The sequence below is a fragment of the Pseudomonas sp. MF06569 genome (genome assembly GCF_059862735.1).
The window spans coordinates 1-57671 of record NZ_JCBCUZ010000030.1; the positions used below are offsets into that span (position 1 = coordinate 1).

Here is a 57671-nt window from a genome sequence, read left to right on the forward strand (position 1 = left end):
AGGGTGAAGCCTTGAGCTTGACTGAGCTGAATGATCGCGCGCTCTTCAACGCTGAGTTCGGAATAGGACATAGGGGCAGCACCGTACCGGAAAGGTCAGGTGTTGCACTCAGTTTTCGCGGCCGCCGAGGTTAACCGCTACAACGGTCTTGCCTACGCCCCCCTTGCCGCTTGTAACGGCGATAACTTGTACAAAATGTCCGCCCTCCATTCTCTTCATTCCTTCCTTGTGTGAAGCATGAACACTCTGTAAAGCGAGGGATAACCAATAAGCTTAACCGATACCCCTGATTAACTTAGTTCGACTTTAGTCACTGAGACGTGAAGTTGGATTTACTGTATGCCACGGTAAACCAGCGCTTCACCCACCTGCCCCAAGTAGTCTGACGAAAAATAATGATCGCCGTCAGCATCGAGCAACCTGCCCTGCAGGATGGCCTGACATTTAGCCACAAAAGCGGCTGCCCACTGTGCTTTTATTGTTAACAAGGGGCCCAACACCCCGCAAAAGCTGTTCAATTAGTCCTTAATCGGTCAGGAGTCCACACAAAACATGGTGCCATAACGGCTAATCTATAAAAAAATAAAACAAAAGAAAAGCCATATAAAACAAAATCCAGCCACGGGACAGCAATAAGGCATTTGAATGGCGCCAATAACTCGTCAAACAGTAATCAACACATGAACAACCACTCAGCCCATATAAAGCAGGATCAAAACTTGGTAAACCAACCAGCCATCCAAATGGCGCCAACAACCCGTCAATTCAAACACATATAACAATAGATAACAGTAAAGCCGGTTACAAATCAGCAAGTTTAGTACTATTATCAATCCGGCTTCTTGTCCGGCACTGCACACCTGCCTACCTGAAAACCGTTAACTCGAAGAGCACGCCACGCCTTTATGGCGCCGAACAAAACAAGACATTAATTAACATCCTTATTAGTAGACCACCCACGTAATGAACACTGTTTTACCCGCCTAAAAAACAACGCCAATGCAACGACAACCATGGACGGGCTTATGGACTCTGCAAACACCCCTCATTCCTGCCACCTGACGCATTATGCATCAGGCGAATCCCATCCCATTGAGGCAGTTCTATGACCCACGTACCCGGACATGGCTGGATGTGGGCATATCGCAAGATGCGCAGCCTGTTGTGCCCGCCGCTGTCCTCTGCCTACAGAGCAACGCTGTATGCGCTTCGAGGCGACACAGGCACTTTTTATAACAACCGCACTTATCAAAAAATCCGTATCCGCCGGTAACTGCCCGGTGTTACTTCGTGGCCTGCCCCGCGATAGCCACACGGCTGGTGCTCTTGACCTCGCGCAATGCCAGGCTTGACTGAATTGACGCAATACCTAGCTGTCGCCTCAATACGCTTTCGACAAAGTCACTGTAACTGTCAAGATCCTGAGCCAGGACTTGTAAAAGGTAGTCGGCATCACCCGTGATCTTGTGGCACGACAGGACCTCGGGAAGTTGCTTGATGACCGCCTCAAAGGCTTCCGGGGTCTGGTCGGTGTGCGTGGCAAAACGGATGTGCACGAATGCCATGATATCCAGCCCCAGCATCCGCCGGTCCAGGTTCGCCTGGTAGCCCTTGATCACGCCCTCTTCTTCCATTCTTTTACGCCGCCTCCAACAGGGCGTAAGGCTCAAGGAAAGCCGTTCGCTCAATTCTGCGTTGGAAATGCTTGCGTCTTCTTGCAGCAAGGCAAGGATGGAAAGATCGGTTTCATCAAGAACGACGCGACTGGTATTTTTTTTCATATTTTTTATTTAATAAGGAAAATATTACTAAACATACTAATCACACAAACAAAAAAAGCAAAGAAATCGCATCCAGACCAGAACAAAATAGATACCTGAATAAAAAAAACGGATGCGAAAAAATGTTCACAGTTTTCAGTGATTCTCATCGACTGCACCACGGCACCGAACTGAAGGACGGCGTGCTCAAGCCTTCTTTCGAACAGCCAAGCCGGGCCGATACCGTACGGGACAGAGTCCGGCATGTCGGGCTCGGCGAGATCATCGCTCCGCGATCATTCGATCGGGCGTGCTACGTCAACGCTCACAGCGAGCGCTATGTTTCGTTTCTGGAAACCGCCTGGTCCGAATGGACGGCAATCGGCCGGACCCATGACGCCCTTCCCTTGGTATGGCCCGTGCGCGACTTGTCGAATGATCACGTCCCCGACTTTATCGATGGCAAGCTCGGCTTCTTTGCCATGGATGCCGGTTCGCCGATCACCAGCACCACCTGGGAAGCAGTTAAAACCAGTGCCGATATTGCACTCACTGGCCTGTCATTGATCAACGAAGGCCAGAACAGCGCCTTTGCCCTGTGTCGTCCGCCCGGACACCATGCTGCACGCGAATACATGGGTGGCTATTGCTACCTGAACAACGCGGCCATTGCCGCTCAGCATGCAGTGACTCAGGGTGCAAAGCGCGTGGCAGTTCTGGATGTCGACTTCCACCATGGCAATGGAACACAGAACATCTTTTATGACCGAAAAGATGTGATGTTTGTCTCCCTGCATGGGGAACCGTCGGTTTCCTATCCTTACTACTCCGGCTTCAGTTCCGAATGCGGCGCAGGTGCCGGCGAGGGGTATAACCTCAACTACCCCTTGCCAAAAAACACGACCTGGCAGAGCTATCAGAATGCTCTGGTTCACGCCTGCAAAAAACTCAAGGAGTTTGCCCCTGAATTGTTGGTTATCTCGTTGGGCGTCGACACGTTCAAGGATGACCCGATCAGCCACTTTCTTCTGGAAAGTCATGACTTCTTTGGCATGGGTGAAATCATTGCCACGGTTGGCGCCCCCACGCTCTTTGTCATGGAAGGCGGTTATATGGTCGATGAAATCGGGATCAATGCGGTCAACGTACTTCACGGGTATGAAAGCAAGTAACACTAATTATCTGTAGCCGATAAAACTTTCACGCCTCGCAACTTCGAGATCCATACCAATGACTTTATTTATAAACGTTGATCACGCCGCTACGCTGTTTGCAAATATTGGCGTCGGCAATGCCATCCAGCAAATGGCTCTTTATATCAAGGCCGATTACTGCCGCTGGGCTGACTTTGATAAATCCCCGCGCACCGCCAATCACTCTGAGTCCGGTGTCATTGAGTTGATGCCGACGGATGATGGCAAGCAGTACTCGTTCAAATACGTCAACGGCCATCCTGCCAATGCCATCCGAAACCTGCCGACCGTCATGGCCTTTGGCGTATTGGCCGATGTCGGGAGCGGATACCCCACTTTCCTCAGCGAACTCACCCTGACCACGGCGGTGCGCACGGCGGCAACGTCGGCTCTGGTGGCACAGTCCCTGGCCCGCAAGAACTCGACCCGCATGGCCATTATCGGAAACGGTGCCCAGAGCGAATTCCAGGCCATTGCCTTTCATGAAATGCTGGGGATCAACGAGGTGCAGATATTTGATATCGATCGTGCTGCTTCGTTGAAGCTCAAGCAGAACCTGGAGGCGTATACCGGCATCACTGTCACCGTGGCCTCTTCGGTGCATGAAGCGGTCAAAGGTGTCGACATCATCACCACCGTGACGGCGGACAAGGCCTACGCGACCATTCTGACCCCCGACATGATCGAGCCGGGCATGCATATCAACGCGGTGGGCGGTGACTGCCCGGGGAAAACCGAACTGCACGCAGATATCCTGCGTAACGCCCGGGTCGTCGTCGAGTTTGAACCCCAGACACGCATCGAAGGTGACATTCAGCAACTGGCCCCTGATTTTCCGGTCATCGAATACTTCCGCATTGTTCGGGACAACGAACCAGGACGCGAAAGCGACACCCAAGTCACGGTGTTCGACTCTGTAGGCTTTGCCCTTGAAGATTTCTCTTCGCTTCGTTATTTGCATGACCAGGCCCGCAAGTATGCCCTCGGTGAAGAAATCCACCTGGTGCCCTCCCCGAAAAACATCAAGAACCTGTATCAGTTGATTGATGAGGCCACTACTGTTTCGGCCACCTTGCCCATTGAGACGCGACACTTTTCAGCCAACTGAAATACTCAGCCGTTTGCTTGTCAGGCAGGTGCCGTGTCTCGATACCTCACTTGGCAGCCACCGCCCTGACCGCCTTATTAACTCGCAAGACATGACCACGCTACTTATAAAAATAAACGCGCACTCTTTTTCTGCCAAAACTCAAAAACATAAAATCAAGAGGTTTTGTGATGAAAACTGACACCCATGATTTAACAGAGCGACCCGCTTTACAGCGCACGCTCAGCAATCGTCACATTCAACTCATGGCCATGGGCGGCGCTATTGGCACCGGCCTGTTCATGGGGTCCGGAAAGATCATCGCCCTGTCCGGAACATCGATCATTCTGATCTACATGATCATCGGACTCTTTGTTTACTTCGTCATGCGCGCCATGGGAGAACTGCTGTTATCCAACCTCAACTTCAAGAGCTTTGCTGATTTCGCCGGTGCCTATCTTGGCCCTCGGGCAGCCTTCTTTCTGGGGTGGTCATACTGGTTGAGCTGGAGTGTTGCCGTTGTTGGGGATGCCGTGGTGGTCGGGGGGTTCTTTCAGTACTGGTTCCCCGATGTTCCGGCCTGGATACCCGCCATTGGCATGATGTTCACCCTGTTTGCACTGAATGTGCTCACCGTCAGGCTGTTTGGTGAAGTCGAGTTCTGGTTCGCGATCATCAAGATCATTGCGGTCGTTACGCTTATCGGCGTGAGTGTCGTGCTCATCGCCAGCTCCTTCGTCTCTCCCACGGGAGTAACGGCTTCACTGTCACACCTGCTGGACAAGCAGGCTGCATTTCCCAACGGGCTATTCGGCTTTTTTGCCGGCTTTCAGATGGCGATCTTTTCATTCGCGGGCACCGAGCTGATCGGTACGGCGGCCGCTGAAACCAAGTCGCCTGAAAAGACATTGCCCAAAGCCATCAACTCCATCCCCCTCAGAATCATCCTGTTTTATGTTCTGGCACTGGCCTGCATCATCGCTGTGACTTCATGGCAGCAGGTTTCCCCCAACAAAAGCCCTTTTGTTGAACTGTTCCTGATCGCCGGGTTTCCGGCGGCTGCGGGCATCGTGAACTTTGTCGTTCTGACCTCTGCAGCATCGTCCGCCAACAGTGGGGTTTTCTCGTCCAGCCGGATGCTGTTCGGCCTGGCCGACCTGGGTAATGCGCCCCGCATCTTCAAGCGGCTCTCGAAAAACAGTGTTCCTCTCACCAGCCTGGCCTTCACAACATTCCTGATGCTGGTGGGCGTACTGCTGCTGTTTATCATCCCTGAAGTCATGACCGCCTTTACAATCGTGTCGACGGTGTCGGCCATCCTGGTGATCTTTACCTGGTCGACCATCCTGGCGTCCTATATTGCTTATCGCAAAACACGGCCCGACCTGCATGCGCAATCCCGCTACAAGATGCCAGGAGGCCTGCCCGTGGCATGGTTGTCCCTGGCATTCCTGGCATTTGTGCTGTGCCTGCTTGCCCTGCGACCTGACACCCGCCTCGCCCTGTGCGTGATGCCTGCATGGTTCATCTGGCTGGCGATCGCCTATCAACTGACGCAGTTCAGGAACAAGCCGTTGACCCGCCAAACCGCCAGACAACCCGGTTAAAGCTACTGATGATTTATGGCCATGGATTGGCCATAAATCGAGCATCGAAGAGGATCAGGCCTTATAGCGCAATGCTTCCACCAGTAAGGCAAACGCAGGTGAAGCCTGGCGTCGACTCGGGTAGTAGAGATGAAACCCGGCAAATCGTGGCGACCAGTCTTCCAGCACATGGATCAGGCGCCCTGCGTTGAGGTGGGGCACGACCAGATCGTGGGGAATGTAACTCAGCCCAAAACCATCCAGCGCCGCTTGCAGCAGTTGATAAACACCGTTGTAGGTCACTTGGCCCGTCACCCGCACATTGAGGCTTTCACCCTCCTTGGCAAACTCCCAGGCATACAGTCCACCATTGGTGGGCAACCGCAGGTTGTTGCACACGTGATCTGTCAGCGCCCTAGGGGTATTGGGTAATGTTCGATGGGCAAAATAGTCAGGTGAACCCACGACCGACATGCGCATGTCCGGCCCGATACGCGTGGCAATCATGCCCTGTGCCACATCCTCGCCCAACCTGACACCGGCATCAAAGCCTTGGGCGGCAATGTCGACAAAGCTGTAATCGCAGCAGACTTCCACCGAGATGTCCGGATATCTGGGGAGAAAGTCCTTGAGTACCGGCCGAATGATCTGATCCAGCACATGGTCCATGGCATTGATCCGGATTGTGCCCGCAGGGGTGTCGCGCAAATCACTCAGGCCGGCCAGTTCGATTTCGATTTCCTCGAAATGAGGCCCTACCCGCCTCATCAACCGCTCGCCCGCCTCGGTGGGCGAAACGCTGCGCGTGGTACGGGTCAACAGGCGCAGCCCCAGCCGAGCTTCCAAGCCACGAATTGTGTGACTGAGCGCAGATTGCGAGACCCCGAGTCTGGCAGCTGCCTTGGTAAAACTTCGCTCCCTCGCGACAGCGAGGAAGGCAAGCAGATCGCTGGCGTTTTCCCTGAGCATTAATGAGGCACTCACATAAGTATTTTCGAATTCTAGCGACTAATCATAATAATTCGCAGCTGATAGATTGAACATCTTGCTCCAGATCAGCAGCGCTCACGCCTGCCAAGGCACATAGCGCATTGGGGCTTTCAATTTTTCAGGCTGCTGGCCATCAGCCTTTACCGGCGGCCATTTCCCTGAGCGAATCGTCATGAAAAACCTCGCAGCCACAGCCTTATCGCTGTCATTGCTCGCCCTTGATGTACCCGCAGAGGAGAAGTCAATGTTCATCATCCATCCCAACGGCTCTCAGCCATCGGCCAAGGGGCCAGGTGATTACTTCACCGGTACCGTTCGCGTCGATGCGCCTTTCAAGGGAACCCAGGACGCCCGTGTCAGCGGTGCTACGGTGACCTTCGAGCCCGGAGCCCGCACTGCCTGGCACACCCACCCGCTGGGCCAGACCTTGATCGTGACCGCCGGATCCGGCCTGGTACAGGAACTGGGGCAGCCCGCCCGTTCAATCAAACCGGGAGACACCGTGTGGATCCCACCTAATGTCAAACACTGGCATGGAGCGACCGCCACCACGGCGATGACTCATATCGCCATTGCCGAAGTGCAGGACGAAAAGGTGGTGGACTGGATGGAGCAGGTCAGCGACCAACAGTACGCCCAAGGCCTTTAATTCCCGTACGTTCTAACGCTCTCGCCAGTTGCGGCTACGATAACTTCGGCAAGAAACACTCAGTCGCTGCCATCAACATTCACTCGAGGTATTCATGAAGAACACCCGTAGCGTCACCGTCGTCATAGGCGCAGGCTCCATTGGCCAAGCTATTGCCCGCCGTGTCAGCGCAGGCAAACACGTGCTGCTGGCCGACCTGCGGCTGGAGAACGCCGAGGCGGCGGCCACGGTGTTGCTCGACGCAGGCTTCGAGGTCACCACGGCTGTCGTCGATGTGTCCTCACGTGAGTCGGTCCAGGCCCTGGTTAAATTGGCAACCACCATTGGCGAGGTCTGCGCAGTGATCCACGCTGCCGGTGTTTCTCCGTCCCAGGCGCCGGTATCGACCATCCTGCGTGTCGATCTGTATGGCACGGCGCTGGTGCTGGAAGTGTTCGGCAACGTGATCGCCGCAGGTGGATCAGCAGTGGTCATCGCCTCGCAATCAGGCCATCGCCTGCCCGCCCTCACGCCAGAGCAAAACAAGGCACTGGCCACCACCCCTGTCGAAGAGTTACTGGCACTGCCGATGCTTCAGGCAGACCAGGTGAGCGATCCATTGCACGCTTATCAGATTTCCAAACGCGGTAATTCGTTGCGCGTCATGGCCGAGGCGGTGCGTTGGGGCAAGCGCGGGGCACGGGTCAATACCATCAGCCCGGGCATCATCTTTACCCCATTGGCCAGAGATGAACTCAGCGGTCCACGCGGCGAAGGCTACCAGCGCATGATCAACCTCTGCGCCGCCGGCCGTGGCGGCACACCCGATGAAGTTGGTTCGGTCGCAGCACTGTTGATGGGGCCTGAAGGGACATTCATCACCGGCAGTGACTTCCTGATGGATGGCGGTGTCACCGCAGCCTACTGGTACGGCGACCTGGCGCCTCAGGAGTAGATGCCCCGGATACAGGGCAGAACGAAGGCCCACGTTCACCGCTGGTCATAAAAGACGAACCCGGCCTGACCGTGAAGGTCAGACACGTTATGGCAAGCAGCGCGCCAAGCGCTGCCAAGAGTCAGCCATCCACAGTGGAGGTGTTGTCATGAGTGCCCTGACGATTGAAGGCTGGTGCAAAAACAGTCCCGGCGAAAGTCCCATCCCGGTCGGCGAGATCCATTTCTACGTCGACGGTCCCCTCCATCGACGCATGGAACAGGCAGAGGAACGCCTGCAGAAATCCCAGGAGCCTGAAGTCATGGTCGACGTCGACATGAGCACACTGGATCTGACCCTGCCCCAAGGCTATGGCCCGTTGTCGGACTGCCAGATGCGCGTCTATTTGCACCTCGACCGTGGTCAGTTCCATTTGGTCGGGCATCAATCGAGCGACGGTAGCCTGATCTACACCAATGCGGTCCTGATTGACCAACTGCTCTAGGCGTCACTGCCTGCTCCAGAGATGCTCCGGCCCACTTGCCGCCAACAGGCGGTCAGGTGGCCAGATCACCTCGCCTTTCTCAGCCCTTCACACCACCCGACGGCCCCTCCTGACCTACTGCCATAAATGAGCTGGGGAACTACTGGGCCAGAGCCGGTCCAAACAGGCTCAAGTCATTGATTATGCAGATCTCAGGGGTCAGGTGATGAACAAGCAGGATGAAGGATGAGCACCAGGACAACCCACGGCTGGATGTGGGCATACAGCAAGATTCGCGGTCTGCAATGTTCCCGATTGTCATCGGCCTACAGGGCCTCCCTCTACGTGATGCGCGGTGATACGGGAACGTTTCACAGCGATCTGAGCTGGCAAAAAAATCGCATCCGGCGCTGACCGGACAGCCACTACCCTCACCCCGTAGACCTGCACGTTGCCCTGCGACGGGCTTGCTTGCGCCATCGCAACCTTTACAAAATCGTTTCCACCCGCCAAACAATACATGGACAGGAGCGTGCCCGAGTCCAATGATGGACCGCTGCATCCGGATACAGACCTCTAATAAAAACAATCGAGTGTCGTGAGCCGCCATGAACATCCTTTACGATGAACGCGTCGATGGCATCCTGCCCGACGTCGATTTAGCCCTGCTGCTGCACACCTTGCAGGCACGTTTGCCGGACCTTGAAGTCCTGCATCAGCGTGAAGAACTCAAGCCCTACGAGTGCGACGGACTGTCCGCCTACCGCACCACCCCCCTGCTGGTGGTGCTGCCTCGTCACCTCGACGAGGTGCAGGGCGTGTTGCAGATCTGCCATGAATTACGTGTCCCGGTCGTCGCACGCGGGGCCGGTACCGGTTTGTCCGGGGGCGCACTGCCGCTGGAAAAAGGCGTGCTGCTGGTGATGGCCCGTTTCAACAAGATCCTGCACATCGACGCTGCGGCCCGCACTGCACGGGTGCAGCCGGGTGTACGCAACCTGGCGATTTCCCAGGCCGCAGCACCGTTTGGCCTGTATTACGCCCCCGATCCCTCCTCACAAATCGCCTGTTCAATCGGCGGCAACGTCGCGGAAAACGCCGGTGGCGTGCATTGTCTCAAGTACGGTTTGACCGTACACAACCTGCTCAAGGTCGACATTCTTACCGTAGAAGGTGACCCCCTGACCCTGGGTTCGGACGCGCTCGACTCCCCAGGCTTCGACCTGCTGGCGCTGTTTACCGGCTCCGAAGGCATGCTCGGCGTCATCACCGAGGTCACGGTCAAACTGCTGCCCAAGCCCCAGAGCGCCAAAGTATTGCTGGCAGCATTCGATTCAGTGGAGAAAGCGGGTCGGGCCGTGGGCGACATCATTGGCGCAGGTATCATCCCCGGCGGCCTGGAGATGATGGACAACCTGGCCATCCGCGCCGCCGAAGACTTCATCCAGGCAGGCTATCCCGTCGACGCCGAAGCCATTTTGCTGTGCGAACTCGATGGCGTTGAAGCCGATGTACATGACGACTGCAACCGCGTGCGCCATGTGCTGGAGCAGGCCGGTGCCACCGAAGTGCGCCAGGCAAAAGACGAAGCTGAACGGGTGCGTTTCTGGGCCGGGCGCAAAAACGCCTTCCCGGCCGTGGGTCGCCTCTCACCCGATTACTACTGCATGGACGGCACCATCCCGCGCCGTGAGCTGCCGGGCGTGCTGCAAGCTATCGCCGCGTTGTCGGCCGAGTACGACCTGCGGGTAGCCAACGTGTTTCACGCCGGTGACGGCAATATGCACCCGTTGATTTTGTTCGATGCCAATCAGCCAGGGGAACTCGATCGCGCCGAAGCCCTGGGCGGCAAGATCCTTGAATTGTGCGTGAAGGTCGGCGGCAGCATTACCGGCGAGCACGGTGTGGGTCGCGAAAAAATCAATCAGATGTGCGCGCAGTTCAACAGTGATGAGCTGACCCTGTTCCACGCGGTCAAGGCGGCCTTCGATCCCGGTGGCCTGCTCAACCCCGGAAAAAATATTCCGACCCTGCATCGCTGCGCCGAGTTTGGCGCCATGCATGTTCATATGGGGCAGTTGCCTTTCCCTGAACTGGAGCGTTTCTGATGCGCAGTGAACACGACAGGGATGACAGTCACCGCCTGCTGGAACAGGTCGAGCAGGCTCTCCAATACGCGACCCCGCTTCGTATTCAGGGCTCCAACAGCAAGATGTTCCTGGGTCGCCCGGTAGCGGGTGAAGTGCTCGACACAAGATCCCACCGGGGCATCGTCAGCTATGACCCGACCGAGCTGGTGATCACGGCCCGCTGTGGCACCCCCTTGTCGGAGTTGGCCCACGTTCTGGATCAATCCCGACAAATGCTGCCCTGCGAGCCCCCCGCCTTCGGTGACGCCACGGTAGGCGGCATGATTGCCAGCGGGTTATCGGGCCCCCGCAGGCCCTGGTCGGGTTCGGTCAGGGACTACGTACTCGGTACTCGGGTCATCACCGGGCACGGTAAACACTTGCGCTTTGGTGGCGAAGTGATGAAAAACGTCGCCGGCTACGACCTGTCGCGCTTGATGGCGGGCAGCTACGGCACCCTGGGGGTTGTGACCGAAGTGTCGCTCAAGGTGCTGCCCAAACCGCGACAATGCCTGAGTATCAGCCTGGAACTGGATGCTGCTGGCGCCCTGCTGCGCCTGGCGCAGTGGGGCCAGCAACCGCTGCCGATCAGTGCGGCATGCCATGACGGCCAGCGTCTGCACGTGAGGCTTGAAGGGGGGGAAGGCTCGGTGGCGGCGGCCCATGAACGGCTGGGGGGCGAATGGCTGGACGCTTCGTACTGGACCGATCTCAACGAACACCAGCTGAGTTTCTTCGATGAAACCCAGCCCCTCTGGCGACTGTCCTTGCCCAACAACACCCCGGATCTGGTCCTGCCCGGCAGTCAACTGATCGATTGGGGCGGCGCACAACGCTGGCTCAAGTCCGATGCCGATCCAACGCTCATTCGCCATGCAGTGACAGCAGTCGGCGGGCATGCCACCTGCTACCGGCACGGCCTTGTCGACAGCCCGTTCCAGCCCCTGCCCGATGTACTGATGCGCTACCACCGCACGCTGAAACAACAACTCGATCCACGGGGCATCTTCAACCCCGGTCGCCTGTACGCGGAGTGTTGAGCCATGCAGACCACACTGAGCGAAAAAGCCCGCCAACTGCCCCGTGCCCTGGAGGCCGAAAGCATCCTGCGCAGTTGTGTGCACTGTGGTTTCTGTAACGCCACCTGCCCGACCTACCAGTTGCTCGGCGATGAGCTGGACGGGCCGAGGGGACGTATTTACCTGATCAAGCAAGTGCTCGAAGGCCATCAGGCGACCGAAAAGACCCAGCAGCATCTGGACCGCTGCCTGTCGTGCCGCAATTGTGAAACCACCTGCCCTTCAGGCGTCGATTACCACAACCTGCTGGATATCGGCCGGGCCGTGGTCGACGCTCAAGTGCCACGGCCGCTTGGCCAGCGCTTGTTGCGTGAAGGCCTGCGCAGTGTTGTCCCGAGTACGGGCCTGTTCAGAAAGCTGGTCAGCAGCGGTCAGGTCCTGCGCCCCTGGCTGCCTGCCCCCCTGCAAGCAAAGGTGCCCCGCCATGTGCCCCCAGCAAAACCCCGACCGACCACTCGCCATGCCCGACACGTGCTGATGCTCGAAGGCTGCGTGCAGCCCAGCCTGTCACCCAACACCAACGCCGCTGCCGCCAGGGTTCTGGACAGGCTGGGGATCAGCGTCATGCCCGTCCGGGAGGCCGGTTGCTGCGGAGCCGTGGACTATCATCTGGACGCCCAGTCGGCGGGGCTGAATCGCGCCCGCCGCAACATCGATGCATGGTGGCCCGGCATTGAAGACGGTGCCGAGGCCATAGTGCAAACCGCCAGCGGTTGTGGCGCTTTTATCAAGGACTATGGCCACCTGCTCAGCCGCGATCCGGCTTATGCCCGCAAGGCGGCCAGGGTCAGCGGGCTGGCCAGGGACCTGGTTGAAGTACTGCGCGGCGAGCCGCTGGAACAGCTCGGCATCCACAGCGATCAACGTCTGGCGTTCCACTGCCCTTGCACCTTGCAGCACGCGCAGAAGCTGACCGGCGCGGTTGAAACCCTTCTGACCGGCCTTGGATTCAACCTGACGGCGGTTCCCGACAGCCACCTGTGCTGCGGCTCGGCGGGCACTTATTCGCTGACCCAGCCTGAACTGTCCCGGCAACTGCGCGACAACAAACTCAATGCTCTGGAAAGCGGACACCCCGACATTATTGTGACGGCCAATATCGGTTGTCAGTCCCATCTCGACAGTGCAGGCAGAACCCCGGTCCGTCACTGGATCGAACTGCTCGAAGCCGCACTGCCCCAACCAGGAGAGCCTCCATGCAAACCAAAGCCGTACTGAGCCAAAAAGAAGTCAGCAAAATCCTTGCCGCGGCCCGCAGCGAAGCTCAGAACAACAAATGGGCCGTCACCATCGCCATTGTCGACGACGGCGGTCATCCGCTGGCCCTTGAGCGCCTCGACGGCTGTGCGCCCATAAGCGCCTACATTGCCACCGAAAAAGCCCGAACCTCAGCGCTGGGTCGGCGCGAGTCAAAGGGGTATGAGGAAATGGTCAATGGCGGACGCCACGCCTTCCTGTCTGCACCTCTGCTGACCTCCCTGGAAGGTGGCGTGCCGATCATCGTCGATGGGCACGTGATAGGTGCCGTCGGCGTGTCCGGGGTCAAGGCCGAACATGATGCGCAAGTGGCCAGGGCTGGCGCGCAATGCCTGAAATGACCCGGCCTCGATTCAGCGATCACCTAAACAAACAGCGCCTCAGTGGGAGCGGGCTTGCTCGCGATGGCATCACCGCGATGTAACTGGCAGACCGTGTCGCCCGCATCGCAGGCAAGCCAGCTCCTACAGGTCTTGTGTTGAACACACATGCTGGCGTGTCTGTGGGAGCGGGCTTGCTCGCGATGGCATCACCGCGATGTACCTGGCAGACCGCGCCGTCTGCATCGCAGGCAAGCCAGCTCCCACAGATCTTGTGTTGAACACACATGCTGGTGTGTCTGTGGGAGCGGGCTTGCTCGCGATGGCATCACCGCGATGTGCCTGGCAGACCGCGTCGCCCGCATCGCAGGCAAGTCAGCTGCCACAGATAGTAGTGCCCGGCATTGCACTCACCACTGGCGTTTGTCCGGGCGCTCCAGGCCAAGCTTTTCTATCCGGTAGCGCAACATGTCCCGGCTCAGCCCCAGCAGACGGGCCGACTTGGTGACGTTCCAGTCGGTCTTGTCCAGCATCTTGCGCACCATGTCCCGCTCTACTTCGGGCAGGTTCATCGACTCCATCCCGTTGTACACCGGGCGTGGTTCCTGATGCTGCACCTCCTGTTGCATCGGCGGCTCATCCACCAGGCTCAGGCACACGTTCAGTTGATTCGCAGCAATGGTGTCGCTCTGAGCCAGCAACACCGTTTGCTCAAGCATGTTGCGCAGTTCACGCACATTGCCCGGCCAGCTGTAACTGAGCAGCAGTTCTTCGGCCTGGTGGCTGAAATGCAGCAGCGGCTTGCCATAGCGCTTGCCGTGGCTGGCAAGGAAGTGCCGCGCCAGCAACAGAATGTCCTGACCCCGGCTGTACAGTCGCGGCACCTTGATGGAAATGATGCGCAGCCGAAAGAACAGGTCACGACGGAATTTACCCTGTTGGACCATCTGTTCCAGGTTGCAATTGGTGGCGCTGATCACCCGCAAGTCGACCTTGCGCTCCTTGACCGAGCCCACACGGCGGATGGTCCGGTCTTCCAGCAACTTGAGCAGCTTGGCTTGCAGCAGCAGGTCCATTTCGCCTACTTCGTCGAGAAAAAGCGTACCGCCATCGGCCGCTTCTACCAGCCCCACTCGACGGTCCTTTGCATCGGTAAAGGCACCTTTCTCATGACCAAACAGCTCGGACTCCACCAGGTTGGACGGAATCGATGCACAGTTGAATTCAATGAACGGGCCTTTGCTGCGCGGCCCGTCGAAATGCAGCGCCCGCGCCACCAACTCCTTGCCTGTGCCCGTCTCACCTTCCACCAGTACCGGCGGGAGGTCGGTGTTGGCCATGCGGCGCTCGGCGTCGAGCAACTGGGAGATGGTGCCCTTGAGATACTGCATGGGCGCCGACTCGCCGATCAACGCCTGGACCCCTGATTTTTGCGCCTCACGGTCCTGGTAAAACGACAGGGTGCGTTCCATACGGTCCGTCGCTATGGCCTTGTCCAACAACAGCTTGAGCTCGGCCAGGGCCACCGGCTTGGTGACGTAATGGAAGGCGCCCTCCTTCATCGCGATGACCGCATCCTCGACGTTACCGTAACCGGTCATCATGATCACTTTCACATCCGGCGCGCTGTCGCGCAGCTTCTGGATCAGGTCATGACCACTCATGCCCGGCAGCGAGTTGTCGGTCAACACCACGTCCGGGGTGAAGGCCGTCATTTTTTCCAGCGCCTCTTCAGCCGAATGGCAGATCGTCACCTCGAAGTTTTTACGCTCCAGATAAGTCTGAATATTCTCGGCTAAAAGTTCGTCATCCTCGACCAGCAGAATGCTGTGTTCCATATTCTTCTCCCGTTGCCACTTTAAAGTTGAGTCGCACGCGGGTTCCTTCCTGCTCTCGGCTGGTCAGTTCGACCGAACCTTCGAAGCGCTCCATGATTCTTTTAACCAACGCCAGGCCGACACCCAGGCCGCCTTGCTTGGTGGTAAAAAACGGTTTGAAAACCATCTGTTGCTGCTGCGGGCTCATGCCTTTACCCGTATCGCTCAAGGTCATGCTCAATTGACCCGGCTGCGAGGATTCGATGTCGATCGTCAGCACGCCGCCCTTGGGCATGGCCTCCAGGGCATTGGCAAACAGGCTGTTGAGGATTTGCGTGAGCAGCACTTGTTGACTGACTACCGGCTCGAACGCCGGGGCGTTGAACCGCACTTCGACATTCGAACTGCGGATCAGGGGTTCGAAAGCGCTCAAGGTGTCTTCGAGCGCCAGCACCAGATCCACAGCCTCGGACTCTTCCGTGGCCGGGCGCAAAGACACCAGCAGCTCACGGACCCAGCGCGACATGCGGTCGACCTGATTGATGATATCCCCGATGTTTTTCTGTGCGCTCTGGCTGGCAAGGCCCTGGGACAGTTCGGCGCTTGAGCGGATGTTTGCCAGCGGGTTGCGCAGGCTGTGGGCCACGGCCGAAGACATGGCCCCCAAGGCGACAAACGTTTCGTTGGCGATCAGTTGCTTTTGCTGGCTTTCGAGCAACCGGGCGGCGCGGCGCACAATCCAGAACAGCGCCAGGTAGATCACCAGCCCGCCCAGAATCGTCGCCAGCCAGATGCTTTTGAAACCGCGCTGGATGCGCGCGACCAGATCCGTAGGTTCCTTGTAGATCTCAACCATGGCGATAACGTGACTTTTGTCGGCGTTGAACATCGGGATGTAGTTTTCGACGAACAGGTAATCGGGTTCGTGCAGCAGCCGTTGTTCAGGACGCTCGTCGTCAATCTGGTGATAGCTGGTGGATACCGCTTCCTTCATTTCGAAGGATTGATCCAGCTCATCGTCATTTTCGATACGCACGCCCACCAGTTCAGGGTTGGTCGACCACACCACCGTGCGATCAAGGGCATAAACCGTGGCCAAAAGCAGATCCGGCAGATGCTCCACATGGTCAAGAAACTCGGTGCGCGCAGTGGCCCGCGTCTCGGGCGGAACATCCGGATAGGCGTTGTCCTGACGCGGGTCGAGCATTTCACCCATGGTGCGGCCCGGCGTAATCGAGGCATGGCGGATTTCTGCCGCGCCTATGGCCTGGATAAATTGCGCGGTCAGGATCGAGTCCCGCTCAATACTCTCTTCGACCAAAAAACGCGTGGAGATATGGCCCAGCCCCAGGGCGACGGCGGCAATGATCAGAAAGCTGCCCAGCGAAAACCAGCGCAGCAGGTTGAACCGCCCACGTTTTAGCAGTTGCGCGTTGGGGTCAGCTTCTATCTTTTCGGGTAACGGCATGGGTGTTCCCCGGTTGCTGATCTGAGCCTTTGCATTCGAGTTCAGAGTCAGTGTAGGCGCCCATTTTCAAGACGGGCGATACAATGATGCTATTTTGCCCCTACGGCGCTTGTGCAGACAGAGACTGCTGTCGATCCGTCTCTTCCTGCAGGAAGCCAATAATGGCCTGTGCCGCGTTTTCATCCAGCCGCAGGTTGGGCATCGGGATCTTGCCGTAACGCTCGAACAGTTCCAGCGCCACGGGGTCCTTCTGCGCCAGCATGCGGTCCGGCTCGCGAATCCAGCGACTCAGCCAGGCCGGGTCGCGCTGTCGTGTCACACCGATCAGGTCAGGCCCGATACTGCGCATGCCGATACCTTGCCCGTCCTGCATGCCCAGGCTGTGGCACGAGGCGCAACGTGTACGAAACAGCTCTTCACCGTTGCTTGGGGGACGAATTTCAGGGGCATCGACATAGCTTTCTTCGGAGCTGGGCTGTTTCCAGTTTTGCAGGGTATTGGCCAACTGATCGGCCAGAATCCACGGATTTTCAAAGGGCGAAGCCTTCATCCAGCGACCGGTTTGCTGATTGCCCACGATCAGGCTGAGGTTGTGATCCTTGGTCCGGCCATTGTCCACGCCGTCAATGAACAACCCCAGCTTGTGCCGCAGTTCGGTGACCGCGTCGAACTCGCCGGTAAGAAACTGCCAGCCTGGCCCTACCTTGAAGCGTTGCGCGTATGCCTTGAGCACCTGGGGGGTATCGCTCAAGGGATCGATACTGATGGAGTAGAAGAAAATATCCTGGCCGACCCGATCACCCAGCAATTTTTGCACCTGGCGCAGGCGCGCCGTTTCAAGCGGACAGGAGTCACTGCACGAGGTGAAGATAAAATTGATCACCACCACCTTGCCCTTGATCATGTCATCAAAAAAGCGCACCTGCCGACCGTCCTGGTCGGTCAGCAGGGTGTTGGGGAAGTAGTCTTCGCCCCAGGGCGTTACCTGTTCGCTGAGTGCTGCCGGCTCGGCTTCGTGGCCCACACACACCTGGGTCCCCAGCAGGCAGGTGACCAGCAACACCAGGTGCATGCGCAGTGCGCGACAGAGGGCTGCGTCGGCTCCCCCAAGGTTCATTTGGTCACCTGCACTTGAGGGCCCACGCCATCGCCTTTGCGGAAAGTAGGCAATGCCGCCGAGTTCACATAGCGCACCCCGTCCCAGCTCGGCAACGGCGTTGGCATCAACTGGAATTGCCCCGGTTTCTCGATGTCCCAGCGCAGCAGCATGGAGTTGTCCTCATGCTGGGTGTTGTGGCAATGCTCCATGTAGGTGCCGGCAAATTCGCGGAAGTTGATCGCCATCTCGACGCTGTCCAGGCCGTCCTTTTCCGAGCCGATACGGTACACGTCCTTGCGGGCCCATTTTTCCCATTCAGGTGGCGCCTTGCCGCCCCGGCTGAGAATGATCCCTTCCTCGAAGTGCACATGCACCGGATGGCTCCAGCCCTTGCCGCCAGCCTTGATGTTCCACACCTCAAGCGTGCCGAACCCGGCAGTGCCTGCATCGGTGGGGCCACTGGCCAACTGGGTGGCTGCATTGAGCCGCCGTGGGTCCATGTGGTAGCCGAAGCCGCCATCGGTCTTGACCGTCCAGGGCGCTTCGTCGGTGCCGTCAGAGCGGCCGAAGATGAACGTCCGGTGGCGGGCCTTGGCCAGCAGGGCCTTGTCTGCCGCATTGTCGCGGTGCAGCTTGAGCGGGATCATGACCAGGCCTTCAGCCTTGCCCGGCTTCGCGGGTTCATAGGCGGCGGGGTCCATGGCTAAATCCTGGCCGGTGTAGGCCTTGACGTTGAACTGCAACACCTTGCCCACCGCCGGATCCCCCTTGTCCCACTGCGGACCTTTGCTCGACTGCTTGATCACCGCCAGGTATTTTTCGGAGAGCACATCGCCCAGTGCTACAGGTTCTTTGGGGCCCTTGCCATCGTCATGCACCAGCAGATTGACCAGGAACAGCTTGTCCCCTGGCTTGATACCGTTTTTTGAAAAATTGACGATGATGTCAAAGCGTTCGGCAATGCCCTGGGTCGGCAGGATTGCGTTGTGATTTTGCTTGTCGCCGTCCGCATCCAGGTCCATTGAGCCGTCAAAAGGAACGCTGTGCTCCATGATGTTGCCGTCGTTGGCGATCATGTGAAACGGCACGCGGGCATAAGAGACACCAGAGCCTTTTGGCCCCTGGAACTCGCCGCTGGTGCCTTTGATTTCACGCACCATGGCCAGTTTGAAATAGCGCGACACCGAACCATTGAGGATCCGGAAGCGGTAGCTGCGGGCACGCACGTCGAGCGTCGGCTTCCACTGCCAGTTCACCAGCATCTGGTCGCCGATGAAACCATCGGTGTTGAACGGGTTGAACCACAGCTGACCATTGGCGTCCCAGGCCTTGTCGGCGAGTACCAGGTTGACGTCGTAGTCACGGTTGCCCCACGCCAGCGCGCTGCCACTGGGCAAGCGCAGGTTGACACCGTCGTTCACCGATTCGTTGCCACGGTCCAGGGCGCTGTAGTAGTTCATCATCGCCGCGTTGCCCTTGTAGACATTCTGCGCGGTGAAATCGAGCATGTGGTCGTGGAACCAATGGGTGCTCATGGTCTCGCGCCAGTCGCCACGGATCTTGATCGTGCCATTTTCGCAGGTCTTGCGACTGGGCTTGATATCGTTGGTCCACAGGGTTTCACCGGGCGAACACGGGAACGCAGCCCGAGGATCATGGGCATCGGTGTTGATGCTGTCGTAGCCGGCCAGCTGGATCGGCCAGCGATAGTCGTAATATTGGCCAGGGAAGAAAAACGCGTTGGCATAGCCGTCGCTTTCCGCTGGCGCGTGACCGTTGTGTTCGTGGGTGCTGATGGTGTGCAGGCCAAAGCCCATGTTGGCCGACGGGTCGATCGGCAAGCCGTTGTAGTGCCGCATCAGCACCGGCTGACCGTAGCGCACCATCAACAACTTCGGTGGCAAGGTGCCGTCGAAGGTCCACACCGAGTTGTGGTTCTGCACCGGCATGCTCGGGTGAAAGCGTGCATCAACACCTTTGGCTGTGCCATCGGTGGCCGGTACGCCCGCCACGTTGTGGTACAGGCCGCCGGGGCCGAACTCGCCCAGCGCATAGCCGTGCATCTGCCGACTGTCCCGCAGGCCGCCGTTGACACGCGCCCCGGTCTGCACTGTCTTGTAGGCCAGTTGCGGGTAAAACTCGTTCCAGCGCTGATGGGACCAGCCCTTTCCTGGCGGACGCCCTTCTGCAGACGAACCTATGCGCCGGTTGAGAAAGAACTCGATCTGCGCCTGCCACGGATTGCGATCCACGACATTGGAAAACTGGCTGGGAAACGGGGTCAGCCCCGGTTGGCGCAGGAAGGCGTCGAGGGCCGCACCGGGTGGCGCACTGCGTGCCACGCTGACGGGATCCTGTTGCGGCAGCGGGCCGATCGCTGCGGGCGGAAACCCCAGAGGCGCTGCCGGTGTGGTGGGGTCCAGTTTTTCCGGACCGAACTCTTCGAACAGCACCAACTGCTGGGTAAACGGCTGGGCCCCGAACAACGGGCTGGGTTTGCCGTTGGTGGGGTAATTGAAACTGGTCTGCTGCGCGGGCGGCAAGGCGTTCTCCTGACGCTCGGTTGCGCGGGTGCCTTTGACCCCATTGGGCAGATCGAAGGAGTCCTGGTTGGCTTCCGGCATGGTCAGGATGGCGTTCAACGCTGCCGGTTCATCCGCCGGTTCGTCGTAAAAAGCGGACGGGTCCGAAGGTTCGGGCTGTCGCTCATCATCAATGGGGCTGGCACGCAGAGGCGTGATGCCAAGGATCATTGTCAGCAGAACGCTCAGCGGAGCAAGCACACCGAGCCACTTGGAAGGGAATCGCGCTTTTGTGTCCATCACCAGCCGCCTCGAAGTCATAAAGGGGGTAATGGGGACGGTGCAAGGAGTCGGCCAATTTTAAACAATTACTTACAAATAAAATAAGTACATATAAAACAACAGCTTACATACAGATAATTTAGAGAATCAGGTGAATCCCCCCGGGGGATACACCCGCTAATGGGGAAAGTTCACACCCGCTTACTGGGGGATCAGCTTGAAAGTGAGGTGCACACACGTCCCCTCGCCCTTTGAACTTTGCAGGCTTGCCGAGCCGCCGTAACGCTCCATGGTCCGCTTGACCAGCACCAGCCCCACCCCAAGCCCGCCTTGCTTGGTGGTGAAAAAAGGACGGAACGCCATACTGCGCTGCTCCTCGTTCATGCCTCTGCCGTTGTCACTCAACACCACGCTCACGCTGCAGGCATCGTTTGAAACCAGCAAAACAGTCAAGGTTCCACCCTTGTCCATCGCGTCCAGAGCGTTGGACAACACACTGTTGAGAATCTGGTTCAACTGCAGCTGCTGGCTAAGCACTAGCGGTGTGGAGTGCGGCTCGAATTCAACCCGGATCGAGGCCTTGGCAATCTGCGGTTCAAAAGCCACCAGGCTTTCATACAACGCCGCCACCAGATTCACCGGTTCGGGTTCACCGCTGAGCGGGCGCAGGGACTGCAGCAGTTCGCGAACCCACTTGGACATCCGGTCAACCTGAAGCACGATGTCGTTTATGTTCTTGTGGGCGGCGCCACCGTCGAACTCCAGCGCCAGCTCGGCGCTGGAACGTATGGTCGCCAACGGGTTGCGCAGACTGTGGGCAACCGCCGAGGACATTTCCCCCAGGGCGACAAACGTTTCGTTGGTCACCAGCTGTTTTTGCTGGGCCTCAAGCAGCATGGCGGCCCGGCGTACGATCCAGTACAGGCCCAGGTAAATCAGCCCTCCGCCCACGGCAGTGGCCAGCCAGATCAGCAGCAATCCCCGGACCATGCGGTCGATCAGGTCGCTGGGTTCCTTGTAGATCTCGACCATCGCCGTGACCTTGTCGCCATCGGCATCGAACAACGGAATGTAGTTTTCGATAAAGACGTATTTCGGCGGGACCAAGAACTTCTGTTCCATACGGGCTTCATCGACATTGTGATACCTGGCCGACACGGGCGTCTTGGAGTTGAAGGCCAGGTCCAGGTCTTCGTCGGCATGGATCGTGGTGCCGATCAACTCCGGGTTGGTGGACCAGATGACAGTGCGGTCAGGGGCATAGATGTTGGCAAGGATCACGTCCGGCAAGTGCTCGATATGATCCAGGAACTCACCTCGGGCGCTGGCGCGTGCCTTGGGGTCGACGTCAGGGAAGTCCTTGTCCTGGCGCGGATCGAGCAATTCACCCATGGTCCTGACATTGGGGATGGATACATGGCGAACCTCGGCCGAGGCAATCGCCTGGATAAACTGGGAAGTCAGCAACGCATCGCGGTGGACGCTCTCGGCAATCACGAATTGGGTCGAGACGGCGCCCAGTGCTGCCGCGACTGTGCCGATCACTGCGAGGCTGATCAGTGAGTACCAGCGCAGCATGTTGAACGCGGGCTTGCGTGAATCCCTGCGCTCTTTGGCCTGGACGACCCGAAGTGTTTTAGTCAGCACACTCATAGACGTTGCTTCCAACATTGTCCCCTCTAGGGTTATAGCCCACTTATGGGCGTTTGCCCGACTCTGGGTGTGACTCACCACCATCCCCCGCTGGCCCCCAACTGACCCCAGGTGTGGGGACAAATGCCCGTCCTGAAAACCTGGCTGTTGAGCTGCTCAACGCCGCGAGACGCTTGTAGCCGGGGCTTTCAGGGGCATTGCGGGCTGTTGGTATGGAATTTGCCAAAACCCTCCTAACTGGCCCACCTCCGAGGGGCAGGTTTCCATTAGAGGGAATACACATGCACCCTTTACTGTCCAAAACGGCGGCCGTTCTGGTCGTCAGCGCCCTGGCCCAAAGCATTTCCCAGGCAGCGCTGTTTGCAGTCGACACCGGGCCTTACACACCTGCCAACGGCGGCTTTGCCGCCTGGTACCAGGACAGCCACGGCCGCACCCTCGACTTGTGCCTGTCCAAAGCGGTGAGTTCCCGGGTGCCCGGCACACCGGGTGCACCGACCTACATGTGCAACCTGCTGCCAACCCCCGGCGTGTTCGATGATGCGCAGCCCGTGGTGTTTCCCACCAACTTCCCTGACGAAGCGTTCTGGTTCACCGCTGACGGCACCATCGTCGATGCCGCCAGGGGGATCAACCTGGCCTACGGCTCGGCCATCGAAGCGGCCTTCGCCGCCGATGAGCCGATCGAGGGTGACCAGATCAGTTTTGCCCGCGTGCGGATTCGCGTCGATGTGCCCACTGCCGGTACGTACGTGATCACCCACCCCTACGGTATCGAGGTGTTCACCGTCGACACCCCTGGGCGCCGGGCAATCAATATGACCCGGGACATCGGCATCGGGGCCCCCAAAACCTACGATGGCGCCCTCAAGGGCGATATCGGGCCGTTCCTGCGCAGCGTCAACGGCCCCTACACCGAAACCAACCCGGTGAGCGGTGGCGCCGAACAGTTCATCGGCGACCCGAACCTCACCGAAGCCGTGACCGGCAGTCCGTTCAACACCAACTACATCCGCATCGAAGGCCCCGGCGGGCTGGACTTGCGCAGTACGGTGTTTGCCGTCTCGGGCAAATTGTCCACCGTGGTACGGCCAACACCGTTGATCACCCAACGCAGCACCTACTCACGCAAACAGGGTGCCAGCGCCCCCATCGCCCAGCAGGATGTGTTTGTCCTGGCACCTCCGCCTCCGGCCACTGTTTCCCTTAGCAGCAGCACCCCGGAGCTGAAACTGACCGAGGCCGACACCACCGGGAGCTGGTACGTCCAGAACCCGGTCAATCCGACCTTGCCAACCACCTTGCAAGTCACGGCCGACAACCATCTGGCAATTGCCAGCAGTACGCCGACCACCCTGCCCATGGCACTGACCGACCTGGTGGTGATCCAGCGTGCCGAATACAGCCTGAGTTCCGGGCAACTGACCCTCGTGGCCACGACCAGCGATGAAACCTCGCCGCCGGCCCTTACCGCCACGTCCGGCACCGGTGCTGCCATCGGCGCCTTGAGTGGCAGCGCAGCGGTGAAAACGCTGACCACGGGCATCTCGCCGATCCCGCCAGCCAAAGTCCGCGTGACGTCATCCAATGGCGGCAGCGATATCGAAGAAGTGGTCATTGTGCAATGAACGCTCACATGCCCAGACCCCCATCAGGAGGCATCATGAACAATTGGCCACGCCTGGCGCTCAACGCCCTGGGACTGACTCTATCGCTGACCGGCAGCGCATTCGCTCAACTCGCAGCCGTCGACCCTGGCCCCTACACCTTCGCCACGGGGAAATTCCCCATGTGGTATCAGGACAAAAACCTGCTGTCGATGGAGCTGTGCCAGTCCCGCGCTGCCAGCTCGCGGGTAGCGGTCAGCGTGCCACCGGCCTACATGTGCACGCTGCTGCCGGAGCCGGGCATTTACGACGACACCCAGCCGATGGTGTTTCCGGACAACTGGCCACCAGAAGCCTTCTGGTTCCTGGCCGAAGCCACCATTCCCGCTGTGGGTAACAGCGGTTTTGAAATGGATGCCTACGTGGCCGGGATCGAAGCCGCCTTCGCCTCGGAAAACCCGGTGGACGGCGACCAGCAGAGCTTTGCGCGCATCCGCATCCGGGTCTCGGTTCCCGTTGCGGGGGTCTACACCATTACCCACCCCTATGGCGTGGAAACCGTCAACGTGACCACCCCGGGGCGCAGGGCAATCAACATTACCCGCGACGTCGGCATCGGGGCGCCGGGCAACTTCAGCGGCGCGGTAAACGGTGCCATCGGGCCGTTCCTGCGCAGCGTCAACGGGCCTTATACCGAAGTGAACCCGGACACCGGCGCCGTCGAAACCTTCGTGGGTGACCCCAACCTCACCGAACTCGTGACCGGCAGCCCCAACAACACCAACTTCGTGCGTATCACCGGGCCGACGGGCACTATCCAGACCAGCCTTTTCAGTGTCGCTGGCAAGGTGCTCGACAACCGGGCGCAAACGCCGGTCGAGATTTCACGCGCGACCTACCGACGGACCACTGCCGGCGCTGGCAGCAATACGCGGGTCGAAGTGTTCGCCAAGGGCGCGAACACCTCGTCCGTGTGCTTTCGCGAATCCATTGCCCTGGTCGCAGGGCCACCCCAGTCGCCTTGCCAGACCAACCTGATTGGCGACAACAATGGCCTCTTCTTCGGGCAACGCTTGCTCACCGGAGCCGTGCCACCGGTCGTGGTGGTGACGGCCACCAACCCCACCGGCACCACACGCCCGACCTCGGTGTCGAGCAAGCTGACCGACCTGGTGAAAATCCAGACTGCGCGCTACAGCTGGGACAACAAAAGCCTGGTGATCGAGGCTACCTCAACCGATGAAGTGGCCATTCCAGACATGGTTGCCCAAGGCTACGGACGCCTGTCCAAAACCGGTACCTTGCAGAAGATAACCGTCGCCGGCCTGGTTCAACCTCCAGCCAGTGTCACCGTCAAATCTGCAGCAGGGGGCAGTGACACCGAACCCGTGGTGGTTGTGGGGACTGCGCCGAACATCGGCGCCAATCAGCCGCCGATCGCCATTGCCGATACCGGCAGTACCAGCTCGGGCGTGCCGATCACCCTTAACCTGCTGGCCAACGACAATGACCCGGATGGCAACATACCGCTCAGCATCACCGCATTGACCCAGCCCCCTGCCGGGCAAGGCACAGTGGCCCTGAGCGGCAGTACCGCGGTCATCTACACCCCACCGGCAGTGGTCAATGCACCGCTGACCGCCACCTTCACCTACAAGGCACAGGACATCAAAGGCCTCGCCTCGACCACGGCAGCCACCGTCAGCATTACCGTTGCGCCAAACCGGCCTCCCGTCGGCGTCAACGATGCCGTCGCGACCCTGGGTGTCGCCATCCCGATCAGTGTGCTGGCCAACGACACCGACCCGGAAGGCAACCTGCCGCTGGCAGTCGCCAGCTTCACCCAACCGGCAGCGGGTCGCGGCACAGTCACCAGCAATGGCACGGTACTCACGTACACCCCGCCCGCCACGGTGACAGCGGCCTTTACCACGACCTTCACCTACACCCCACGGGACAGCCTGGGAGCGGTCGCTACCGCACCCGCCACGGTAACCGTGCAAGTCTCGCCAAGACCGGCGGCGGAAACCTTTACCGTCACCACGGCAACCGTCTCGGCACGCTCCAACAACCGCTTCACCTGGGACTTTGCCGGTACATCATCGGTCGTCACCGGCAATACCATCACCATCCAGGTCAGCACCCCGACCGGGCTGGCAACACTGGGCACTACCACGGTACCGGTGACCGGGCGCTGGCGCCTGACGGTGAACAACATCACCACCGTGGCGCCGTCGGCCAACCCGACCGCGACCATCACCTCGTCCCAAGGCACCGTACGTACCGTGTCGGTTACCGCGAACTGAGCCTGCGCCCCATCAGCCGTGCGCTGATGGGGCGCAACTCCTGCCAGAGGACACCCCATGAACACTTCAACCGTCGTCCTGCTCTGCATGCTTGCGCTGGGTTGCGGCACGGGCGCGCAGGCCGATGACTTGATGGAAAACGACGACCTAGGCGCCGCGTCCGACCTTGGCGAGTTGCCCGCGCCGGTTGGCCAGCAGGCATTGATCCAGCAGTACGGACAGGCCAATACCGCCAACGTGCAACAGAACGGCCAGTCATTGCTGGGCACCATTGTGCAGTCCGGCAGCAATCAGGAAGCCTTCATCCTGCAACAGGGCAACGACCTGATGGCAATGATCACCCAGCAAGGCAGTGGCAACAGCGCTGACATCAGCCAGAGCGGCAGTCACAACCGTGCGCAGATATCCCAGAACGGCAACAACAACGACGCCACCATCGATCAAGCCGGTTCGGGGCTGCAAAGCGCCGTCAACCAGGCCGGGAATGGCATGAGCGTTTCAGTCAAACAATATCGTTAAAGCACTGCGCTACCTGGAGGTTTCATCATGTTCAAACTGACGCCCCTCACCGCCGCCATCCTGGTCATTGTCAGTGCCCAGACCATGGCTGACGACAGCCTGTCCACTCAGAACCAGTACGGGACGGCCAACATTGCCGATGTGAAGCAAAGCCAGGCCCCGTTCAGCACGGCCAACCAGCAGCAGTCAGGCCAGGGCAACGACGCTGCCGCCGTACAGGACCACGCGACCAGCCCCATCGAGCAGCATCAGGAAGGTGATTACAACGCAGCGTACGGCGAGCAACTGTACGAGAGCTTCAGCACCATCACCCAGCAACAGCTCGGATCCTTCAACGTCAGCCACGCCAGCCAGTCGATCGGCGAAGGGGGCAGCGTCGCGCTGCAACTGCAGCAAGGCGTCGGCAACTTTTCGTTTATCTATCAGGACAGCCAGGACGGTACCACCGGCAAAACCCTGCAGTTCGGTGACGGCAACGAAGCCTATATCGAGCAGATTTCTCCGGGCGTCGCCAACAATGCCCTGGTCATCCAGTACGGCAACACCAACTACGGTACGGCTGAGCAAGTGTTCCACACCGCCGGCCAGATCGATATCAACCAGGCAGGCGATGGCAACTACGCCTACGCCGATCAGCGCAACGGCCTGGGTGGTAACGTGACGGTCAACCAGTATGGCGATTACAACGGCACCGAAGTCTGGCAAGAGACCCAGACCGGCAGCCTGACCACCATCAATCAGTACGGACTGAGCAACGAAGCGGTGGTCGACCAGAGCTTTGGCGAAAACAACTTTGCCCAGATCCTGCAGGTGGGTGATCTGAATGCCATCTACGCCGACCAGTTTGAATCGGTCAACTCGACACTGGCGCTGTACCAGGAAGGCACGGGCAACGTGCACTTCACCTATCAGGCCGGTGAAAACCAGGTGCTGACCGCCACCTCCCTGGGTAGCGACAACAAAGTCTACGCCAGCAACTGGAAAGGCCCGCAAACGGGAGGTCAGTTCGGCAAAGACCAACGGGCAACGGTCAACCAGGTGGGCAGTGGCAACGTGGCCAGCTTCACCCAGGACGGCGTCGGCCACATCATGACGACCCATCAGTCAGGCACTGGCAACGCAACCACCATCAGCCAGGCCGACAACTACAACGAGCTGTACTTTGATCAGAACGGCAGCGACAACATCCTCATCGCAGACCAGCGCGGCACCACCAACCTGGCCCAGGGCTTCTCCAACGGCAACGGCAACAGCACCACGTTCGAGCAGTCCGGCAGTGGCAACCAGGCGTTCACCGCACAGCTGTATGGCAGTGACAACCAGATCACGGTCAAACAGGCCGACACTCTGAACGTGGCTTACGTGACCCAGGGCGGGACAGGCAACATCGCCCGTGTCGACCAGAGTGGGGTGACGCAACTGGCGACCGTGCAGCAATCCGGCTCGGCCAACCAGGCGACCGTGTTTCAGCAATAAGCCCGAGGTAAAAAAACCGCGGCCCCCTTCATACAGGGCCGCGGTTTTTTTATGGCTGTGCGAACAGAGTGCCTGCCATGGCCAGCAGGTGTGGTTTGTGTCGGGGCGCGGATGTTGTGAGCACCTTGAAACCTGTGGGAGCTGGCTTGCCTGCGATCCTCACGACGCGGTGTTTCAGGCTCATCGAGGTGATGCCTTCGCGAGCAAGCCCGCTCCCACAGCATGAGGTTTTGTGTCAGGGCGCGAATGTTGTGAGCACTGTAAAACCTGTGGGAGCTGGCTTGCCTGCGATGCTGACGGCGCGGTGTTTCAGGCTCATTGGGGTGATGCTTTCGCGAGCAAGCCCGCTCCCACAGCAGGTGGGTTTGTGTCAGGGCGCGGATGCTGTGAGCACCTTAAAACCTGTGGGAGCTGACTTGCCTGCGATGCTCACGACGCGGTGTTTCAGGCTCATCGAGGTGATGCCTTCGCGAGCAAGCCCGCTCCCACAGCAGGTGGGTTTGTGTCAGGGCGCGGATGTTGTGAACACCTTAAAACCTGTGGGAGCTGTGCTTCAGGCTCATCGAGGTGATGCCTTCGCGAGCAAGCCCGCTCCCACAGCAGGTGGTTTTGTGTCAGGGCGCGGATGCTGTGAGCACCTTAAAACCTGTGGGAGCTGGCTTGCCTGCGAGGCTGACGCCGCAGTGTTCCTGACTCACTGCGGCTGTACCATCTGCAGTTCGGTCATTCAGCGTCAGGGTCGACTTTGTGCTGGGTCAGGTAACGGCCCAGTGTCTCGTTCTGCAATGGGGTTGAACTGTCCCCCGCCACTTGCCACATCTTGCGCTCAATACCCTGGGCCACCAGGTGCCCGACAGCCGATTCAATGGCCGACAACACACACAGCTGCGCCGGTTCGTTGGTGGTGTAACCCACTTCGGCCTCAAGCAGTTTCTTGAATTCGATGAACTTGAACACCCCGGCACTGCGGCCTACCGAGTAGATGGTCTTGCTGGTCATGACATTTGCCAGCACCTGGCCGCTGCGCACGTCCACCGCCCGCAGGTTGACCGACACCTGATCCACCCGGTATTCACGGGAAATATCGATGCCCAGGTACCGCGCACCCTCCCCGCCGCTGCGCACGTTGGTGTCGTAGGCAATGATGCCGCCTTCGAGCATCAGGTTTGCCGCCTGCAAGGGGGGTAACTCACCCTGGATATTGACCGGGGTGTCGGCTTTTTTCTGCGAGGCACGAATGATCTTGCGCTCGGTCAGCAGGTTCTGCAGGCCTTCACGCTCAAGCACCACGAACCAGCCACTGGACTGCATGGCGTCCATCAACATGCTCGCCGCACCCTGGGTGACGCTCGTGGAAAACGAGCTGGCCGGCGTCGGTTTGTATTGCCCGGTCTGATCGCGAAAGTTGTAAACCACCGCCATCAAGCGGCCTTTGGGCCGGGGCATTTTCAGCAAGTCGTAGTAGGTCGACGCCCGGGGTGTCAGGGTCGGTGCCTCGGTGTCCTGTTCGGCCGATACCGTGTCACGCAGGCTGCAACCCTGCAACGCAACACACAATAGCCCCAGCATCAGTATTGTCTTCATGTCCATTACTCCCCATCGCCCCAAAGCCCCATCAGGGAGCGAGGCCATTAACCCGGATTTCCGAGATTTCACCGGTCGCCCGGTCGGTCACGACAATGGTCAGTGCACCGGAATCATCGGTAACGTTGACGATAAAAGCGTCAGTGGACAGGCTCCCCGTGTTGCCGGTGGAGATGTTGTCCAGCAACTGCCCCAGCAACCGCGACTGCAATTGGCTGGTAAAGCGTTCAAGGGCCGAGGTCCCGACAGGCGTGATGCGCGCCTTGATGTCGGGATCGTCAAAGTCATTCTGTGACTGGGCATTGTTCAGCAACCAGGTGCCGTTCAACGGGTTGCCGCCAAACGACGGGTTGATGGGCGTGTAGACCAGCTCTGTGGCCTGGGCCAGGCCACACCCTCCCAGGCATAACAGCCAGAGGCAGGCACGCTGCGAACGTGATTTTGTTTTCATAATTCGTCCCTCTCAAGGTCCGTGGTGTCTTGCAACAAGGTTTCCAGCTTGCGCTGGACAATCTGCATGCGGACCAGGTCGGCGGCCTCGTAGGCTTCGTCCTTGAGTTCCACAGTGTTGGGAGCCAGGAAGCGGCGATACACCAGGCGTTGCTGATATTCCACCGTGACCAGGCTGCCCCAGCGCGCCGAAGGTCGCTCGCGTACCACCAGGTTGAAATCCATCGGGCTGGTGGCACGCAGGCGTTCACTGAACGAGTAGTAAAAGTCATGGCCAATGTGTGAAATCGTGTCATCCACGATAAAACCGAGCATTTCTTCGTCTCCCCTGGCAGCAGAAAGCGGCATTAACAGAGCCATGACCACGGCGGCCAATGTGCGACCGTTCATGGCTGCACCCCCTGCAGGCCGCCGGACTGCCCCTTGGCCCGCTGTGGGGTGCCGTCGAGAAAGGCTTTTTCGGCCACAAACTGCCAGTCCTTGTAACTGGCCATGCCGTTGAAGTCCGACCACTGGCTGGGAAAGTCCGCCTGCTTGAGCGGCTTGACGGTAGAGGGGCTGCTGACCCCCGTGATACGACCGTCGAAACCGCGCTGCAGGGTCCACTCGCCGCCTCCGATCGGGTCTGGATAGAGCTGGCGGATATGGTGTTTGGCATCGGGAAAACGCTCGTCCTGCAACAGGTCTTCGAGGGCTTTCGGGTACTGGGCCAGGCCCGGCGAGGCGCGGTAGTAGCTGCGTAACGCCTGGGCATATTGAGTGCCAACCCAGAGCAACTGGCGCTCGCTGTCGCGGCGCGCGGCGGTCGACCACAGCTGGCCAGCACTGGCCAATCCCATGCCCATGACCATGATCAGGAACAACACGCCCAGGTAGGTGAACCCGCCCTCGGCTGACGGCTTACCACTCGGAATAAAGACTGCCATCACGCGCCCTCCCTGTAGCACCGCTCTTGATGTCTGCCACCCCGCCCGCCACGCCTTCGGGAGGTGGAACCACAACCCAGGTGTCCTTGCGTTCGGCAATCGGGTCCATGGGTGAATTGCGCAAGTAGCGCTGTTCCACCAATTGCTCAAGGGATTCGGGGTAGTGCCCGGTATCGCCGTAGTAGTGGTCCAGGGCTTCGCGCATCGCCGAGAGGCTCTGGCGCAGCGTGGTTTCCTTGGAGGCCTCAAGGCTGTTGAAGTAGCGCGGCAAGGCGATGGTCATCAAGGTGGCGATGATTGCCATGACCACCATCAGCTCCAGCAGGGTAAAGCCTTTTTCCCGGCGCATAAGCTCACCACTCCCGGTACGCAATGCCGTTGAGCCCTTTGCCCCGGGCCTTGGAGTACACGTCAAACACGTCCTCACCTTCACGCGGGCTTTGCGCCGAGCTGTCATAGGAACGCAGCCCCCAACCGCCCTCGTCGTCGCGCTTGACGGAGGTCAGCGGGTCATGGGGCACGCGCCGCAGAAAGTAGAACTTGGCGCCCTTGGCGCTGCGCACATCACGTACTCCGTCCACCAGCACTTGCAGGTTCGGCGGGTAGCCACTGCTGTTCAGGGACTTCTCGATGTAACCGGCGTCGAACGCACGCTTGTAGGCGTCGATGGCATCGCGAATCTGGTACAGGGACGTGCGCAGGTCCTGCTCCTTGCCCCGGCGCACCACGGTCTCGGTCAGCGGCGCCGCCATGCCGGCCAGGAGGCCGATCAGGGCTAGCGTCACCACGACTTCGATCAAGGTAAAACCACGTTGCGAGGCGTTCATGATCAAGGCTTCTCTACGAAAACTTGGGTGGAGGCAGCCATCGGGCTGTTGATGATTTCGGTCCGGGTCGCCGGTTCCATCCCACGCTCAGGGGCCTGTATGTGCATGCTTGTCTCGGTGCCTGTCGGGAACTCCATGTCCGAAGGGCTCTGGTACGGCAGGTTGCGCACGATGCGTGGGGTGATCGACAGCACCAGCTCCGATTGGCCAACGGTGTCCTTGTTGCTCCCGAACAGCCGGCCCAGCCAGGGAATGTCACCCAGCCCGGGGATTTTGTTGCCGCTGGCGCCATGGTCGTTGCGCACCAGCCCGGCAAGAATCTGGGTTTCACCGTCATGCAGGCGCAGCGTGGTCTGGGCGTTGCGGGTGTCGACCTGAACCGGAATCGTGCCTTGGCGGGTGGGTTGCAGCGGCGTGGCGTTACTGACTTCCAGGGCGATCTTGATCGCCACTTCGTTGTTCAGGTGCACGGTGGGCTGGACTTCGAGCTTGAGGCCGACATCCAGGTAGGTGACGCTCTCGGTGATCACCGGGCCCTGGGTCGAGGGCACTGCGGTGGCGCTGATGATAGGGACGCGCTGACCGATGTGGATACGGGCCTGTTCGCGGTTGCTGACCCGGATCACCGGGCTGGCCAGGGTGTTGATGTCGTTGTCCTGAGCGTTGATCTTGGCCTGGGGCGATGGCGAGATGCTGATCCGGCTGGAGGTGATGCCTTTGAGTTGATCCAGTACCGTCACGTCCCCGCCCGCACTGTTCAATACACCGAAGGTGTTCGGCCATTGCAGGCCAAGGTCGAGAATGCGCTGGCGGGCCACTTCCATGACTTCCACTTCCAGCACCACTTCAGGGTTGGACTGGTCCTGGGATTGCAGCAGTTTTTCCGCCATGCGAACCGCATCTTCGCTGTCGCGCATGGTCAGGGTGTTGAGGCGCTCGTCTACAAACACATCGCGGGTTTTGAGCATGGTCTTGATCATGTTCAGCGCGGTGTTGGCGTCGATGCTGGTCAGGTAGAAGGTGCGCATCACCAGCTCCTGATAGTCCTTGAGCTTCTGCGGCGAGTCCGGGTAGATCAGCAAAGTGTTTTCGTTCACCACTTTCTGGTGCAGCTGGTTCTGCTGCAGCAGCAAGGCCACGGCGTCTTCGATACGCACGTCACGCACGAAGATGGTGGCTTTCATGTCCGGGCGCAGGTCCTTGTCGAAGATGAAATTCAGACCGGCAACCTGGGACAGCACTTCGAAGATTGTCTTGAGGTTGGCATCGCGAAACTCCAGGGTCACCGGCCGGTCAAGACGGGTACGCAGTTGCGGGTACTGCACGACATTGCGGCTCTGAACCAGGCGAATGTTGCCTTGCAGTTCCAGGGCGCCGTCATTTGTCGGGTCCAGTTCCAGGATCTGTTTGACCTGACGGTCGGCGCCGTAGATGTCGCCGCGACGCAGGTCGCCACGGGCCAGTTCCAGCTTCTCATCCATGCTGCGCAGGTAGTCCAGTTGGCGCAGGGAGTCCTGGGCACGCCGGTTGTTCGGTTCGATGGTCAAGACCCGGCCGTAGCCCATGCGGGCTGCCGCAAAGCTGCGCTTGGCGCGGTCCTGGTCGGCTTCGGTCATCAGCGCCGTAATGGAACGGGCGCGACCATGGCTCAAGGCAAGGTGCAATTCGGTGTCGCGGGGGTTCTCGCGCAGTCCGTCCTCGATCCGCGCCAGGCCAGCTTCGTACTGGCCCGCCTCGATCAACTCGTTCGCCTCCTTTTGTGCGACCTTTGCGGTGCTGCACGCGACGAGCGCGGCGCATAAGCCAAGGCTCATCATCAAACGGGATCGGTTCATTGCGAGCTCCCCACAGACAGTGTCTGAGACAAGTGCAGCGGCAGGTACACGACGCTCAGTTCCACATCGGAAATGCCCTCGATCCGCCACGTCTTGTCGATTACGTCGCCTTTGCGCACGACGTATATTTTTTCTCCGTCCTGCAAGAACACTTGCAGGTCGCGACGATCATCAAGCCTGCCGACAAATTGAAAGGGCATGGGCGGTACGGTCGGGGCTTGTTCGACCGGGGTTACGTCAACGGGTTGTTCGATGACCGTGGCGAGGACCGCTGCAGCTTTCCAGCTGTGCGCGGAAAACAGGTCGCCGACCGGGCTCAGGTCGCGAATCGGTGCTGCCTTGACCGTGGCCGGTGCGGCGGGCAAGGCTCCCCGCAGAGTGGAAGGACCCTTGCCCCCCGGGGTGGCGACCACGAGCTGATCGTCACTCTCCTCTGCCGGTTGCAGGTACACGGCGCCCCAGGTCAGCGCCGCAGCCACGGCGAAGAATCCTGCCCAGCCCACCACGCGTTTAGTGTTCATCATGACCTCGACAGATAAAGGGTCATGCGGATCCGGCCAGTCAGGTCGGTGTCGGCGATCTTTTTACGTTGAAACTCCACGTCCTCCACCACCACCGCAGGCAACTGCCCCAGCAAAGCGTGGAGGAAACGGCGCAGTTGCGGATAACTGCCGCGCACCGGCAGCAAAATCTGATAACGCGCCAGGTGAGTCTTGGGGTCGATGCCCAGGGAGTATTCGCCACGGGCCAGGGTGATGTGCTCCTGGGCGGCCAGCGCGTAGATCTTGTCGATGGCCACGGTTGCCTGGGGCTGGGACGGCAGCTTGCTGCGAAAATCGTCGAGCTGGCGTTGTGGTCCGGCCGGAGCCGCCACACTGCCGTCTTCGACACGGGCCAGGTACTCGCTGGCTTCACGGGTCTGTTGATTGAGCTGCTGCAGCGCTTGCCAGTCGGGCATCAGCACGGCCGGGCCATACACCAGCGCGACCAGCACCAGCGCCGCGCCGGCCAGGCCGGGAACGCCCAGGCGTTGCAGGTACTCGTAAATGATCAGTCTAGGGATTTGCATCGCCTATCTCCCAGGTTGCCGACAGGTTGAATTGCACCGGGTGTTCCGGCACGTTGGCGACGATTTCGTGACTGAGCAGTGACACATCGGACAGCTCGTCACTGGCCTCAAGGCGCCGGTGAAAGTCGAGCATGGCTTCCAGGTCGCGGGCTTCGGCACTGATCCGCACCTGGCCCTTGCGTGCATCCGGGGTCAGGGTCAGCAAGGCGATGTTGTCCAGCGGCAGGCTTTCCAGGGTGGCAAACAGACGCTCCCACGGGCGGCGCAATTGCTGGGAAACCTTGCGCATCTCTGCCAGGTTCTGCGCCTGTTCGCGGGTTTGCGCTGGCGTCAGGCCACCCTTGGCACCGCTGTTGCCGGTCAACACGTGTTGGGTGGTCTGCAGGTCGCCTTGCTGTTGTCGGGCCTGGGCACTGAAATGCTGCTGCCCTACAAGGCAGCCCGCTGCCAGCAACACACCGGCCACCAGCAGGCTCCAGCCCAGAGGGCTCGAACGGCGAGGCGGCTGAAAATCCAGATTGAGCGCGCGCATGTCAGGCCACCGCCCTGGACATGGCATGCAGGCTGTCACGCACGCCCGTACGGTCCTCATCCAGGGAACAGAGCTGCACACCCGGCACCTCGGGCGCAGAATCCAGGCGTGCTGGCGCATGCAGGTAAACGTTCAGTGGTCGCTCGTTGCTGGAGGCTTGCAGCTGGATTTCACGGCTGATCAACGCACTCAGTGCGGCATCGCTGTCGCTGCTGCCCACCGAACGCACCGCCACCCATCGCCCTTCTCGCGCCAGGAGCAACACGCTGCGCACCGGTTCGGCCACGACAAAAAGGAAATCATCCGTACCCAGGCGTTTATCGAAGTGATTGAACGCGGCCATCAAGTACGGCTGGACCGAACTCAGGCGCAAGCCACGCCCGGCGACCAGGCTGCGCAAACGCTCCAGCAGTGCTTGAGGCAAGGCGGCCGCAATCCGGTCGTAGCCTGCCGGTTCGGCTGACAGCACCAGGCTCCAGGCTTGGCTCTGGGCGCCGTAGAGGTCCTCGAAACACAGTTTGGCGAACCCCAGCAGTTCATCGGGACGGCTGATCTGCTCGCTCCAGGGCACCAGGCAAAAGCGGCTGAAGTGCCCGGAAATCACCACCCGCAATTGAGCCCCGCTCGCCGCATGTTCGCCCAGCAGACGGTCGAGGGTTTCCAGGGCTACCGCCCAGGCATGAAAACCCTCGTCGATAAAGCCGACGCTGCTCAGCCACCGGGTTTCGCCGCCCAGGCACTGGCCCAGGCCGACACCACTGGCGCCGACCACGGCCACATACTGATCACGAGATAAAAGTGACACGATTGATCTCCTCGAGCGTGGTCCGCCCTTCCATCACCAGTTCCAGGGCAGACTCGCGCAGCAGGCGCAAGCCACGGCTACAGGCCACGGCCTTGATTTTTGCAACGGGCTGACGCTCGACGATCATTTGGCGCAGTTCATCGTCCAGGTGCAGCAACTCGGCAATGGCCGTGCGCCCGCGATAACCGGTGCCCCGGCAATGGCCGCACCCCTTGCCGTGGACAAAGTTGTAGGCAGCCACCTGTTGTGGATCGAGGCCGGACAGTTGCAGCTCATCGGCACTGGGCTGATACGGCGTGCTGCACGTGGCACAGACCAGGCGGATCAGCCGCTGGGCGAGCACCGCGTTAAGGGCCGAGACCAGGCTGTAGGGATCGATTTCCATTTGGGTGAATCGGCCAATCACGTCAAACACGTTGTTGGCGTGGATGGTGGTGAACACCAGGTGCCCGGTGAGGGCTGACTGCACGGCGATCTGCGCGGTGTCGGGGTCACGGATTTCACCGACCATGATCTTGTCCGGGTCATGGCGCAAAATCGAGCGCAGGCCCCGGGCGAAGGTCAGGCCTTTTTTCTCGTTGACCGGAATCTGCAGGACGCCCGGCAGCTGGTATTCCACCGGGTCTTCAATGGTGATGATCTTGTCCACGCCGTGGTTGATCTCGGTGATCATGGCGTAGAGGGTGGTGGTCTTGCCGCTGCCGGTGGGACCGGTGACCAGCACCATGCCGTAGGGTTCGGCGGCCAGCCGCCGCAGCTGGCGCAGGGTTTCATCGGCGAAGCCCAGGGCCTGCAACTGTACGCCGCTGACCTTGTCGGCCAGGTCCTGCTTGTCCAGCACCCGCAGCACCGCGTCCTCGCCGAAAATGCTCGGCATGATGGACACCCGAAAGTCGATCTGGCGGCCACTGATGCCAATCTTGAAGCGGCCATCCTGAGGCACACGCTTTTCGCCGATATCCAGTTCGGCCATGACCTTGACCCGGGAGATCACCTGTTCGGCGAACTCGCTGCCCTGAATCTTGCTGATGTTGTTCAGCACCCCGTCGATCCGGTACTTGATGACCAGGCCGGCCCCGGTAGTGCCCAGGTGGATATCGCTGGCGTGCATTTTCAGCGCGTCATACAGGGTCGAGTTGACCAGCTTGACCACCACGCTGGCATCTTCACTGATGCTGGTCAGGGACAGGCTTTGCAGGTTGTCGCTTTCGACATGGGCATCGGCCTGGGCGTTGAGCGATTCCACGGCATGAAAGCTTTCTTCATGACGGGCCAGGTAGGCCTTGAGGTCATCGGCATGCACCAGGTACAGCGGCGCGCCGTGGAGGCAATCATCGATCCAGGCCAGGCGCGCAGTATCAAAGGGATCGGCAAACACGCCAATGACCGTTTCGTCATGGCGCAGCAGCATGAATTCGCGTTTCAGGCACTGGGCCAGCGTGACCCGATCGAAAATCGGGGTGGCCTTGAACAGGGTGTCGGTATCCAGAACGGGGTAGTGCAACGTGCGGCCGAGGCATTCGATGAAAGGCATGGGGGCCAGTTCACAGAGTACCCCCAGGGCTTCGAGCACCCGTTCGCCGGAGGTGACGGCAAGGGCGCGGGCCTGGGCCAGTTGTTCACTGGAGAAAGGAGGCGGTACGCAGTCCAGCAGTGCCGGTTCCACGGCAAGGGATAGACGGTCCATGGCTTGCTCTCCAACGCCGGGGGCTTGACGCCCTGTCGACGCGGCGAGCAATTGCGGCCTGGACCGGAACGGCTTGTCGCGCCACTACTTCCCGGTGAGCAAGCGTTCGTCGTCTTGGGCAAGGGAGGCCGGTGTTCGTCGGCGATCCTCCAGCACCCAACTGCCGTCGTACAGCTGCAGCGGGAAACTTTGATTCCTGTTCTTGCGTCGTTCGACGAATCCTTCAGCGCGTGGGTGGCTGCTGCCCGGTTGGTCCTTCACCTCTAAAAGGTCAAAAATTGCTCGTGCCAGTTCTGCCAATGGAAACGGTTTGAACAGGATATGACTGACCCCACGCTGGCGGGCCCGATCACACACTTCAGTGGTGGGGTGCCCGGTAATCAGTACAAAGTGGCATGTCCTGTTCTGGCGAACGGTATCGAGAACTTCAAAACCTTCCATATCGGGCAAGCGGTAATCGAACACCACCACATCGGGTGCAAAAACCTCGGCTACACCAATGGCCCTGGCACCTTCATGCGCTATCTGGACTTCCAGCCCCTGCGCCTGCAGATAATCCTGCAGGTTTTGCGCAAGCAGCTGTTCGTCATCAACAACCAGTACTTTGTTCACCAAGGTGGACTCCTCGTAACAGCAGGTCCGAGTATCAAGCCTGACGGAGTGCTCACCTTACTTAGGCTTGAGCACACTTCATGCCAGGCAGCACGCAGCGCTTTGGGCTGCTGTATCTGCTTGAAACTCATCATAAAAAATTATCCCTGTTACTCCATCCCCCAAAGGCGGGGACGTGTACGGGTGTGGCTTGAAGCTTTTCCCCACTTTTGGGGCCAACTTCAGTAATTGTCAGTGCGCTCGATGCGGTTGCGCGACCGTAGCTGCTCCAGGACCTGAAGGCGCGCTTGCGACTGTTGCTGTTGGGCGAGGTAAGTGCGAACCATTGCAAATCCCTGCTCCTCTGTGACATCAACTGCATCCAAGTGGTTCTGCAAATAAATAAGATGCCAGCCCACCGCAGTGCGTACCGGTTGGCTGATGTCGCCAACGGCCATGGCAAAGGCCACCGCGTCGAACTCGGGCAGCATGCGCCCCTTGGGAAAATAGCCAAGATCACCGCCTTCGCTGGCGGACGAACCTTCGGAACGGCTTTTGGCAACGTTTGCAAAGTCAGCGCCCTGAGTAATTTCCCGACGTACCTCTACCAAGCGTAGACGCGCAGCCTCGATTGTGGCGGCGCTAGCACCCTGAGCCACCTTGATCAGGATATGCCGGGCATGGACTTGCTCCGGCCGATTCATCTCGCTGCGGTGTTCCTCATAAAAAGCGCGGACCTGCTGATCATCCGGCGCACCGACGGTTGTCAGTTCGGCAAACACCTTCTGGGCCGCCAGTTCGCGGCGGGTGTACTCGGTATAACTGGCCTCGTCGAAACCCGCGTCGTTGAGCCTGCGCGCAAACACTTCGGACCCGCCCACCGCAGTGCGCGTCTTCTCGACCTGGTCGTTCACCACCGCATCACTGATCACAACGTCGCGCTTGACGGCCTCCTGCCAGAGCAATTCCTTGTCAATCAGGGCGTCCAGTGCCTTTCGCCGTAATTGCTGATACGCCTTGGGGTTGCGAATATTGCCCACTGCCCGCCCCTGGTCTTCCAGGTACTCGGCGAAATAACGCTCGAGGCGAAATGCGGGAATTTCCTCGCCATTGACCCGTGCCACGACAGGCTCGTTGCTACACAGCGCCGCGGGGCCCCAGAGGGTCAGCAGGATCAACCAATTATTGAGTTTCATAAGGGGTCTCCGGTCAGGGCATCGCAGCAACGGGTTTATAGGGGGCTACCAGGTAAAAGCGCTGGTCCGGCAGTTCCAGTGCGACCACATGGGCCCCATTGAGGCCCAGGCGGCGGCCGGGACCGAAGCTGATCTGCGGCGTCAGCCCGGTGGCAAAGTCATGCAGCCCTTCCAGGGCACTGACCAGTTTTTCGCGACTGGCATCCCTTCCGGCCTGCTTCATGCCCTCGGCGAACAACAGCATCGAGCTGAAGGCGCCTACTTGCACAAAGGCATGCTGCCCACCCAGGCCCTCGGAATCGCGCACCTGCGTCAGCGCCAGGCGTCCGGCCGGGGTCCAGTCACTGGGTATGAAGGGGTAGGCAATAAACACCCGGCGGGAAAACTCGACGGGGACCTGGAACAGGTCCCCCGCCACCTGTTGCGCCGTGGCAAACAGATAAGGCGCCTGCCCTGCCCCCTGAAAACGGTTGGCGAGGCTGCTGAAACCGCCACCGCTGCCCAGGTAGAAAACCGAACGGCAGCCCGAGGGAAACGACTCTTGCGCAGGGTCGTAGGCCTGCACATGAACGTCCTGCCAGGCGTGAGCCTGTAAATAGAGGCCAAGCTCGTCCGCGGCCTTCTGCTGTCCGGGCGCACCGGAGTAAAGGACCCACGTTGGCCCCTGCAACGCCACAAGCTCCTGGCTGGCAAAGTCGGCCAAGGCAATCAACTGCTCGCGCAACCCCGGCAAGGGCTCGAAAATCAGCCTGCTGGACTGGCTCGTGCCGAGCAGCGACAACGCCCCTATCAGTGGAACGCCGGCCTGCTCCAGATGGCGTGCAAGCTCGGTGTCGAGTGCCGGGGCCAGGGGCGCAATCATCGCGAAGATCTGCTCCTGATCAATCAGCCGGTCCAGCGCCTGCCCGGCACTGGCGCGGTCCGGGCCAGGATCGAGGATGGTCAGGCGCAACTGGCGACCATGAATGCCCCCAGCCTGGTTGATTCGCTTCACAGAGCCATTGAGCACCCCGGCGATGGTGGCGGCCTCTTCGGCCAGCGGTCCTTCGGAAGGCAGCAACGTACCCAGGGTGATGCTGTCGCCCTCGAGGCCGGGATCACGATCGTCCGCCACGCGCTTGAGATAAGCCGTGAGATTGCGCTGGTCGTTGATCGACAGGACGAACTGCGGCATGGCCGGGTCGAGCCGATTGCCGCCGGGGTCACGGCCTTCCTGAATGGCCCGGGCCAGCGCACCGTCCGAGTACGCCGGGTAGCTGCGGCCATTGATTTGCTGCTGGCCATGAATGCTGCTCAGGCGCGACCAGCTCAGGTCTGGCGGTCGTACACCCCCCTCCGGGCGCCCGAGCCCGTCGGCGCCGTGACAGTTGGCGCACGGCAAGCTGGTGGCGGGCAACAACATACCGGCGGCGCCGACCCTGGCCATGATCGGTTCACCACTCGCCGACACTCCTTCACGGTACAGGCGCTTGCCGGCACTTTCAGAGGGGGTCAGAGGCAATGCCTGGGCACAGGCAATTGCGCCTGTGAGCAGTAACATTGCAAGGGCGAGTGAGGTTTTCATGGGGCACGCTCAACGCCCGGCTACAGGCATTGTCAGCAGCTGCAAGCGCTGGGCAATGGCCGCCGCCGGGGCATCGGGGCGGATCTTGCTCCAGCGTTTGTTGGCCACATCACCGACAATCAGTTGCGTGGAGTGTTGCTCGGGGGTTGGCACGATCTGGCCAATGCGCCCCAGTACCAACTCCATCTGCGCCTTGTTGCCGGTCAAAAAAAGCCAGTGGGGATCGTCGACCCCTTGTTTCAAGGTGTAAGCCTTGAGCACCGCCGGTGTGTCACGCAGCGGATCACTGGTAAGGGAAATGAAAGTAATGCCATCGGCCTTGTCCCCCAACACCTCACGCACCTCCTTGAGCTTGCGGGTGATCAACGGACAGGCATCGTTGCAACTGGTGAATATCACGTTCAGCAACACCACACGGTTTTCCAGGGCGTCGCTGTAGAAGCGCAGGGTCTGACCGTTCTGGTCCAGCAAGGGAGTGTCGGTAAACCAGGTTTTGGCATCACGGGTGCCCGTGGTCGGAGGGGCTACAGCGGCAACCGCCGCAGGTGCTTCAGAGGCTGATTGCGAGTGCCCTTCGTGGGCGAGCGTCACGCTGCTGAACAGGCAAACGCACACACTCAAGGCCATGCGGTCGAGGATTTTCATGGCTGCTGCTCCATTGCAACGGCGGTGTGTTTGGCATGGGCACCGCGCTGACCCCTGAGTTTTTCCACTTCGTGGATCAGCACCGCCGGGTCAGTGAAACCGTAAAAACGGGTCCAGTGCCGGCTATTGCCGTCGCCCACCAGAATCAGCGGTGCATGATTTTTCAAGTCGCCGCCGAACGTACCCAACCCCTTGAGCGTGTCATTGACCGACTGGGTCGAACCCGTCAGCCAGCTCCAGCCCGGCCCGCTCTGAAAGGCACGGGCGTATTCATTCAACCGGCCGCTGTCGTCACGCTGCGGGTCGATGCTGATGGAGACCAGTTGCACTTCGCTGCCCACCCGCGCGCCCAGCTGTTTCTGCACCTTGCCCATGATGGAGGACACCACCGGGCAAACCGTGGTGCAGCTGGTGTAGATGAAACTCATGACCACGATTTTGTTGGCCACCAGATCCGGCTCCAGATGGACCGACTTGCCGTTTTGATCAACCAGCGCGACGTCGGCAAAACTGACTGGGGCGCCCTGGGTGCTGGCGGGGGTCGCCGTCATGTCATGGCCGGCATGTTCATCCGCCGAATGGGCCTGGGCCTGGCCGATACCGCAGGCCAGCAGCCAGAGGGTCGTTAGAGCACAATGGGCAAATCGGTTCATGTCGATTTCCTCTTCAATGAGCAGCGCCGGGAAGTACCCGCACGCTGGCAAAAGTCTTGTCGTCGAAGCCCGCGCCAAGGGAGGCTGCGCGCACATGCAGGTACCAGGCACCTGGCTGATCGAGGGTCAGCGGGACTTCGTAGACGCCCTCTCCCACCTCCCGCGCCGCCACCGCCTGTGCCCGTGAGGACGGCGCGAGGAAGTAGCGCACCTGGACATCCCCGACCCCGCTGCGCCGGGTTTTCTGCTTGCCCTGAACAATGCGAAAACGCACCACGTAAGGGCTGCCAAGGGGCGTCGTGGAGGTATCGAGCATGAACTCGACCTTGGGCACACCCGCCACCCGGCTCGCCTCTGTCGCCGGTTCTACATCCGCCGTGAAGCAGTGGATGATGTTCGGCTGGTTGAGCAGGAAGGCCACATCGAAACGTCCGGCGGGGGGCAGCTTGATCCGCGCGCTGTAGAGCCCCGGCGAGACTTCACGCAGGCTGCGGTCAATCACCAGCGCGGCCCGCGCCACTTGCCCGCGGTTGGGGTAGCCGGACATCGGGGCATTCATGCCCTCGGCGTAGAAGTAGGTGGTGTTGTCCACCGGGTTGACCACGAACACCGCATTGTCGTCCCTCGACACCGCCAGGCTTGAAGCCAGGGGCAAGTCACCGGCCAGGCGCGGCGCCTGTGGGCCTGCTTCGAAGCCCTGGGTGATCGGGGTACGCCCTTCCCCGAGCGACGCGAGGTTGATCATCGTGACCTTGGCCGATGCCAGGCCCCGGATGTAGGCATAGGCCTTGGTGAACACCACTTGATAGGGTTCGGCGGACACCGCCACGTCATGGATCAGCGAATCGTTGCTGGCATCGATGACCGACGCCTGGTTTTCCAGGGTATTGAGCACAATGCCAAAGCGTCCGTCGGCGCTGAAACCCATGGGCCCCAGGCCCTGCTTGAGCCTGATGACCCGGCGTACCGCCAGGCTTTGGGTGTCGACCACCGTCACCGTACCGTCCTTGCCATCCGCTACATAGACGGCCTGGGACAGTGGCGAAAAGGCGATCGACAACGGGTGTGAGCCGGTCTTGAGCTGCTTGCTCAGGGTCAGGCTGGCGATGTCGATGATGCTCACCGTGCCGTCATCGCGGTTGCTGACAAACGCATGCCGGCTGTCCTTGCTGAACGCGATCTCATGATGACCGGCGCCAGTTGCCAAATACTTGAGTGGCTTGAGGCTCTGCGCATCGATCACCGTGACCCCGGACTGCTCGCGGGCCTTGGCGTTGTTGCCCACCCACAGCAGGCGCTCGTCCGGTTGCAGGGCCACGCGCACCGGGTTGCTACCCGCCGCAACCGAGTCGATCAGCTTGAATTGCTCGCTGTCGATCACCGCCACTGCATCGGCTTTGGGCATGGACACAAACACCCGCTTATTGTCTCTGGGCGTGATCCAGTCCATGGGCGGCTGTTTCAGGTCGATGCGCGATAACGTACTGGTGATCCCCCCCACTGACACTTGCGGGTCAACCACCGACACACTGGCATCACGATTCATCACCATCAGGAAATAGCTGTTGAGATCCAGCAGCGGCCGGGCGCCGATGCTCGACTTGAGAAACACCCCGACTCGCGACTTGCAGCTGTGCTCACGCCCCTGGGCCAGGTCGGCGGCAACGGCCTGGGGGTCGAGCCAGGCACCCGGTGCAACCCCCGCCAGAGGCTGGCCAGACGTGGCGTCGGTGATCCGGAAACGCACATCGGCGAACTCACCTTCACGCAGTACGCCGTCTTTGGCCAAGGGTTGTACGTTCAAGGTGACGGTCACACCGTCACGCACCAGCGTTTGTTCGCCCTTAGCCTGTGGTTCGGCCGCCCAGCACACGCCCCCCAGGGCGCACAGTGTTGTTGCGAGCATCCACCCACACACACCGGTTCCAATGGCCTTGTTCATTGTCTTTCTCCCCGTCAAGTTCCCGCATGCCGCCCCCCCTGAACAGCAGGAGCGGGCTTGCTCGCTCCTGCTGATACGCACGGCCCGTCAAGGCGTCGGCGCAGGTTCCAGCTCATTGGATACCCGTAACAATCCCCACAACCCGGCGGTGTTGCCGTAGGCGGCGTAATCCCGGAAGAGGTAGTCCCCCGGTATTGCATTGATGCCCCCGGCACTTGGGTGCATGAAGCTGAAGTGCGCCGCCGGAAGGACGCTTTCATGGGCGCCGATGTACATCGACATCGGGTTCAGGCCAAACCGTACCGAGCCCACGCCAGGCGTACCCATCGGATAGCCACCGGTGTCGCTTTTTTCCGACTGGAACGGGTTGACTGACCACACGTGTCCGTCGAGCTGGAACGTGCTGCCACGACTGCCGCCGGTAGGCATCAGGATGTGGGTGCGGAACGGTTGCCCCGGTTTCACATAGAGCACAGGGGTTTGCGGATCGCCTCCCACCAGGGCGTTGCTGTACGCCATGTGCGCATTGGGCACGTCAGCGTAGCCCCCGCCTTCTGCGTGGCCGAACGGTGCATCGGGGGCCAGCCCGAAGCGGTACCACAGCGGTTCGGCCTTGTAGTTGATCGCCATGCTGGAGTTGTCCTGCGGATCCGTAGGCACTCCCAGGCCTTCAGCCGCAATACCTTCCACTGGCCGACCACCCGCCCAGCGGATATTCAGGGCTTTTTGCCAGACCATCGCAAAGTCGCGGTAAACAGCCTGGCCCGGCGCAGTCACGCTGGCATTGACCTTGCGGACATCGTCAACCCAGGTGGCCCCCACCGGCAGGATGCTCATGGCACCCCCCAGACCTTTCTGCGGCTGCTTGATCACATCCGACGGGGTGAAATTCAGCCCGCCAAACTCCACGGCCGTGGCGTTGATGTTGTCGACGCTGCGCCCCAGTTGCGTGATCGGCTTGCCTTCGCGCTCCAGGTGACCGGCGTAGTACTGATAGGTGCGGGTCGGGTAGGCACCGCTGTTGCCAGCCCTGGGAGCCACGGTCTGCACCGGGTTCGCCCCCACGTTGGCGCCATCGGACTTGGTGATGTCATACGCCAGCAGTTGCGCATGCAGGCCAACATGGCTGGACGGACGCATCAGGTTGTTGCTGAAGGTGCTCGAGCCGTCACTGCCATTTCGATCACGTTTGACCACACCCTGCATCACGGCGGTCTGGGTCAGGTCGGGCATGACACTCGGCAGACGGTTTTCCAGTGTGATGTTGATGCAGTCCCCGGCCGTTGCGCGCAACACCAGCGGCTCGACGGGCACGCCGGGTTTGAGCTTGCCGCTGACCGGGTCCAGGTCGGCCTTGCGTACATAGAGGATGGCGGTCGGGTCATGCAGCGGGCCGCTCTGGCCGCCGATGGTCATGGTTACCCCCTCCTCGGGATCGGTCACAGTGACACGGGGGATACTCACCGGCCGCGAGTTGTACACCAGGGTCCCGCCAGCGGGTTTCAACGGCCCGCCCACATGCTGGCCAATGCCTGCCGGATCGCCGAGGGTCAGCCCCAACGGATTGCCGAGGATGTCGTTGGCCAGTGCGGCGACGACTTCATAGTTGCGCTGCACAGTGGGACGGGTACCGATGCCATTGGGGTTGGCGCTGATTCTTGGGCACGAGCCGTCGAAGGCCACGGTGTTGCGCATACCGGCCGGTTTCGGGTTGTTCGGCAGCGCAAACAAGTCGGTACGCTGGGCGGTGTAGTTGCGCATCACACCCCAGATCCCGCTCCAGTAACCTTCGATCGAAGCGTCCATCGAGTACAGGTAATCCCCGGTGGTCGCCGCCGAACTGGACAACATCGAGATCGGCGCGATAAAGCCCATTTGCTCGGAAATCCCGATCATCTGCGAAGCGCGCCAGCCGGAGTTGGAGCTGTTGCCGAAGCCCGAGCCGCTTTGCAGCCACTTCACGCCGTGCAGCGTCACGTTGTGCTCTTCTTCATGACCACCGGCATGCACCCGCAGCCGCACATTGTCACCCGTGTAAGTACGCAGCATTGGTGTGAACGGGTCGCCCGGTTCGGCGCCACCCCGGTTGATGTGCGGCGGAAACAGGGTGGTGCCGCCGGTTGGCCCGGTGGCGGACGTGATCAGGTTGGGCGCCAGGTTCATGGCCGGAATCGCCCGGTCGGTGCGGCTTTGCAGCGCATACGAGAGGTCGCCGCCCAGGCCGTCCGCCTGCATGCCACGCTTGCCGTCGGGGCCGACCTTGTTCGGGTCGTAAACGCGCAACGCCAGCGGTTCATTGCGGTAATTGATCACGAACATGCCAGGGTCATCCACGGAGATGGCCTGTGGGCATGGACGCGTTGGGCAACCCGCGACCCGTCCGCCCTGCACTTCGACAATGCCTTCAAGCAAGCTGCTGGCATTGCTGCGCACCGGCGGGTTGATGGCGTAGCGGAAGCTGTCCGCAGTGGCCGGAAACGCCTGGGGATTGGGCACGCCATTGGGCCCTGCGCCCACATACACACCGGCTTCATAGGCGTGCTGGAAATCGCTGTATTCGAGGAAGAACTCACGGAAGCTGTCGTTCTTGCCATCGCCGTCCAGGTCACCGGTGGACACCACGGCTTGCCACGAGGTCGGCCCGCCGTCCTGACGCGCGCCGCTGAAGAGAGGCTCGCCGGTTTCGGCGTGGAACCAGGTGGAACCGGCCGGTTCGGCCAGCACGGTGGCGTACAGGCCAATCTGTTGATGGGTCGACGGGCCCAGGTGGTCGTGGGTAAAGATGGTGCCCAGGCCACGGTCGATGCCTTTGATATTGACCACAGGGTCGACAAACCAGCGTTGCATCGCGGTGCGCGCACCCACCCAGTCAGCCCGGCCGAACTGGCCGAAGTAAGGGTGATTTTTGGCTTTCGGACAGGCTGGGGTGCCATCACGTACATCGGCCCCAGTGCACTGGTTGAAGGTGCGGATGGCATGGATGCGTTCCTGCACGGCGCCGGGGGAAAGCACACCGTCTTCGTAGTTCCAGCCGTTGGCCGAGCCGTCTGCGGCAGTCAGGTCCCATTTAGGCAAGTGGATGTGTTGGCCAATGACGTCGGTGGGGGTCCGGACCTGATAATCGTCCATCTCATAGGTGGCCGGCACCAGGTTGGTCTGCTGGTACTGCACGCAGTCAAAGGTGTTCATGCGCATCACCAGAGGTTCTGGCGGACGCTGCTTGGTGATCACCGGCCAGGCGTCTTCCCACAAGGCCAGAATGCGCGCTTGCGGAAAATGATAGCCAACCTTGTTGTACACCGCGTCGAACTGAATATTGGCTGCCTTGTAGATCCGTGGACGATCCGCAGTAAAGGTCGAAGAGCCGGTGAACGACATGCCGTCCATGCGCTCGCCGCTATTGAACTCGCCGGTCCCGGCGGCGCTGGTCAGGCGTTTTTGCCGATCATCCATGCACGGTTCGTAATACGGCGCGCCTGCAATGGGCAACGCGCCGTTGGTGCGGAAGTTGCGCGCGACGACTTGCTTGCCGGGCAACAGGGCAAAGCTGGGGTGGTCTTTTTTCGCGTGGAAGGCCATGGCGGCCTGTTCGACCTCGGTGCCCTCCTCAGGCATGTAGATCGGCTTGGCCCGCGTCACTTCCTTGGAAAAATCCAGCGAGGTCGTCACGGTGTGGGCCTTGCCTCCAGCAGAGAAGCCGGCCAGGGAGTGTCGTCCCAGGCCGCCGTCCCAGCCGCCCGACTGAGCCGGGTCGAGGTTGGCCCACAACGCCTTGCCGCTGTTTTTCAGAGTCTGGGCCTTGCCCGCGTCGAGCATGTCCAGTGGCGGGGTCGGTGGGCGTTGGCCGACCGAGCTTTCCATGCCGCCGATCCAGAACGGATAGCCGGGGTTTTTCAGGCTGCCGTCAGCATTGCGGTTGGCTTCACTGCGATCCACCAGGGCCAGAGAACCAATGGCCTGGGCACCGCCACTGCGATGCACGCCGTCGTCATCATCGTCATCGTCCCCGGCAGCGACCAGGGTCTCGCTGATTCTGGGTACTACAGCCACTTTGCCTGGCATCGGCGCCATTGCCTTGCCGGGCAACGGCACCACGGCAGGAATCGGGGTGCCTGCCACGATCTCTCCATCGGGCAATGCGCGGGCACCGGCTGCGGGTTTGCCGCTGCGCAAGGCAAAAGGCGTGGTGTGATAACCGTCGCTGCCCTGTTGTGACACTTCCAGCCGGGTGCCTTCTTCGAACACATCGTGCACCCGCCACATGGCCCACATGCCCTGGGCAAAGTGCGGGTAGAAGTGGCAGTGATAGATTGCATCACCGGCAACACGGTTGCGGTTGCCCGAGCCACCGTTGGCAATTTCGTAGGTGTAACCGGCGCCCGGGCCAATCCCCTGGGCGTCTACATAGTCGGAGTTGTCATCGTTGGGGTTGAACAGCCATTGATGGCCATGCAAGTGGAAGATGTGTTGCTCATGCCCGTTGTGGGTATTGCGAAACTTGACGAAGTCACCGATGTAGCTGTGGTTGACGTTGGACGGCTCGGAGGGGTACAGCGCCATGCTCGCCTTGACCCCGACTTGCTCGGCACGGGGCACTTCGCCGGGACGGATGTTCTCCAGCCCGACGTTGGCCGGTACGTCCACCAGCATCGCCACGTCGCCGACGGTGTGCGAACTCAGGAAAAACTCTTCGTACGCGCAAGACAGGCAGTCGTGCATCGGCCCGACCCCGAGCCGGTTGGCGACCACTTCGGCCCCCATGCCGCCAGAGCCATAGTTGATCATGAACGAGTCCCGGGTTGGCTCCAGTACATGGGCCATGACCGGGTCTGCCCAGTACGCCGGAAAGGCTTGGGTGACAGCGGTTTCGTCCTGGAACTGCGAGGCAAAGTCACGGAAGGGTTCGAGACGGTTGGGCAACGCCGGATTGCGTTTGCCGATGGACTCCAGGGGATAGGTCGCAGGCGGGAAACTGCCGTCGGCATTGCTGCCCATCACGATCGCATCGCTTTCGCTGGAGATGATTTCATTGCCATCGACCATGTTGATGATCGGCGTACCCGCCTTGCCTTCACGGATCCAGGGCTGGCGCTGCGGGTAGCGGGCCTGGTAATCGACAATCGGCTGGCCCGTCGGCGTGCGCCCGCTGGAGGCCAGGCGCATTTCTTCTTCCGTCACGGTATTGCGATAGTTGCGACCGCCCTTGGGCATCACCACCACTTCCCCGAACAGACCGTTGGCCACGTTGCCTGCATCCCCTTCACCACCGAATGTGGCGCCACGGCTGCTGGCGGCGAAAGCGCCTTCGCGCTCGGCATACAGCGTGTAGGTGCGGGTCGCTCCGGGGGCAACCAGGGTATTGGCGTTGCGTCCGGTGTAGGAGGAAATATCGTCGATACTGTTGACCGCTTGCAGGCCGTTGACCTGGAACCCCACATGGCGGTCAGCGACTTGTTCGTCAACCTTGAAGTTGTCGTTGCCGGCTTCGACTTCAACTTCGCCTTCTACTTCGCCCTCGTCCCCGTCTTCCTGGCTGCCGGGGTTGGCCTGGTAAGCCAGCAGGTTCTGCAAGTTGACGGTCAGGCAGTCACCGGCGGCAACCCGCAACACCAGCGGACGCGGGCGCTTGTCGGGTCGCAGCGAGACCTTGCCCGGAACTGCCGCCCCGCCCATGTTCAGTGGCTGGTCGTGGTCATCCACCACATCACGGCGCAGGGCGAACATCATGCCGTTGACGTTCTGCGCACCCAGGCGGTTGAACATCAGCGGCTGGTCCAGCGCGACGATATTGGCGACCAGATTGCGTTCACAACGTGCTGCCGCCTGGGCCGTTTCAATGCCGATCAGCGGCGTGACCAGTAACAGCAGGTTTAACAAGTGATGAGCGTGGGGAATGCCGTTCATGATCACTGATCTCACTGTTAGTGCTCAGGGAGTGATGCTCGCTAAACCTGGTACTGCATAGGCCATGCCATAAAAATTTGTATTAACTTTCAATTGCTTACGCTTTGAATCCGAGAATTCGGGGGAAATTCCCCACTCTTTCCCCACATTCTGCTGTGCCTGGGCGACCCAACAATCGGGGACACAGCCCCGACACCGGGCTCACAGCGGCGAGTCCGCAGGCAGCCCCTGCAAACGCCGGTACTGACGCAGGACGCTGGGCACATAACGCTGGGTTTCGGCAAACGGAGGAATCACTCCACCACGACTGAGCACGGCTTGCGGCCCGGCGTTGTAGGCCGCTACGGCCAGGGCAATATCGTTGCCGAACAGGGTCATCATGCGTTTGAGGTACTTGGCCCCGCCCTGAATATTGGACTGGGGGTCGTAGACGTCCGTGACCCCCATCTCCCGGGCTGTATCGGGCATCAGCTGCATCAGCCCGCCCGCACCTTTGGGTGATGTTGCCCTGGGATCGTAGTTGGACTCGTGCTGAATCACTGCGGACAACAGCGCAGCCGGTAGCTCATTGGCAGCCGCTGCCGCCAGCACCATCTCGGCATAGGGTTGTGCGGCAATCATCTGCGGCTGTTGATCGATGCCGGTCTGGGCCTGGACCTCTGCCGACTCGCGAATCACACGCTCATAGTGCCGCCCGGGGCGGTGAACGTTGGACAGCACGTAGCTGCCATTGGCATCCCGGGATACAAACACATCGGCGTGTACGACAGCGCTCATCAGCAATGCGCCAAGCAGTGTCGTGGTCATTGTCCTGGTCATTTCTACCTCCCCCGACCGGCCCCTGGAAATGGGGGTAATGCCCCAATGGGTGATCGCGAGGTAGCCCTATGCAAGCACCGCGCCGTAACGCACAAGGGCCGGTATACGGGGGTTACAGCCAGGTCTGGAGGTCTGAGCATGGCAATTGCATAAGCCTTGCTGGCGACTGTGCTGCCCACTGAGTGAGGTCATCATGAATCAGCGTATGTGTCATGCACCGCGAACCCAGCACGGGTTCACCCTGCTCGAATTGTTGGTGGTACTGGTGGTCCTCGGGCTATTGGCGGGCATCGTCGCGCCGAAGTATTTCGCCCAGCTGGGCCGTTCCGAAGTGAAAGTGGCCAAGGCGCAAATCGAGGGCCTGGGCAAGGCTCTGGATTTGTACCGGCTGGAAGTCGGCCATTACCCTTCCACTGAACAGGGCTTGCAGGCACTGGTCACCGCGCCCAGCGATGAAACCCGCTGGACAGGCCCGTACCTGCAGAAAAAGCTGCCCCAGGACCCGTGGGGGCGCAACTACACCTACCGCTACCCCGGTGAAAACGGTGAGTACGACCTGCTGTCCCTGGGCAAGGACGGACAACCCGGTGGAGAAGGCGAAAACTCCGAAATCACCAGTTGGCAATGACGGGAGTCGCAACCATGCGCTTTCATCTCAAGGCAGTGGGCAAAACCGGTGTGGTCTCGATGACCGTCGAGGCCCAGGGCGATAGCGAAGCCCGACGCATGGTCGAGGATCAGGGCATGCGCGTGGTCAGCCTGCAGGCCGAGCGCCGCTGGCGAGCGTGGCATCTGCATCAGCGCGAGACCTTCAACCTGGTGTTGTTCAGCCAGGAGCTGACCACCTTGCTCAACGCCGGCCTGCCGTTGATCGATGCACTGGAAAGCCTGGCCGAAAAGGAAAACGCCCCCCAGGCCCGTAAAACCCTGAGTGAGCTGGTTCGCCTGCTGTACGAGGGCAAATCCTTCTCACAGGCGTTGGCCCAATTGTCGGCGGTGTTCCCCCCGCTGTACGTTGCCCTGGTGCAATCGAGCGAGAAAACCGGGGCCGTGGGTGAGGCGCTGGGGCGGTATGTCAGCTACCGGCAACGCATGGACGAGGTTCGGCAGAAGATCGTCAGTGCATCGATCTACCCTCTCCTGTTGCTGGTGGTGGGCAGTGGCGTGGTGCTGTTCTTGATGGGTTACGTGGTGCCCCGCTTCAGCCTCGTGTTCGAAGGCCTGGGCGAGAATTTGCCGTGGTTGTCGCAGCTGCTGATGAATGGCGGGATGTTCCTGCACGCCCATCAGGGCGAGTTTTTCGGTGCCGTGGTGGCAATCATCGTTGCCATCACCTTCCTCCAGCGCCGACCGGCCTTTCGCCGGGCGGTTGGCCGACTGATCGAAAAAGTGCCGGCGGTCCATCAGCGCATCGTCATGTACGAACTGGCGCGATTCTATCGCTCCCTGGGCATTTTGCTGCAAGGCGGCATTCCGCTGGTGACGGCCATGGGAATGGTCCGTGGTCTGCTGACGGTGGCGTCCAGCCAGCGCCTGGATCAGGCCTGCGAACGGGTGCGTGAAGGTCAGTCACTGTCGGCGGCGCTGGAGCTCAATCACTTGGTGACGCCCGTCTCCCTGCGCTTGCTGAGGGCGGGTGAACAGTCCGGTAATCTGGGGCAGATGATGGAGCGCAGCGCCGACTTCTATGACGAAGAAGTCGGTCGCTGGATCGAATGGTTCGTACGCCTGTTCGAGCCCTTGCTGATGACCTTCATCGGCCTGCTGATCGGGGTCATCGTGATCTTGATGTACATCCCGATTTTCGAACTGGCCTCCAGTATTCATTGATCATCAAACCCCTGCCCCGCTCCGTAGCAGTCGTGAAATCGGCTTCCACGGTTGATCAGGCATACCGCATGCTCAGGTTTTGCGACCGCTACGTCACATTGGCGCACCATCTCGATCGCAGCCTCGTTCTACTCGTCAGCGACTACACCCGGGATGGGTGAAGAATCTGTAGTCGCTGACGAGCCGTGCGAGGCTGCGTCCGGCTGCGAAGCAGTCGTAAAGTCAGCTTCCACGGTTAATCTGGCATACCGCGTGTACCGGTTTTGCGACCGCTACGTCGCAGTGGCGCACCATCTCGATCGCAGCCTCGTTCCACTCGTCAGCGACTACATGAATTCCCCGCGACCATCGATCGGAATCGTACTGCAAATCCAATAAAAACATATTTTGATGCTTAAATTAATATTGTTGGATTATTCGACTCAGAGGGTCCTGCCATGAACATCAAGATTGCGATAGTGCTCCTGCTTTCCCTGCTTGCCCAACCGGCCTGGAGTCAGGCCAGCAACCCGCCCCAGACCAGCGCCACCAGTGCAACGGCGCTCACTACCCAAATGGCCCTTCGCGACCTGTGGGTGGAGCACATTTTCTGGATCAGAAATTATGCGATCGCCAATCAGGACGGCAATGCGGCACAAGCCGCCGTAGCGCAAAACGAGGTCGTCAGTAATGCCAAGGCCATCGCCAACAGCATTGCCCCACTTTATGGGCAACCGGCGGCCGACCAGTTGCTCACACTCCTCGCCGGGCATTGGGGGGCGGTAAAACATTACAGCGATGCACGGGTCGCCAACGACAAAGCCGGTCAACAGGCCGCAATCGCTGAGTTGTCTGAGAATGCCAAGTCGTTGGCCGCCTTTCTGGCCAAGGCCAATCCCTATTTGCCCGAGCCCACGCTGCAAGCCATGCTAAGTGCCCACGGCGCTCACCATGTGACACAGATCGAACAGCTGGCCGCCAAGGACTACAAGGGTGAGGCCCAAACCTGGGGCATGATGCGTACGCACATCCTTGCCCTTGCCGATGCGTTGACGGCGGGCTTGATCAAGCAATTCCCCGATAAATTTTGACTGCAAGCAGGAGCCGGACAGATGCTGGAAGGAATGGGGCGAACCCAACAGGACTTGTTGAAGGCATTGCTGTACTCACCTGCGGGAATGAGCATTGATGAGCTGGCCCACAGTCTGGGGGTGACACGCACTGCGATTCGTCAGCATCTTGCTGCGCTGGAGCGCGACGGTCTGGTCATGCGGGGCGCCACCCGGCCCACCGGGCGGCGCCCCGAACAGCTCCACCAATTGACGGACCACGCTAAGGAACTGTTCCCGCGCCAATACCCGCTGCTGGCCAACTTGCTGATCGATCAGGTCGCAGGTCTGCTCGGAGAGCAGGCGCTGTCCCAGTTGATGCAGGGCCTGGGCCGCAAGCTGGCCAGCGATCTTGAACCTGAAGTTGTCGATGAAGCGCGCATCGTTCAGTACATGAACCACTCGGGATACGAAGCGCAGGTGTTCTTCAGATCATCGGGCGAACCGGAGATTGTGGCCCACAACTGCATTTTTCATCAGTTGGCCAAAGCCCATCCCGTGGTGTGCGAACTGGACCTGGCATTGATCGGTGCCCTGGGCGGCGGCAAGGCAGAGCATCTTGAATGCATGGTGCGTGGCGGGCAGGTCTGCCGCTTTAACGTGGTCAGGTAAACCGGGTTGCAATCGGCAACTTTGCGGGTTATAAGAACCGGCCTGCGTACTTGACGCCACACTTCAAACGGCCATTCAACGACACGCCATCACAGCACTGTCGCGTTAGAGTCGCATTGGCAAAATAGAATGGTTATCGGTAGCAAGGGTTACTCATCGGATCCCGTAAGGGCTTACTTGATCTACTTACAAAGCAGCGCTATTCCTTACAACTGCCAACATAAAAAATAAAAAACAGGAATACCGTGATGCCTAGATTCGTGGTTGTCCCCGCAGTGCCCAAGGAGACGGGATCAATGCGCATTGGATCGCGCTTTTATTGCACCACCGGCCCGATAGGTTTCAACATTTATGACTGTGAGGCCCTGTGCAGGCTGCCCGAGAGCTATCCAGCCCGGGCAGACGCTGATGGCGCCTGTAAACAGCTCAACAGTGTGAGCCTGCAAAACATGATTGATGAAAGCGTTTACGCTCACTCGCCCTGACAGTGGTTTGCACTTGGGCATGACGTAAAACAGCTGAAGTGGGCTAACGAACTGTTCAATTAAAAACTTCAATTCAAATGAATACTTTAATTAATTCTAAGTATTCATTTGACTGAAGCAAGTGCGGTTAGTTGCGCACCGCACACGTCATGGTCTGGACTTTTATATGGGGGTGGCTTGCTAAAGTTTCCCACTCATCCATAAAAACGAAACCGTGTTTCAGGTAGAAGCTGGAGGCCCTTGCGTTGTCCGCAGATACGTCCAGATAAATGAACTCATGCCCGTCCTGCAACGCCTGGCGTTTGACAGCGCCCACCAGTTGAGCGGCTGCGCCAGAACCGCGAAAATCAGGTTCGACCCACATGGCGATCACGTTGTAACGGTGGCCCTGGATCACGGCCCCGATCATGCCAACCGGCTTGCCGTCCTTGAGGGCCAACCAGAATTTCGTCCCGACTTCTGAAGAAGCGCGCTCTTTCCACTGGGCATCGGTGTCATTGGCCGCCGTTTCATGGCTCACTCCAAACGCAGTGGGTGCGTCCAAAAGTGCCGCAAGGCGCACGTGCTTCAAAAGCATCCAGTCCCTGGTGTGCGTCAAGCGAATGACCATGTCCTTTCCTGATACGGGTTCACAAAGCCCTGGCCGATACTCGCTCAATGACTTTTCAAAACGCACATCACCCTCCGGCAGTTTTTCCACCACCTGCCAGCCCAGGCTTCGATAGAAGCCGCTGGCACGACTGGTTTCAGCGGTTTCAAGCCAGATGGTGCGGTGGTGTTGAAACAGGAATTCCTCGGCCCTGGCCATCAGACGGCGGCCTAACCCCCGCCCCTCGAACCCAGGCCGGACAAACGCGGCAAACACGCAGCCATCTTCAGCGTCAGCCATGGAAAACCCGACAGGCACACCCTCAACCTCTGCCACCCACACACACGGCGAAGCCTGGATTGCCTCCCGGATGGCTTGGGGCGTAATGCCCATTTCGCTCAACTGATCATGGGAGAGGTGGTTCTCCGTGACACTGGTTCGAATATCAAAGATGGCGCTGATGTCTGCCTGATTGGCGATTCTGACTGTCGTTTCCATGAACGGCTCCTTGTCTATCATCGGCCAGAGGGTATCTGCCCGGGCGGGTACAGCACAACAAGCGGCAAATCAGCCATATCCAAAAGAGATGGCACCATCTGAAATCAGCACTACAAGTGTGTACCAAAGGCTGCCTAAGATAAGTCATGACTCCTTACAAAGGCCGCCAGCTTCACGCGGCGCACAAAAACCGGAGAGTGCTTGATGTCCCTTCCTGCTGCCTGCGAACACCCGCCCCTGCCCGACATGTTGCGCGATCAATTAAGCGACTTGCTCGGCACACGATTCTCCACTTCGGCCAGCGTGCGCGAGCATCATGGCAGCGATATTTCCGCACTCGACCCCATGCCGCCGGATGCTGTGGCCTACGCCAACAGCCTGGAAGATATCGTCAGCATCAGCGCCGCGTGCTATCGCCACGATGTGCCGATGATCGCCTATGGCAGCGGCACCTCTCTGGAAGGCTGGTTACAGGCGTCCCACGGCGGCGTGAGCATTGATGTGTCAGGCATGAACCGGATTATCGATATCCGGGTCGATGATATGGACGCCACCGTACAGCCGGGCGTGACGCGCAAGCAGTTGAATGCCGCGCTGCATGGCACCGGGTTGTTCTTTCCGATCGATCCCGGCGCCGACGCGTCCCTGGGCGGCATGGCAGCCACGCGTGCCTCCGGAACCAACGCCGTACGCTACGGCACCATGCGTGAAAACGTGCTGGCCATGACTGCAGTGCTGGCCGATGGTCGCGTGATCAATACCGGTGGACGTGCGCGCAAGTCTTCCTCCGGGTACGACTTGACCCATTTGCTGGTGGGCTCGGGCGGTACGCTGGCGACCATCGCCGAGCTGACGGTCAAGCTGCACCCGATTCCTGAAGCCATTTCGGCCGCCGTGTGCCGTTTTCCGAGTGTCGACCTGGCCGTACGCGCGGTCATTCAGACCATCCAGCTGGGCGTGCCAATCGCCCGTATCGAATTGCTCGACGCCTTGACGATGCGAGCGCTCAACGCCTACAGCAGCACGCAACTGCGCGAAGCGCCCTCTCTGTTCTTTGAACTGCATGGTTCTGAAGCGGGCGTGAAGGAGCAGATCGAGACGGTGCGCATGGTCGCCGACGAGCACCAGGGGCTGGACTTTGAATGGGCGGTCCATCCCGAAGATCGCAGCCGCTTGTGGCAGGCACGGCATGACGCCTATTTCGCTTCCCTGGCCCTTCGTCCCGGTTGCCGCTCCCTGACCACCGATGCGGTGGTGCCGATTTCACGACTGGCCGAATGCATTGAGGCCACTGCGGCGGACCTTGCCGAGAATGGTTTGCTCGCCCCGATTTTCGGCCACGTG

At 60.1% G+C, this 57671-nt stretch carries 48 protein-coding genes and 2 pseudogenes (1 of these 50 running past the window's edge); 20 read left to right on the forward strand and 30 right to left on the reverse strand.

What is annotated here, in order from left to right; genetic code table 11:
* Positions 1 to 126: 126 nt before the first annotated feature.
* Positions 127 to 210: pseudogene (locus AC19YQ_RS21170) on the reverse strand (MinD/ParA family protein); the annotation flags it as partial.
* Positions 211 to 1283: 1073 nt separating this feature from the next.
* Entirely contained in the window at positions 1284 to 1781 is a 498-nt protein-coding gene (locus AC19YQ_RS21175) for an Lrp/AsnC ligand binding domain-containing protein (protein ID WP_133078631.1), read from the reverse strand.
* A gap of 122 nt (positions 1782 to 1903) precedes the next feature.
* On the opposite strand from AC19YQ_RS21175, the gene AC19YQ_RS21180 reads away from it, so the two are divergent.
* From AC19YQ_RS21180 to AC19YQ_RS21190, 3 genes are all read left to right on the forward strand, one after another.
* Complete coding sequence (locus AC19YQ_RS21180) at positions 1904 to 2932, forward strand: histone deacetylase family protein (protein ID WP_500595868.1); 1029 nt, start codon at positions 1904 to 1906, stop codon at positions 2930 to 2932.
* A 58-nt stretch (positions 2933 to 2990) separates the two neighbouring features.
* Positions 2991 to 4061, forward strand: coding sequence for an ornithine cyclodeaminase (gene ocd / locus AC19YQ_RS21185; RefSeq protein ID WP_500595869.1), 1071 nt, complete (start codon positions 2991 to 2993; stop codon positions 4059 to 4061).
* A 170-nt stretch (positions 4062 to 4231) separates the two neighbouring features.
* Positions 4232 to 5647 carry an amino acid permease gene (locus AC19YQ_RS21190; RefSeq protein WP_133078628.1) on the forward strand — a complete coding sequence of 472 codons (1416 nt, stop codon included), beginning with the start codon at positions 4232 to 4234 and terminating at the stop codon, positions 5645 to 5647.
* Positions 5648 to 5701: 54 nt separating this feature from the next.
* Here AC19YQ_RS21190 and AC19YQ_RS21195 read toward each other — a convergent pair whose 3' ends face one another.
* A complete protein-coding gene (locus AC19YQ_RS21195; RefSeq protein ID WP_500595892.1) occupies positions 5702 to 6595 on the reverse strand; it encodes a LysR family transcriptional regulator in 894 nt (297 codons plus the stop codon).
* Positions 6596 to 6788: 193 nt separating this feature from the next.
* Between AC19YQ_RS21195 and AC19YQ_RS21200 the strand changes: the two genes are divergently transcribed.
* The 7 genes from AC19YQ_RS21200 to AC19YQ_RS21230 all read left to right on the forward strand — a co-directional run bounded on the left by AC19YQ_RS21200 (position 6789) and on the right by AC19YQ_RS21230 (position 13468).
* Positions 6789 to 7265 (forward strand): (R)-mandelonitrile lyase, encoded by a 477-nt coding sequence (locus tag AC19YQ_RS21200; RefSeq protein WP_500595870.1) that lies wholly within the window; start codon positions 6789 to 6791, stop codon positions 7263 to 7265.
* A gap of 94 nt (positions 7266 to 7359) precedes the next feature.
* The gene (locus AC19YQ_RS21205) at positions 7360 to 8199 is read left to right on the forward strand and encodes an SDR family oxidoreductase (RefSeq protein WP_500595871.1); all 840 of its coding nucleotides are present in this window, start codon (positions 7360 to 7362) and stop codon (positions 8197 to 8199) included.
* A gap of 148 nt (positions 8200 to 8347) precedes the next feature.
* On the forward strand, positions 8348 to 8683 hold the full coding sequence (locus tag AC19YQ_RS21210; protein ID WP_500595872.1) for a hypothetical protein: 336 nt from the start codon (positions 8348 to 8350) through the stop codon (positions 8681 to 8683).
* Positions 8684 to 9270: 587 nt separating this feature from the next.
* Complete coding sequence (gene glcD, locus AC19YQ_RS21215) at positions 9271 to 10770, forward strand: glycolate oxidase subunit GlcD (RefSeq protein ID WP_500595873.1); 1500 nt, start codon at positions 9271 to 9273, stop codon at positions 10768 to 10770.
* Complete coding sequence (gene glcE, locus AC19YQ_RS21220; protein ID WP_500595874.1) at positions 10770 to 11831, forward strand: glycolate oxidase subunit GlcE; 1062 nt, start codon at positions 10770 to 10772, stop codon at positions 11829 to 11831. Before glcD ends, glcE begins: the two co-directional genes overlap by 1 nt.
* 3 nt (positions 11832 to 11834) lie before the next feature.
* Positions 11835 to 13088: a glycolate oxidase subunit GlcF gene (gene glcF / locus AC19YQ_RS21225; RefSeq protein WP_500595875.1), complete on the forward strand. Its 1254-nt coding sequence runs from the start codon at positions 11835 to 11837 to the stop codon at positions 13086 to 13088.
* Entirely contained in the window at positions 13067 to 13468 is a 402-nt protein-coding gene (locus AC19YQ_RS21230; RefSeq protein ID WP_339475679.1) for a heme-binding protein, read from the forward strand. The genes glcF and AC19YQ_RS21230 overlap by 22 nt, the downstream gene beginning before the upstream one ends.
* 389 nt (positions 13469 to 13857) lie before the next feature.
* On the opposite strand, the gene AC19YQ_RS21235 is transcribed toward AC19YQ_RS21230, so the two are convergent.
* The 5 genes from AC19YQ_RS21235 to AC19YQ_RS21255 all read right to left on the reverse strand — a co-directional run bounded on the left by AC19YQ_RS21235 (position 13858) and on the right by AC19YQ_RS21255 (position 22288).
* Positions 13858 to 15285 (reverse strand): sigma-54-dependent transcriptional regulator, encoded by a 1428-nt coding sequence (locus AC19YQ_RS21235; RefSeq protein ID WP_500595876.1) that lies wholly within the window; start codon positions 15283 to 15285, stop codon positions 13858 to 13860.
* The gene (locus AC19YQ_RS21240; protein ID WP_133079455.1) at positions 15254 to 16732 is read right to left on the reverse strand and encodes an ATP-binding protein; all 1479 of its coding nucleotides are present in this window, start codon (positions 16730 to 16732) and stop codon (positions 15254 to 15256) included. Before AC19YQ_RS21240 ends, AC19YQ_RS21235 begins: the two co-directional genes overlap by 32 nt.
* A 100-nt stretch (positions 16733 to 16832) precedes the next feature.
* Positions 16833 to 17849 carry an SCO family protein gene (locus AC19YQ_RS21245; RefSeq protein WP_500595877.1) on the reverse strand — a complete coding sequence of 339 codons (1017 nt, stop codon included), beginning with the start codon at positions 17847 to 17849 and terminating at the stop codon, positions 16833 to 16835.
* Entirely contained in the window at positions 17846 to 20653 is a 2808-nt protein-coding gene (locus AC19YQ_RS21250; protein ID WP_500595878.1) for a multicopper oxidase domain-containing protein, read from the reverse strand. Before AC19YQ_RS21250 ends, AC19YQ_RS21245 begins: the two co-directional genes overlap by 4 nt.
* A gap of 183 nt (positions 20654 to 20836) precedes the next feature.
* The gene (locus AC19YQ_RS21255; RefSeq protein WP_500595879.1) at positions 20837 to 22288 is read right to left on the reverse strand and encodes a sensor histidine kinase; all 1452 of its coding nucleotides are present in this window, start codon (positions 22286 to 22288) and stop codon (positions 20837 to 20839) included.
* 281 nt (positions 22289 to 22569) lie between these two features.
* On the opposite strand from AC19YQ_RS21255, the gene AC19YQ_RS21260 reads away from it, so the two are divergent.
* Genes AC19YQ_RS21260 through AC19YQ_RS21275 form a run of 4 tightly spaced genes read left to right on the forward strand, consistent with a single transcriptional unit; the run spans position 22570 to position 28196 of the window.
* Entirely contained in the window at positions 22570 to 23916 is a 1347-nt protein-coding gene (locus AC19YQ_RS21260; protein WP_500595880.1) for a hypothetical protein, read from the forward strand.
* Positions 23917 to 23951: 35 nt separating this feature from the next.
* Positions 23952 to 26201: an Ig-like domain-containing protein gene (locus AC19YQ_RS21265; protein ID WP_339475690.1), complete on the forward strand. Its 2250-nt coding sequence runs from the start codon at positions 23952 to 23954 to the stop codon at positions 26199 to 26201.
* A gap of 57 nt (positions 26202 to 26258) precedes the next feature.
* Positions 26259 to 26720, forward strand: a complete 462-nt coding sequence (locus AC19YQ_RS21270; protein WP_500595881.1) for a curlin — start codon at positions 26259 to 26261, stop codon at positions 26718 to 26720.
* 27 nt (positions 26721 to 26747) lie between these two features.
* Entirely contained in the window at positions 26748 to 28196 is a 1449-nt protein-coding gene (locus tag AC19YQ_RS21275) for a curlin (RefSeq protein ID WP_133079448.1), read from the forward strand.
* A 723-nt stretch (positions 28197 to 28919) separates the two neighbouring features.
* On the opposite strand, the gene AC19YQ_RS21280 is transcribed toward AC19YQ_RS21275, so the two are convergent.
* From AC19YQ_RS21280 to AC19YQ_RS21375, 20 genes are all read right to left on the reverse strand, one after another.
* Positions 28920 to 29780, reverse strand: a complete 861-nt coding sequence (locus AC19YQ_RS21280; RefSeq protein ID WP_500595882.1) for a CsgG/HfaB family protein — start codon at positions 29778 to 29780, stop codon at positions 28920 to 28922.
* Positions 29781 to 29811: 31 nt separating this feature from the next.
* Complete coding sequence (locus tag AC19YQ_RS21285; RefSeq protein WP_133079446.1) at positions 29812 to 30231, reverse strand: curli assembly protein CsgF; 420 nt, start codon at positions 30229 to 30231, stop codon at positions 29812 to 29814.
* Entirely contained in the window at positions 30228 to 30590 is a 363-nt protein-coding gene (gene csgE, locus AC19YQ_RS21290) for a curli production assembly/transport protein CsgE (protein WP_339475922.1), read from the reverse strand. The genes AC19YQ_RS21285 and csgE overlap by 4 nt, the downstream gene beginning before the upstream one ends.
* Positions 30591 to 30616: 26 nt before the next feature.
* The gene (locus AC19YQ_RS21295) at positions 30617 to 31156 is read right to left on the reverse strand and encodes a type II secretion system protein (RefSeq protein ID WP_133079444.1); all 540 of its coding nucleotides are present in this window, start codon (positions 31154 to 31156) and stop codon (positions 30617 to 30619) included.
* A complete protein-coding gene (locus AC19YQ_RS21300; protein ID WP_339475695.1) occupies positions 31131 to 31505 on the reverse strand; it encodes a type II secretion system protein in 375 nt (124 codons plus the stop codon). The genes AC19YQ_RS21295 and AC19YQ_RS21300 overlap by 26 nt, the downstream gene beginning before the upstream one ends.
* 4 nt (positions 31506 to 31509) lie before the next feature.
* Positions 31510 to 31983, reverse strand: a complete 474-nt coding sequence (locus AC19YQ_RS21305; protein ID WP_133079442.1) for a prepilin-type N-terminal cleavage/methylation domain-containing protein — start codon at positions 31981 to 31983, stop codon at positions 31510 to 31512.
* A 2-nt stretch (positions 31984 to 31985) separates the two neighbouring features.
* A complete protein-coding gene (locus tag AC19YQ_RS21310) occupies positions 31986 to 33818 on the reverse strand; it encodes a secretin GspD/PilQ domain-containing protein (RefSeq protein WP_133079441.1) in 1833 nt (610 codons plus the stop codon).
* Positions 33815 to 34339, reverse strand: a complete 525-nt coding sequence (locus tag AC19YQ_RS21315; protein WP_500595883.1) for a hypothetical protein — start codon at positions 34337 to 34339, stop codon at positions 33815 to 33817. Before AC19YQ_RS21315 ends, AC19YQ_RS21310 begins: the two co-directional genes overlap by 4 nt.
* Positions 34339 to 34887: a GspMb/PilO family protein gene (locus AC19YQ_RS21320; RefSeq protein WP_219261740.1), complete on the reverse strand. Its 549-nt coding sequence runs from the start codon at positions 34885 to 34887 to the stop codon at positions 34339 to 34341. Before AC19YQ_RS21320 ends, AC19YQ_RS21315 begins: the two co-directional genes overlap by 1 nt.
* Positions 34874 to 35419, reverse strand: a complete 546-nt coding sequence (locus AC19YQ_RS21325; protein ID WP_133079438.1) for a PilN domain-containing protein — start codon at positions 35417 to 35419, stop codon at positions 34874 to 34876. The genes AC19YQ_RS21320 and AC19YQ_RS21325 overlap by 14 nt, the downstream gene beginning before the upstream one ends.
* A 1-nt stretch (position 35420) precedes the next feature.
* Complete coding sequence (locus AC19YQ_RS21330) at positions 35421 to 36224, reverse strand: hypothetical protein (RefSeq protein ID WP_133079437.1); 804 nt, start codon at positions 36222 to 36224, stop codon at positions 35421 to 35423.
* Complete coding sequence (locus AC19YQ_RS21335) at positions 36205 to 37911, reverse strand: GspE/PulE family protein (protein ID WP_133079436.1); 1707 nt, start codon at positions 37909 to 37911, stop codon at positions 36205 to 36207. The genes AC19YQ_RS21330 and AC19YQ_RS21335 overlap by 20 nt, the downstream gene beginning before the upstream one ends.
* Before the next feature lie 84 nt (positions 37912 to 37995).
* Complete coding sequence (locus AC19YQ_RS21340) at positions 37996 to 38526, reverse strand: response regulator (protein ID WP_133079435.1); 531 nt, start codon at positions 38524 to 38526, stop codon at positions 37996 to 37998.
* Positions 38527 to 38744: 218 nt separating this feature from the next.
* On the reverse strand, positions 38745 to 39698 hold the full coding sequence (locus AC19YQ_RS21345) for a peptidylprolyl isomerase (protein WP_339475702.1): 954 nt from the start codon (positions 39696 to 39698) through the stop codon (positions 38745 to 38747).
* A gap of 13 nt (positions 39699 to 39711) precedes the next feature.
* A complete protein-coding gene (locus AC19YQ_RS21350; protein ID WP_500595884.1) occupies positions 39712 to 41262 on the reverse strand; it encodes a cytochrome c/ABC transporter substrate-binding protein in 1551 nt (516 codons plus the stop codon).
* 9 nt (positions 41263 to 41271) lie between these two features.
* Positions 41272 to 41907 carry an SCO family protein gene (locus tag AC19YQ_RS21355; RefSeq protein ID WP_133079432.1) on the reverse strand — a complete coding sequence of 212 codons (636 nt, stop codon included), beginning with the start codon at positions 41905 to 41907 and terminating at the stop codon, positions 41272 to 41274.
* The gene (locus AC19YQ_RS21360; protein ID WP_133079431.1) at positions 41904 to 42560 is read right to left on the reverse strand and encodes an SCO family protein; all 657 of its coding nucleotides are present in this window, start codon (positions 42558 to 42560) and stop codon (positions 41904 to 41906) included. The genes AC19YQ_RS21355 and AC19YQ_RS21360 overlap by 4 nt, the downstream gene beginning before the upstream one ends.
* 13 nt (positions 42561 to 42573) lie before the next feature.
* A complete protein-coding gene (locus AC19YQ_RS21365; RefSeq protein WP_500595885.1) occupies positions 42574 to 44502 on the reverse strand; it encodes a cytochrome D1 domain-containing protein in 1929 nt (642 codons plus the stop codon).
* A gap of 87 nt (positions 44503 to 44589) precedes the next feature.
* Entirely contained in the window at positions 44590 to 50406 is a 5817-nt protein-coding gene (gene mnxG, locus AC19YQ_RS21370) for a manganese-oxidizing multicopper oxidase MnxG (RefSeq protein ID WP_500595886.1), read from the reverse strand.
* 201 nt (positions 50407 to 50607) lie between these two features.
* Positions 50608 to 51225: a lytic transglycosylase domain-containing protein gene (locus tag AC19YQ_RS21375; protein WP_133079428.1), complete on the reverse strand. Its 618-nt coding sequence runs from the start codon at positions 51223 to 51225 to the stop codon at positions 50608 to 50610.
* A 193-nt stretch (positions 51226 to 51418) separates the two neighbouring features.
* Here AC19YQ_RS21375 and gspG point away from each other — a divergent pair, with 193 nt between their 5' ends.
* The 5 genes from gspG (at position 51419) to AC19YQ_RS21400 (ending at position 55240) form a co-directional block, all read left to right on the forward strand.
* Positions 51419 to 51853 carry a type II secretion system major pseudopilin GspG gene (gene gspG / locus AC19YQ_RS21380; RefSeq protein WP_500595887.1) on the forward strand — a complete coding sequence of 145 codons (435 nt, stop codon included), beginning with the start codon at positions 51419 to 51421 and terminating at the stop codon, positions 51851 to 51853.
* Between the two features lie 14 nt (positions 51854 to 51867).
* Positions 51868 to 53055, forward strand: a complete 1188-nt coding sequence (locus AC19YQ_RS21385; RefSeq protein WP_133079426.1) for a type II secretion system F family protein — start codon at positions 51868 to 51870, stop codon at positions 53053 to 53055.
* Between the two features lie 437 nt (positions 53056 to 53492).
* On the forward strand, positions 53493 to 54125 hold the full coding sequence (locus AC19YQ_RS21390) for a hypothetical protein (protein ID WP_500595888.1): 633 nt from the start codon (positions 53493 to 53495) through the stop codon (positions 54123 to 54125).
* A gap of 21 nt (positions 54126 to 54146) precedes the next feature.
* Positions 54147 to 54755 carry a helix-turn-helix transcriptional regulator gene (locus AC19YQ_RS21395; RefSeq protein ID WP_219262771.1) on the forward strand — a complete coding sequence of 203 codons (609 nt, stop codon included), beginning with the start codon at positions 54147 to 54149 and terminating at the stop codon, positions 54753 to 54755.
* Between the two features lie 296 nt (positions 54756 to 55051).
* Positions 55052 to 55240, forward strand: coding sequence for a hypothetical protein (locus AC19YQ_RS21400; RefSeq protein ID WP_500595889.1), 189 nt, complete (start codon positions 55052 to 55054; stop codon positions 55238 to 55240).
* A 127-nt stretch (positions 55241 to 55367) separates the two neighbouring features.
* On the opposite strand, the gene AC19YQ_RS21405 is transcribed toward AC19YQ_RS21400, so the two are convergent.
* Together AC19YQ_RS21405 and AC19YQ_RS21410 are read right to left on the reverse strand one after the other, a co-directional pair.
* The gene (locus AC19YQ_RS21405) at positions 55368 to 55850 is read right to left on the reverse strand and encodes a GNAT family N-acetyltransferase (RefSeq protein ID WP_500595893.1); all 483 of its coding nucleotides are present in this window, start codon (positions 55848 to 55850) and stop codon (positions 55368 to 55370) included.
* Between the two features lie 45 nt (positions 55851 to 55895).
* Positions 55896 to 56327, reverse strand: a pseudogene (locus AC19YQ_RS21410) (GNAT family N-acetyltransferase); the annotation flags it as partial.
* 204 nt (positions 56328 to 56531) lie between these two features.
* Between AC19YQ_RS21410 and AC19YQ_RS21415 the strand changes: the two are divergent.
* Positions 56532 to 57671 carry the 5' portion of an FAD-binding oxidoreductase gene (locus tag AC19YQ_RS21415; protein WP_500595890.1) on the forward strand. Its footprint extends 279 nt past the window's final position, so only the first 1140 of its 1419 coding nucleotides appear in the window; it begins with the start codon at positions 56532 to 56534; its stop codon lies off the right edge, out of view.

What these genes read in the sequence shown, in the direction of transcription:
- glcF (WP_500595875.1), top strand. Translation starts at nt 11,835, where the DNA reads ATGCAGACCACACTGAGCGAAAAAGCCCGCCAACTGCCCCGTGCCCTG.
- AC19YQ_RS21255 (WP_500595879.1), bottom strand. Translation starts at nt 22,288, where the DNA reads ATGAGTGTGCTGACTAAAACACTTCGGGTCGTCCAGGCCAAAGAGCGC.
- AC19YQ_RS21350 (WP_500595884.1), bottom strand. Translation starts at nt 41,262, where the DNA reads ATGAAAACCTCACTCGCCCTTGCAATGTTACTGCTCACAGGCGCAATT.
- AC19YQ_RS21240 (WP_133079455.1), bottom strand. Translation starts at nt 16,732, where the DNA reads ATGCCGTTACCCGAAAAGATAGAAGCTGACCCCAACGCGCAACTGCTA.
- AC19YQ_RS21295 (WP_133079444.1), bottom strand. Translation starts at nt 31,156, where the DNA reads ATGGCAGTCTTTATTCCGAGTGGTAAGCCGTCAGCCGAGGGCGGGTTC.
- csgE (WP_339475922.1), bottom strand. Translation starts at nt 30,590, where the DNA reads ATGGCTCTGTTAATGCCGCTTTCTGCTGCCAGGGGAGACGAAGAAATG.
- AC19YQ_RS21285 (WP_133079446.1), bottom strand. Translation starts at nt 30,231, where the DNA reads ATGAAAACAAAATCACGTTCGCAGCGTGCCTGCCTCTGGCTGTTATGC.
- AC19YQ_RS21320 (WP_219261740.1), bottom strand. Translation starts at nt 34,887, where the DNA reads ATGCAAATCCCTAGACTGATCATTTACGAGTACCTGCAACGCCTGGGC.
- AC19YQ_RS21195 (WP_500595892.1), bottom strand. Translation starts at nt 6,595, where the DNA reads ATGCTCAGGGAAAACGCCAGCGATCTGCTTGCCTTCCTCGCTGTCGCG.
- AC19YQ_RS21360 (WP_133079431.1), bottom strand. Translation starts at nt 42,560, where the DNA reads ATGAACCGATTTGCCCATTGTGCTCTAACGACCCTCTGGCTGCTGGCC.
- AC19YQ_RS21210 (WP_500595872.1), top strand. Translation starts at nt 8,348, where the DNA reads ATGAGTGCCCTGACGATTGAAGGCTGGTGCAAAAACAGTCCCGGCGAA.
- AC19YQ_RS21300 (WP_339475695.1), bottom strand. Translation starts at nt 31,505, where the DNA reads ATGCGCCGGGAAAAAGGCTTTACCCTGCTGGAGCTGATGGTGGTCATG.
- AC19YQ_RS21275 (WP_133079448.1), top strand. Translation starts at nt 26,748, where the DNA reads ATGTTCAAACTGACGCCCCTCACCGCCGCCATCCTGGTCATTGTCAGT.
- AC19YQ_RS21355 (WP_133079432.1), bottom strand. Translation starts at nt 41,907, where the DNA reads ATGAAAATCCTCGACCGCATGGCCTTGAGTGTGTGCGTTTGCCTGTTC.
- AC19YQ_RS21395 (WP_219262771.1), top strand. Translation starts at nt 54,147, where the DNA reads ATGCTGGAAGGAATGGGGCGAACCCAACAGGACTTGTTGAAGGCATTG.
- AC19YQ_RS21190 (WP_133078628.1), top strand. Translation starts at nt 4,232, where the DNA reads ATGAAAACTGACACCCATGATTTAACAGAGCGACCCGCTTTACAGCGC.
- AC19YQ_RS21260 (WP_500595880.1), top strand. Translation starts at nt 22,570, where the DNA reads ATGCACCCTTTACTGTCCAAAACGGCGGCCGTTCTGGTCGTCAGCGCC.
- mnxG (WP_500595886.1), bottom strand. Translation starts at nt 50,406, where the DNA reads ATGAACGGCATTCCCCACGCTCATCACTTGTTAAACCTGCTGTTACTG.
- glcE (WP_500595874.1), top strand. Translation starts at nt 10,770, where the DNA reads ATGCGCAGTGAACACGACAGGGATGACAGTCACCGCCTGCTGGAACAG.
- AC19YQ_RS21180 (WP_500595868.1), top strand. Translation starts at nt 1,904, where the DNA reads ATGTTCACAGTTTTCAGTGATTCTCATCGACTGCACCACGGCACCGAA.
- glcD (WP_500595873.1), top strand. Translation starts at nt 9,271, where the DNA reads ATGAACATCCTTTACGATGAACGCGTCGATGGCATCCTGCCCGACGTC.
- AC19YQ_RS21325 (WP_133079438.1), bottom strand. Translation starts at nt 35,419, where the DNA reads ATGCGCGCGCTCAATCTGGATTTTCAGCCGCCTCGCCGTTCGAGCCCT.
- AC19YQ_RS21270 (WP_500595881.1), top strand. Translation starts at nt 26,259, where the DNA reads ATGAACACTTCAACCGTCGTCCTGCTCTGCATGCTTGCGCTGGGTTGC.
- AC19YQ_RS21310 (WP_133079441.1), bottom strand. Translation starts at nt 33,818, where the DNA reads ATGAACCGATCCCGTTTGATGATGAGCCTTGGCTTATGCGCCGCGCTC.
- AC19YQ_RS21335 (WP_133079436.1), bottom strand. Translation starts at nt 37,911, where the DNA reads ATGGACCGTCTATCCCTTGCCGTGGAACCGGCACTGCTGGACTGCGTA.
- AC19YQ_RS21305 (WP_133079442.1), bottom strand. Translation starts at nt 31,983, where the DNA reads ATGAACGCCTCGCAACGTGGTTTTACCTTGATCGAAGTCGTGGTGACG.
- AC19YQ_RS21230 (WP_339475679.1), top strand. Translation starts at nt 13,067, where the DNA reads ATGCAAACCAAAGCCGTACTGAGCCAAAAAGAAGTCAGCAAAATCCTT.
- AC19YQ_RS21405 (WP_500595893.1), bottom strand. Translation starts at nt 55,850, where the DNA reads ATGGTCATTCGCTTGACGCACACCAGGGACTGGATGCTTTTGAAGCAC.
- AC19YQ_RS21245 (WP_500595877.1), bottom strand. Translation starts at nt 17,849, where the DNA reads ATGAACCTTGGGGGAGCCGACGCAGCCCTCTGTCGCGCACTGCGCATG.
- AC19YQ_RS21235 (WP_500595876.1), bottom strand. Translation starts at nt 15,285, where the DNA reads ATGGAACACAGCATTCTGCTGGTCGAGGATGACGAACTTTTAGCCGAG.
- AC19YQ_RS21175 (WP_133078631.1), bottom strand. Translation starts at nt 1,781, where the DNA reads ATGAAAAAAAATACCAGTCGCGTCGTTCTTGATGAAACCGATCTTTCC.
- AC19YQ_RS21280 (WP_500595882.1), bottom strand. Translation starts at nt 29,780, where the DNA reads ATGAAGACAATACTGATGCTGGGGCTATTGTGTGTTGCGTTGCAGGGT.
- AC19YQ_RS21390 (WP_500595888.1), top strand. Translation starts at nt 53,493, where the DNA reads ATGAACATCAAGATTGCGATAGTGCTCCTGCTTTCCCTGCTTGCCCAA.
- AC19YQ_RS21400 (WP_500595889.1), top strand. Translation starts at nt 55,052, where the DNA reads ATGCGCATTGGATCGCGCTTTTATTGCACCACCGGCCCGATAGGTTTC.
- AC19YQ_RS21315 (WP_500595883.1), bottom strand. Translation starts at nt 34,339, where the DNA reads ATGAACACTAAACGCGTGGTGGGCTGGGCAGGATTCTTCGCCGTGGCT.
- AC19YQ_RS21345 (WP_339475702.1), bottom strand. Translation starts at nt 39,698, where the DNA reads ATGAAACTCAATAATTGGTTGATCCTGCTGACCCTCTGGGGCCCCGCG.
- AC19YQ_RS21375 (WP_133079428.1), bottom strand. Translation starts at nt 51,225, where the DNA reads ATGACCAGGACAATGACCACGACACTGCTTGGCGCATTGCTGATGAGC.
- gspG (WP_500595887.1), top strand. Translation starts at nt 51,419, where the DNA reads ATGAATCAGCGTATGTGTCATGCACCGCGAACCCAGCACGGGTTCACC.
- AC19YQ_RS21200 (WP_500595870.1), top strand. Translation starts at nt 6,789, where the DNA reads ATGAAAAACCTCGCAGCCACAGCCTTATCGCTGTCATTGCTCGCCCTT.
- AC19YQ_RS21205 (WP_500595871.1), top strand. Translation starts at nt 7,360, where the DNA reads ATGAAGAACACCCGTAGCGTCACCGTCGTCATAGGCGCAGGCTCCATT.
- AC19YQ_RS21365 (WP_500595885.1), bottom strand. Translation starts at nt 44,502, where the DNA reads ATGAACAAGGCCATTGGAACCGGTGTGTGTGGGTGGATGCTCGCAACA.
- AC19YQ_RS21385 (WP_133079426.1), top strand. Translation starts at nt 51,868, where the DNA reads ATGCGCTTTCATCTCAAGGCAGTGGGCAAAACCGGTGTGGTCTCGATG.
- AC19YQ_RS21265 (WP_339475690.1), top strand. Translation starts at nt 23,952, where the DNA reads ATGAACAATTGGCCACGCCTGGCGCTCAACGCCCTGGGACTGACTCTA.
- ocd (WP_500595869.1), top strand. Translation starts at nt 2,991, where the DNA reads ATGACTTTATTTATAAACGTTGATCACGCCGCTACGCTGTTTGCAAAT.
- AC19YQ_RS21250 (WP_500595878.1), bottom strand. Translation starts at nt 20,653, where the DNA reads ATGGACACAAAAGCGCGATTCCCTTCCAAGTGGCTCGGTGTGCTTGCT.